The sequence below is a fragment of the Winogradskyella litorisediminis genome (assembly GCF_042675765.1).
GTDB classification, from domain to species: domain Bacteria; phylum Bacteroidota; class Bacteroidia; order Flavobacteriales; family Flavobacteriaceae; genus Winogradskyella; species Winogradskyella litorisediminis.
Genome location: NZ_JBHTJL010000009.1, coordinates 150,315 through 207,985, shown reverse-complemented (window position 1 = coordinate 207,985; position 57,671 = coordinate 150,315). Strand labels below are relative to the sequence as shown.

The 57,671-nt window shown below is 33.8% G+C and carries 41 protein-coding genes (1 of these 41 only partly in view); 31 read left to right on the top strand and 10 right to left on the bottom strand.

Annotation, left to right across the window (positions count from 1 at the left end; translation table 11 throughout):
• Window positions 1-528 carry the 3' portion of a sulfatase family protein gene (locus tag ACFQ1Q_RS03310; RefSeq protein WP_386127961.1) on the top strand. Its footprint begins 1,113 nt before the window's first position, so the window shows 528 of its 1,641 coding nt (coding positions 1,114-1,641); its start codon lies beyond the left edge, outside the window; the stop codon is at window positions 526-528.
• A 130-nt stretch (window positions 529-658) separates the two neighbouring features.
• On the opposite strand, the gene ACFQ1Q_RS03305 is transcribed toward ACFQ1Q_RS03310, so the two are convergent.
• Complete coding sequence (locus ACFQ1Q_RS03305; protein ID WP_386127959.1) at window positions 659-2,788, bottom strand: T9SS type A sorting domain-containing protein; 2,130 nt, start codon at window positions 2,786-2,788, stop codon at window positions 659-661.
• 429 nt (window positions 2,789-3,217) lie between these two features.
• Between ACFQ1Q_RS03305 and ACFQ1Q_RS03300 the strand changes: the two genes are divergently transcribed.
• The 23 genes from ACFQ1Q_RS03300 (at window position 3,218) to ACFQ1Q_RS03190 (ending at window position 43,023) form a co-directional block, all read left to right on the top strand.
• A complete protein-coding gene (locus ACFQ1Q_RS03300) occupies window positions 3,218-4,792 on the top strand; it encodes a sulfatase (RefSeq protein ID WP_386127957.1) in 1,575 nt (524 codons plus the stop codon).
• A gap of 116 nt (window positions 4,793-4,908) precedes the next feature.
• Window positions 4,909-6,339 carry a sulfatase gene (locus tag ACFQ1Q_RS03295; protein WP_386127955.1) on the top strand — a complete coding sequence of 477 codons (1,431 nt, stop codon included), beginning with the start codon at window positions 4,909-4,911 and terminating at the stop codon, window positions 6,337-6,339.
• A gap of 10 nt (window positions 6,340-6,349) precedes the next feature.
• Window positions 6,350-8,095, top strand: a complete 1,746-nt coding sequence (locus ACFQ1Q_RS03290) for an endo-1,4-beta-xylanase (protein ID WP_386127953.1) — start codon at window positions 6,350-6,352, stop codon at window positions 8,093-8,095.
• Between the two features lies 1 nt (window position 8,096).
• The gene (locus tag ACFQ1Q_RS03285; protein WP_386127951.1) at window positions 8,097-9,776 is read left to right on the top strand and encodes a sulfatase-like hydrolase/transferase; all 1,680 of its coding nucleotides are present in this window, start codon (window positions 8,097-8,099) and stop codon (window positions 9,774-9,776) included.
• Window positions 9,763-11,235, top strand: coding sequence for a sulfatase (locus ACFQ1Q_RS03280; RefSeq protein WP_386127949.1), 1,473 nt, complete (start codon window positions 9,763-9,765; stop codon window positions 11,233-11,235). The genes ACFQ1Q_RS03285 and ACFQ1Q_RS03280 overlap by 14 nt, the downstream gene beginning before the upstream one ends.
• The gene (locus tag ACFQ1Q_RS03275) at window positions 11,232-12,881 is read left to right on the top strand and encodes a sialate O-acetylesterase (RefSeq protein WP_386127947.1); all 1,650 of its coding nucleotides are present in this window, start codon (window positions 11,232-11,234) and stop codon (window positions 12,879-12,881) included. The genes ACFQ1Q_RS03280 and ACFQ1Q_RS03275 overlap by 4 nt, the downstream gene beginning before the upstream one ends.
• Window positions 12,882-13,012: 131 nt before the next feature.
• Window positions 13,013-14,734: a Calx-beta domain-containing protein gene (locus ACFQ1Q_RS03270; protein WP_386127945.1), complete on the top strand. Its 1,722-nt coding sequence runs from the start codon at window positions 13,013-13,015 to the stop codon at window positions 14,732-14,734.
• A 27-nt stretch (window positions 14,735-14,761) separates the two neighbouring features.
• Window positions 14,762-15,106 (top strand): hypothetical protein, encoded by a 345-nt coding sequence (locus ACFQ1Q_RS03265; protein ID WP_386127943.1) that lies wholly within the window; start codon window positions 14,762-14,764, stop codon window positions 15,104-15,106.
• A 16-nt stretch (window positions 15,107-15,122) separates the two neighbouring features.
• Window positions 15,123-16,544: a cellulase family glycosylhydrolase gene (locus tag ACFQ1Q_RS03260; RefSeq protein ID WP_386127941.1), complete on the top strand. Its 1,422-nt coding sequence runs from the start codon at window positions 15,123-15,125 to the stop codon at window positions 16,542-16,544.
• Window positions 16,545-16,561: 17 nt separating this feature from the next.
• The gene (locus tag ACFQ1Q_RS03255) at window positions 16,562-17,800 is read left to right on the top strand and encodes a T9SS type A sorting domain-containing protein (protein ID WP_386127939.1); all 1,239 of its coding nucleotides are present in this window, start codon (window positions 16,562-16,564) and stop codon (window positions 17,798-17,800) included.
• A 124-nt stretch (window positions 17,801-17,924) separates the two neighbouring features.
• Window positions 17,925-19,583: a solute:sodium symporter family transporter gene (locus ACFQ1Q_RS03250; protein ID WP_386127937.1), complete on the top strand. Its 1,659-nt coding sequence runs from the start codon at window positions 17,925-17,927 to the stop codon at window positions 19,581-19,583.
• A 302-nt stretch (window positions 19,584-19,885) separates the two neighbouring features.
• The gene (locus ACFQ1Q_RS03245) at window positions 19,886-22,705 is read left to right on the top strand and encodes a helix-turn-helix and ligand-binding sensor domain-containing protein (protein ID WP_386127935.1); all 2,820 of its coding nucleotides are present in this window, start codon (window positions 19,886-19,888) and stop codon (window positions 22,703-22,705) included.
• Window positions 22,706-22,997: 292 nt separating this feature from the next.
• The gene (locus ACFQ1Q_RS03240; protein WP_386127933.1) at window positions 22,998-26,174 is read left to right on the top strand and encodes a glycosidase; all 3,177 of its coding nucleotides are present in this window, start codon (window positions 22,998-23,000) and stop codon (window positions 26,172-26,174) included.
• A gap of 6 nt (window positions 26,175-26,180) precedes the next feature.
• Window positions 26,181-27,587 (top strand): glycosyl hydrolase family 16, encoded by a 1,407-nt coding sequence (locus ACFQ1Q_RS03235; protein WP_386127931.1) that lies wholly within the window; start codon window positions 26,181-26,183, stop codon window positions 27,585-27,587.
• Window positions 27,588-27,620: 33 nt separating this feature from the next.
• Window positions 27,621-28,460 carry a glycoside hydrolase family 16 protein gene (locus ACFQ1Q_RS03230; RefSeq protein ID WP_386127929.1) on the top strand — a complete coding sequence of 280 codons (840 nt, stop codon included), beginning with the start codon at window positions 27,621-27,623 and terminating at the stop codon, window positions 28,458-28,460.
• 27 nt (window positions 28,461-28,487) lie between these two features.
• Window positions 28,488-31,244, top strand: coding sequence for a PKD domain-containing protein (locus tag ACFQ1Q_RS03225; RefSeq protein ID WP_386127927.1), 2,757 nt, complete (start codon window positions 28,488-28,490; stop codon window positions 31,242-31,244).
• A 91-nt stretch (window positions 31,245-31,335) separates the two neighbouring features.
• A complete protein-coding gene (locus ACFQ1Q_RS03220; RefSeq protein WP_386127925.1) occupies window positions 31,336-34,785 on the top strand; it encodes a hypothetical protein in 3,450 nt (1,149 codons plus the stop codon).
• 1 nt (window position 34,786) lies between these two features.
• A complete protein-coding gene (locus tag ACFQ1Q_RS03215; RefSeq protein ID WP_386127923.1) occupies window positions 34,787-36,079 on the top strand; it encodes a glycosyl hydrolase family 17 protein in 1,293 nt (430 codons plus the stop codon).
• A gap of 61 nt (window positions 36,080-36,140) precedes the next feature.
• Entirely contained in the window at window positions 36,141-37,598 is a 1,458-nt protein-coding gene (locus ACFQ1Q_RS03210; RefSeq protein ID WP_386127921.1) for a glycoside hydrolase family 30 protein, read from the top strand.
• 2 nt (window positions 37,599-37,600) lie between these two features.
• Entirely contained in the window at window positions 37,601-39,949 is a 2,349-nt protein-coding gene (locus ACFQ1Q_RS03205; protein ID WP_386127919.1) for an MFS transporter, read from the top strand.
• Window positions 39,950-39,966: 17 nt separating this feature from the next.
• Window positions 39,967-40,878 (top strand): glycoside hydrolase family 17 protein, encoded by a 912-nt coding sequence (locus tag ACFQ1Q_RS03200; protein ID WP_386127917.1) that lies wholly within the window; start codon window positions 39,967-39,969, stop codon window positions 40,876-40,878.
• Window positions 40,879-41,009: 131 nt separating this feature from the next.
• Window positions 41,010-41,951 carry a T9SS type A sorting domain-containing protein gene (locus ACFQ1Q_RS03195; protein ID WP_386127915.1) on the top strand — a complete coding sequence of 314 codons (942 nt, stop codon included), beginning with the start codon at window positions 41,010-41,012 and terminating at the stop codon, window positions 41,949-41,951.
• 67 nt (window positions 41,952-42,018) lie between these two features.
• Window positions 42,019-43,023, top strand: a complete 1,005-nt coding sequence (locus tag ACFQ1Q_RS03190; RefSeq protein WP_386127913.1) for a LacI family DNA-binding transcriptional regulator — start codon at window positions 42,019-42,021, stop codon at window positions 43,021-43,023.
• Between the two features lie 39 nt (window positions 43,024-43,062).
• Here ACFQ1Q_RS03190 and ACFQ1Q_RS03185 read toward each other — a convergent pair whose 3' ends face one another.
• Window positions 43,063-43,440, bottom strand: a complete 378-nt coding sequence (locus ACFQ1Q_RS03185; RefSeq protein ID WP_386127911.1) for a hypothetical protein — start codon at window positions 43,438-43,440, stop codon at window positions 43,063-43,065.
• 76 nt (window positions 43,441-43,516) lie between these two features.
• The gene (locus tag ACFQ1Q_RS03180) at window positions 43,517-44,755 is read right to left on the bottom strand and encodes a 3-deoxy-D-manno-octulosonic acid transferase (protein ID WP_386127909.1); all 1,239 of its coding nucleotides are present in this window, start codon (window positions 44,753-44,755) and stop codon (window positions 43,517-43,519) included.
• 107 nt (window positions 44,756-44,862) lie between these two features.
• Here ACFQ1Q_RS03180 and ACFQ1Q_RS03175 point away from each other — a divergent pair, with 107 nt between their 5' ends.
• The 5 genes from ACFQ1Q_RS03175 (at window position 44,863) to ACFQ1Q_RS03155 (ending at window position 49,596) form a co-directional block, all read left to right on the top strand.
• Window positions 44,863-46,020, top strand: a complete 1,158-nt coding sequence (locus ACFQ1Q_RS03175; protein ID WP_386127908.1) for a DegT/DnrJ/EryC1/StrS family aminotransferase — start codon at window positions 44,863-44,865, stop codon at window positions 46,018-46,020.
• Window positions 46,021-46,029: 9 nt separating this feature from the next.
• Window positions 46,030-47,046, top strand: a complete 1,017-nt coding sequence (galE, locus tag ACFQ1Q_RS03170) for a UDP-glucose 4-epimerase GalE (protein WP_386127906.1) — start codon at window positions 46,030-46,032, stop codon at window positions 47,044-47,046.
• 8 nt (window positions 47,047-47,054) lie between these two features.
• On the top strand, window positions 47,055-48,335 hold the full coding sequence (locus ACFQ1Q_RS03165; protein WP_386127904.1) for a metal-dependent hydrolase family protein: 1,281 nt from the start codon (window positions 47,055-47,057) through the stop codon (window positions 48,333-48,335).
• Complete coding sequence (locus ACFQ1Q_RS03160) at window positions 48,332-49,162, top strand: M23 family metallopeptidase (protein WP_386127902.1); 831 nt, start codon at window positions 48,332-48,334, stop codon at window positions 49,160-49,162. Before ACFQ1Q_RS03165 ends, ACFQ1Q_RS03160 begins: the two co-directional genes overlap by 4 nt.
• Window positions 49,163-49,404: 242 nt before the next feature.
• Window positions 49,405-49,596 (top strand): hypothetical protein, encoded by a 192-nt coding sequence (locus tag ACFQ1Q_RS03155; protein ID WP_386127900.1) that lies wholly within the window; start codon window positions 49,405-49,407, stop codon window positions 49,594-49,596.
• A 22-nt stretch (window positions 49,597-49,618) separates the two neighbouring features.
• On the opposite strand, the gene lspA is transcribed toward ACFQ1Q_RS03155, so the two are convergent.
• Together lspA and fabD are read right to left on the bottom strand one after the other, a co-directional pair.
• The gene (gene lspA, locus ACFQ1Q_RS03150) at window positions 49,619-50,113 is read right to left on the bottom strand and encodes a signal peptidase II (RefSeq protein WP_386127898.1); all 495 of its coding nucleotides are present in this window, start codon (window positions 50,111-50,113) and stop codon (window positions 49,619-49,621) included.
• Window positions 50,114-50,127: 14 nt separating this feature from the next.
• Complete coding sequence (gene fabD, locus ACFQ1Q_RS03145) at window positions 50,128-51,021, bottom strand: ACP S-malonyltransferase (RefSeq protein WP_386127896.1); 894 nt, start codon at window positions 51,019-51,021, stop codon at window positions 50,128-50,130.
• Window positions 51,022-51,212: 191 nt separating this feature from the next.
• Between fabD and ACFQ1Q_RS03140 the strand changes: the two genes are divergently transcribed.
• Window positions 51,213-51,611 carry a hypothetical protein gene (locus ACFQ1Q_RS03140; RefSeq protein ID WP_386127894.1) on the top strand — a complete coding sequence of 133 codons (399 nt, stop codon included), beginning with the start codon at window positions 51,213-51,215 and terminating at the stop codon, window positions 51,609-51,611.
• Between the two features lie 56 nt (window positions 51,612-51,667).
• On the opposite strand, the gene ACFQ1Q_RS03135 is transcribed toward ACFQ1Q_RS03140, so the two are convergent.
• Together ACFQ1Q_RS03135 and ACFQ1Q_RS03130 are read right to left on the bottom strand one after the other, a co-directional pair.
• Window positions 51,668-53,224, bottom strand: coding sequence for an NAD(P)/FAD-dependent oxidoreductase (locus ACFQ1Q_RS03135; RefSeq protein WP_386127892.1), 1,557 nt, complete (start codon window positions 53,222-53,224; stop codon window positions 51,668-51,670).
• A 74-nt stretch (window positions 53,225-53,298) separates the two neighbouring features.
• Window positions 53,299-54,231 (bottom strand): dihydrofolate reductase, encoded by a 933-nt coding sequence (locus ACFQ1Q_RS03130; protein WP_386127891.1) that lies wholly within the window; start codon window positions 54,229-54,231, stop codon window positions 53,299-53,301.
• A gap of 287 nt (window positions 54,232-54,518) precedes the next feature.
• Here ACFQ1Q_RS03130 and ACFQ1Q_RS03125 point away from each other — a divergent pair, with 287 nt between their 5' ends.
• A complete protein-coding gene (locus ACFQ1Q_RS03125; RefSeq protein WP_386127889.1) occupies window positions 54,519-54,815 on the top strand; it encodes an isoamylase early set domain-containing protein in 297 nt (98 codons plus the stop codon).
• 47 nt (window positions 54,816-54,862) lie between these two features.
• Here ACFQ1Q_RS03125 and ACFQ1Q_RS03120 read toward each other — a convergent pair whose 3' ends face one another.
• The 3 genes from ACFQ1Q_RS03120 to ACFQ1Q_RS03110 all read right to left on the bottom strand — a co-directional run bounded on the left by ACFQ1Q_RS03120 (window position 54,863) and on the right by ACFQ1Q_RS03110 (window position 57,668).
• Window positions 54,863-55,264, bottom strand: a complete 402-nt coding sequence (locus tag ACFQ1Q_RS03120; protein ID WP_386127887.1) for a hypothetical protein — start codon at window positions 55,262-55,264, stop codon at window positions 54,863-54,865.
• Window positions 55,265-55,336: 72 nt separating this feature from the next.
• On the bottom strand, window positions 55,337-56,161 hold the full coding sequence (locus tag ACFQ1Q_RS03115) for a thymidylate synthase (protein WP_386127885.1): 825 nt from the start codon (window positions 56,159-56,161) through the stop codon (window positions 55,337-55,339).
• A gap of 157 nt (window positions 56,162-56,318) precedes the next feature.
• Window positions 56,319-57,668, bottom strand: a complete 1,350-nt coding sequence (locus tag ACFQ1Q_RS03110) for a NupC/NupG family nucleoside CNT transporter (RefSeq protein ID WP_386130140.1) — start codon at window positions 57,666-57,668, stop codon at window positions 56,319-56,321.
• Between the last annotated feature and the right edge of the window lie 3 nt (window positions 57,669-57,671).

The window sequence follows — 57,671 nt, the reverse complement described above, 5'->3', positions numbered from 1 at the left end:
TTTATGGTGCGTTATCCAAAAATGATTAAGCCAGAAAGTGTTAATAATGACATCATAACAAATATTGATTTTGCACCTACATTGTTAGAATTAGCAAATATTGATACCACGCAGAAAATGCAAGGCGAAAGTTTTGTGCCTATTTTAGAAGGAGACACACCGAACGATTGGAAGCAAGCGATGTATTATCATTATTACGAGTTTCCGTATTGGCACCATGTTCAGCCGCATTACGGTATTAGGACTCAAAAATATACTTTAGCTCATTTTTACTATAATATTGATGTTTGGGAACTTTATGATTTAGAGAAAGACCCACAACAGATGAATAATGTTATTAACGATCCACAATACGCTAGCGTTGTATCGGAATTAAAGGAGCAATTAAAGGACTTAATGAAAGATTCAAAAAACGATAAGTCTCTAGAAGAGTTCAGAAAAATAACCGACACGGATTTTGGCTCGATAGTCGATAAGAAAGATGACGAAACTTCCGTTCAGGATATTTTAACAGGGAAGAGCAATTAATAATATACCAAGTATTCGCTGTAAGAATGCTTAATTGTTGAATTGTTGTAGTGTTAAAACGAGATAACTCAAATAAAAAAACCAGAGATTAATGTCTCTGGTTTTTTTATTCTTAAAAAGTATGGTTGCGCTATTTATCTATGATGATTTTCTCAACTGTGATTTTGTTGTCGCTAGATTCTATAATTAAAAAATAAAGGCCATTACTGTAAGCTGAGACATCAATTTTATCTGACGGTGAATCTATACTCATAACTTTACGACCTAGAGTATTGTACAATTGAATCGTATTAATTTTAGTTTTTGAGTTGATGTTAACCAGACCTTCAGTTAAAGTTGGATAAACTAAAACATCGCTTGTTGTCGTTAGGTCTTCAGTGCCTAAAGTATTAGCGATTGTAACAATATTAATACTATATGCAGGTATATTTAAATTTCCTGCTGTAGCGGTTTGGGTGTTAGAATTCCATGGTGAGGAATTATCTGCATAAGCTGTCGTTAATTCAGCCGTAATGTCTTCACTAAAGGTTTCAATAGTATAGTTGCCATCGTAAGCAACACCATCAATTTTAAAATTTAAAGTTGCTGCAACCGGTAATTTGTTTACTGCAAATATTTTATATTCTGTTCCTGTATTTACCGCTTTAGCGTACATACCATCTAAACCAGTCTCCAATTCTGGACCCGAGCTGTAAGCGTCGTAAACCTCGTTGTCTTTAAATACATCAAACAAAGAGGAGTACATGACACCCAATGCAGATAATTTCATTTGTCCGCCATCTAAAAAGGTCAATGTAGATTCTGAGTAGCTGTTGTTTTTCCATAGCATATGAATTCCGGCTTGCTCTACAATTCCTTCTTGATTTCCTTTTTCTAATGCTAAAAATACATCGGCACTAGCTAAAGTTTGAGTGAAATTAACAGGGATATCATCTGATAAAACGCCCCATTCTGTAACTAATGCAGATTTCCCTGGAAAATTTGTGCCAAATTTTGCAACACGCTCTTCTGTGATTTTATACGAATTCATCATGCGATATACCGTTGAGCCACTATATAAAAAGGCATTTGAATTATTGTAATTATGAAACGTTGCTGCTTCAAAATAATCATCTGTTTGCGTATATTGTTTTATAGTCTCGTTCCAGCTTCCAGAATAATAATAATCTTTTTCTAGACATACTGCTGCTTTTACATTTGGATTTACCATCTTTAACTGTGTGACCATATCAGTAGTATGAGCTATATATGAATTTACGTCAGTTACATTACCGCCTTGTTGGTCAGAAAAGAAATTTTCATTTCCTAATTCAATCCATTTTACGTCCAAGCCATCATTTAATCGACTTTGGTATCTGTTTTTAGAATCAGTTGGCGAATCTATTAATACATCAAACATTAAGGTAGACGACGCATTTGTAGTTAAACAGATATCCTTATATCCAGGATAGCCAAATTCAAAGGTAGTACTATGATTATTTATCGTGATACCGTTAGAGCCTTGTGGGTGATATTTATCTGTAGTCCAATTGTAATAATTGCCTACTGTACCACCTGGAAATCTAAAGTTAGTTTGCGGAAACCAATCATTAATAATTTGAAGTGTTTCTGGAGAACTCCATGAGTATCCGCCTTGATTTTCTAAAAATCTAAAATGTGAATTTGACGAAAGCAAATCATTATTAAAAACGTGTTTACTATTAGTGTCGATGTCTAAAGTATAAGTTGGGTTTGCAGGTACAGCATACGGAAATGCGAATTCCATGGCAGGTTTAATATGGGTTATCTCAGGATTTTTAATTTTCATAGTTCCTGTAGCACTCTGCATTACAAACTCAACTCTGAGTGAGTTTATACCTAAATTATTATACTTTTTTACAGCCACACCAACTTTATAAAATGTTCCTTCTGGATGCTCTGTCAAGTTTTCTGCAATTAAAAGAGAAGAAGTGCCTCCTTCGTATATTTTAACTCGAGGAGCTTTAAAAACGCGATCACCATAGACAATGTTTGTAATTTCAATTTCTGCGGTGATATATACAATATTATATGTGTTAGAAACAGGTACGTCTAAATATACGCCTCTAGTTCCGTTGGAAACGCCAGTAATGGTGTATTCATTTCCCGTCAGCGAAACTCCAGAACTACTTTCAGTCCATGAGTTGTTGTTAAAGCTTATATCCGTAGGTAATGTTTGACAGAGGACTGTCGAATGGATAGCTAGCAATAAGACGGTAATTCTAGTAAAAATCGTATTCATTAATTATAGATTTTATGATTGAAGTAAAATTAACGTATCTCCAGTTGATCAAAGTTTAAAAAACATCAAAAAAGGTCTGTTATTAATTATTTGCAGAGACAATGGTTTAGGTATAGAGCTGCTTTAATTTTATCCTATAAAAACCAAATTATTAATTATAAAAATTTAGTTTTTTTGTTTTTCTATCTTAATAAACTAACGAATATCACTGAAAAAGCGAGTAATTCTTTTTCAATTTAAGGGTAGAGCAATCCCTTTTAAATTAGACCTTCTGACGTTATCTAAACCTATTTTGATATAGATGAAACCTATATCTTACGCTATAAATATATATTTACAACATAAAATACGAATTGTTGTGTGGAACAATCTTGTAGTTACCCAACTAAACATAACGGTTCTTTAAAAGACATAATAAACAGAGTAAGTATGAAATTTAAAATTGTTTTAGCGCTGTCATTATTAGCCATGTTATCAAATTCATGTAAAAGCCAACAGGCAGAAAAAAGCATGAATTCTAAACAAGTAGCGCAAGCTAATACTTCCCAAAAAAATATTCTTTTTATAGCGGTTGACGATTTAAAGCCCTTGCTTTCTAATTATGGTGAAGCGCAAATGGTAACACCAAATTTTGATAGACTTGCAGAAATGGGTATGACTTTTGCAAATGCTCACGTACAGTATGCCGTTTGTGGGCCATCAAGAGCCAGTGTTATGACAGGTACAAATCCAGACCGTACGAAAGTTTGGGATTTACATACCGACTTTAGAAAGTCAGCACCAGATTTGGTTTCAATGCCAGAATATTTAATTTCCCAAGGCTACGAGAGCACAGGTGTTGGTAAAATTTATCATAAAGGTTCTTCGTCACCAGGACACGATGGTAAGAGTTGGAGCAAGCCTCATCAATTGCCCTCACCAGAAGGTAATCCTATGTTTAATGTGTATCAAGACCCACAGACCAAAGCAGAAATGCAAAAGCTAAAGGAAGAAGCGTTAAAAAAGGGAAAAAAGAAATATGGTCAATTTAGCAAATACATTTATAGTAAAATAAAACCGAGTAGTGAAGGTCCAGATGTGCCAGACAACCACTATCAAGACGCTGTATTTGCCGACACGGCGATAGAGCAAATGAAAGATATGATGAATGGTGGTAAACCGTGGTTTCAAGCTGTAGGTTTTCAAAGACCACATCTTCCTTTTAATGCTCCAAAAAAATACTGGGATTTATACAAGAGAGAAGATATTGAAGTTGCAAAATTTCAAAAATTATCTGAGGGAACACCACGCTTAGCGTTTCATAATTTTGGAGAATTGCGCTCTTACTCCGATATACCAAATAAAATAGATGTCGGTGAAGCTTTGCCAATCGAAAAACAAAAAGAATTAATACATGGCTACATGGCTTGTGTATCTTATATAGATGCTCAACTAGGTAAATTGTTAGATTTCTTAGAGAGCAAAAATGAGCTAGAAAATACGGTGATTGTACTTTGGGGAGATCATGGATTTCATCTTGGAGACCATACCGAGTGGTGTAAGCATAGTAATTTTGAGCAAGCAACGAGAATTCCTTTCATGTTTGCTGGTCCTGGTGTAGAGAAAAATCAGAAATCCAATCATCCTGTTAATTTGGTGGATTTATTTCCAACCGTTTTCGATTTGGCAAATGTGCCAATGCATCCACAATTAGAAGGAAAGTCACTTGTGCCATTATTAGACAACAATCCTTCTACAACAATAGATGTCGATTACGCACACCACCAGTACAGACGTGGTCCAAGAATGGGCTATGCTGTAAGAACAGAACGTTACAGATATACCGAATGGCATAAAAACGACTACAGAAGTTATGATAGTTATACGGAAGACAACATCGTAGCTAGAGAATTTTACGATTACGAAAAAGATCCATTAGAAACAAAAAATTTAATTAATGAGGCTGAGTATCAAAACATCGTTAAAGACTTAAAAGCAAAATTAAAGGCACATTTAACGAAATAGTATGGTTTAAAAAAAAGCGATGGTTTATTGTCGCTTTTTTTGGCATAATTTCTGAATTAAACCTAACAAAAAAAGAAAAGTCTAATTAGGCTAGATTATTAATTGGTTCTAAACTTATGAAAAAAATTGTATTATTTATCTCATTTTGCTTTTCGCTTTCGGTATTTGCCCAAGAGAATAATTCCACGAGCGTTAAGTCAACTCCAAATATTTTAATTATTCATACAGACGATTTAGGGTACCACGATTTAAGTTTTACAGGCTCTCAACTATACAACACAGATAATATAGACCAGCTAGCGGCAAACTCTATCAGTTTCACAAATGCTTACAGCAGTTATCCGCGTTGCACACCTTCGCGCTACGGAATGATTACGGGCATGTATCCTGTAAATGAAAACAAGGGAAACTTAGGAGCAATTCCAGAAGATAAAAATATGATTAAGCAATTTGTCAACGCAGGTTACAATACATCTTATGTTGGCAAATGGCATTTGGGAGAAGGTAAAAGTAGTCCTGAAAACTTTGGTTTTAACCACACTTACGCAGCAGGAAGAGCGGGAGGAATTGGTAGTAGATTCTATCCTTTTAATTATAACAAAAAAGGAAAACGCCATAAGGAACAAGTTGAAGATTTAGAAAAAGATGGAAAAGAAGGCGATTATGCTTCTGATTTGTTAACTGAGGAAACTATAGATTTTATAAAAAACAGCCCCAAAGATAAACCGTTTTTAGCTGTCTTAGCATACTATGCAGTCCATACACCAATTGAAGCCAAGCCAGAAGACGAAGCCCGAAACAAAGCGCAATTAAAATCTATTGATTTTGGTGATACACCGGAATACATCGAAGAAGGTAAAGGCAGACGCAAAATGCGACAAGATGATGCGGCTTATGCTGGTATGGTCGAAAATGTTGACTACAATGTTGGTCGTTTACTAAGCACTTTAAAAGATATGGGCATAGAAGACAACACCATTATTGTCTTTTCCTCAGACCATGGAGGTCTATCCAATGACGGTTATAAATGGAAACGCCATCTTGCAACAACAAATTACCCTTTAAGAGCAGGTAAAGGTCATTTGTACGAAGGCGGCATAAGAGTTCCTTTGTTTATAAAATGGCCAAAGCAATTAAAACCAAGAGTTGATAACGAATCCATTGTTTTAGGAATGGACGTTTTCCCGACTTTATTAGACTTGGCTATTGGTCAAAAAATAAATGGTGTTGACGGAAAAAGCTATGCTTCAGTTTTAAAAGATAACGACAACTGGAAGGATAGGTCTGTTTTTTGGATATCCAAAAAGGCAAGACCACATAGTACTGGCGATAGTAAAATGATAGCCGTACGTTCTGGTGATTATAAATTAATTCAACATTTAGAGACTAAAGAGGTAGAACTTTACAATCTTAAAAAAGATGTTTCCGAAGAAAAAAATCTTTCTGAAGAAGAACCTGAAAAAGCAGCAGAATTACTGAAGCTTTTACAAGATTGGAAAAAGAAAATGTTAGTTCCTGAGCGTTTAGAAGTTGGTAAGAAAAAGTAATAATAGACAAATGAAATATAGTTTTACAGTAATACTATTTTTTTTGATGGCTTTTGGATATGGCCAAATCTTAAATTCTGGTAAAGATTTAGTTAACCAAGAACAAATAGAATACTTAAATGTTAATAAAGAATTTGGTGAGATTACAAAAACCAAGGATACTAATGGCAATAGAATGTTTCAATTTGAAACAAAGACAGAACCAAAGTTTATCTGGAAATGCTCTTCGAGAATACCGCTTCAAAAACAGAATGTAAAAGAAGGTACACTTTTCTTATTGTCATTTAAAGCTAAGACTGTAAAAGCCAGCCTCGAGACTGGGGAAGCAAAGGCTTTAATTATATTTAAGCAAACAAAAGATTACAAAGGTAATATAGATTATACACAGAGTTTTTCTTCCGAATGGCAAACCTATTATCTGCCGTTTCAAGCAGACCGTAATATTTCTAAAGACGATTTAGGTTTGGTGATGCAATATGGTTTTAGACCGCAAGCTTTTTTAATAAAGGATATTAAGTTTCAAATTTTTCCAGAAGGAACACAATTATCCCAGCTTCCTAAAACAGAAATCACCTATGCAGGTATGGAGCCAGATGCTAAGTGGCGCAGTGATGCAAAAATGCGTATAGAAGCCATACGTAAAGGTAATTTTGCTTTACAATTCACTAAGGACGGAACGCCAGTATCTAATAAAGATGTTAACATAAAACTCGTTAATCATCTCTTTCCTTTCGGTGCAAGAATGGCTGCCGAAGACATTGTAAAGAATGCAGATGACTATAAAAACTTTAGAAAAGCCTTTAATAGCTTAGTGTTAGGTAATGATTTAAAAATAAAGCAATGGCAGAAAGAAAATAATCGTAAGATAACTTTAGAAGCTTTAGATATCCTTAAAAAAGATGGCTATCCGGTAAAAGGGCATGTTTTGGTTTGGCCAGGATTTAATTATTTAACCAAGGCTATTCGAGAAAACAAGGATAATCCAGAAAAAGTAACTCAGATTATTGAATCTCACGTTAATTCTATTTTAGACGCTACAAAAGGAAAAATTACGCATTGGGATGTAGTTAACGAAGCTTACACTAATAGAGATTTGCAGACTATAACTGGTAGCGAGCAGATTTTGTATAATGCTTTTTTAACCTTAGCAAAAAAACAACCAAGAGTGCGTCGATTCACTAACGAATATGGGATAATAAGTAAAGGTGGTACGGATACTCAAAAGCAACAATGGTATTACGACTTTATTAAACGAATCGACGAGAACACAGGTGGATTAGTACAAGGTGTTGGCATACAAAGTCACATAGGTAGCGATTTAACACCACCAGAACGCGTGCTTGAAATCTTATCGTTTTACGCGACACTCGGTAAGCAAATTAGTATTTCGGAATTTACAATGGATGTGCAAGACCCAAAAGTGCGCGAGCAATACACAAAAGATTTTATGATTGCAGCATTCAGTCATCCAAGTGTTTCAGAATTTTTGTTTTGGGGAAATACAGAAGATGGACGTAAAAAGTCAGATATCTTCGATGTTAATAATCAAATAGGTGTTATGGGAAAGGCGTTTTTCTCTTTAGTCTACGACGAATGGAAGACCAATTTAATTGGTACAACTAATGTAGACGGTTCACTTTCGGGTCGAGGTTTTTTTGGAACTTACGAATATTCATTTGTTCAAGATGGAAAGTTGGTGAAAGGGCATTTTCAACTAAAACCAAGACAGGCCACACCTATAAAAATCGAGCTTTAATATGAAGTTTTGGTTACAAGTTTTCATATGTTTTTTTTCCATATCATGTCAGTCACAAGTCGCGACAAATCCTGAGGTAATCCCTAATGACAAGCCAAATATTCTATGGATTGTTACAGAAGATATCAGTCCAACACTATCTTTTTATGGCGATAATACTGCAAAAACGCCCAACTTGGATGCTTTAGCTAAAGAAAGTATTGTTTATGAAAATGCTTTTGCTGTTGTTGGTGTTTGCGGTCCAAGTCGGTCGTCTATAATAACTGGAATGTATCCAACAAGTATAGGTACGCAGCACATGCGAACGGGAAAAGACATTCACTCATGGGGAAAACGCGTTTATTCCAAAAATACAGAAGCTATAGATTTAGATGGCAACAATATAATGGAATACTCGGCAGTAATTCCAGAAGAGATTAAGTGTTTTACAGAATACTTGCGTGAAGCTGGTTACTATTGTACCAACAATCAAAAAACAGACTATCAGTTTGCGCCACCAGTAACAGCATGGGACCAAAATAATACTAAAGCTCATTGGCGAAATGCGCCTAAAGGCAAACCATTTTTTTCGGTTTTTAATATAGGTACAACTCACGAAAGTCAATTATGGAAAAAAGCAGATTTACCACTTACCGTAAATCAAAAAGACGTAAATGTGCCACCATATTTGCCAGACAACGATGCGACACGAAAAACCATAGCAAGGCATTATAGCAATGTAGAACTTATGGATGCCGAAGTTGGTCAATTACTTAATCAGCTTAAAGAAGATGGGCTTTACGATAATACGATTATTTTCTTCTATAGCGACCATGGCGGTCCTTTGCCAAGACAAAAACGCGAAATTTATGATTCTGGACTAAAAGTTCCACTTATTATTAAAGGGGTAGATGCTAAAGTTGGCCGAACAGACCGTATGGTTTCATTTGTAGATTTAGCCCCAACAATACTTAGTTTAGCTGGAATAAAACCTCCAAAATATATGGAAGGTAATGCATATTTGGGAGCTTATGAGGCGAAGCCGCGCGAGTATATTTTTGCAAGCTCGGACCGTTTTGACGAATTTACGGATAGAATCAGAGCTGTGCGCAATAAACAGTTTCTTTATTTACGAAATGACTTTCCTGAGCTTACTAAATATAAAGATATTGGATACAGAAAAAATATCCCTATGATGACTGTTTTTCTAAATTTAAAGGCTGAAAATAAGTTAGATGACAATGAGAAAATTTGGTTTAATACAAAAACTAAAGAAGAGCTTTACGATGTAAAAGCAGACCCACATAATTTGAATAATCTATCTGAAAATCCAGAGTATGCATCAGCTTTATCTGAAATGAAAAAAATACTTGAAGCACATCTGAAGGGACGAAATGATTTTGGAGTACAAGCAGAAAATCAAATGATTGCAACCATGTGGCCAGATTATAATCAGCCTGTAACATTAATAGAAGATATTGAAATTAATGATGGACTTGTAACACTTCATTCTAAAACAAAAGGCGCTTCAATAGCCTACTTAATTTCAGACAAAAAACAAAATAAGTTAGATTTTAATAGCCCTTGGCAATTATATACAAAGCCTTTTCTAATAGCAAAAGGAAACTATATTTACGCTATTGCCCAACGAATAGGATATAAAGAAAGCAAAATAAATGAGGTATTATATGAAACTGAATAATTGTAAATGGCTGCTAGGTATTTGTCTTTTATTTTGTTTATCATGCAAGGAGAAACTGGCAGTAGCAGAAGTATCTAAGCCCAATGTACTTTTATTGTATATGGACGATTTGCGTCCTGAGCTGGCGAGTTACGGTGCTCAACATATCATTTCTCCAAACATCGATGCCTTAGCAGAGAAAGGTGTAAAATTTACAAATGCATACTGTAACGTGCCAGTATGCGGTGCATCTCGTGCAAGTATGCTTACAGGTATGCTTCCAACTAAAAATAGGTTTTTAAATTATAACACGTTTGTAGAAAAGGAAACACCAAAAGCAATAACGCTTCCGCAGTTATTTAAAAACAACGGCTATACAACAATTTCTAACGGAAAAATATATCACCATTTAGATGATAGAGAAGAAGATTGGGACGAGGTTTGGCGACCTTATGCTTTTGATACAAACGATTCGGGTTTATCACCAACCGACTATTGGCAATCGCTTTGGAAAGACTATCAATTACCAAAAAATAGAGAAGCGTATAAATTAACCAATACTGGTCCAGCTTACGAAAGTGCAGAAGTAAATGATTCTGTTTACATTGATGGTTTACTTACCGAAAAAGTGATACGTGATATTAGAATATTAAAAACCTCAAAACAACCATTTTTTTTAACAGCCGGATTCATCGCACCTCACTTACCGTTTAATGCGCCTCAAAAGTATTGGGATCTGTACGATAAAAACAAAATTAAACAACCAGAAAATTATAATTACATTCCTAAGAATGCTCCAAAAATGAGTATTAGCAACTGGCCAGAAATGCGAGCTTATTCTAATATTCCTAAAAAGGGACAAGTTTCGGATAGTTTAGCAATTAATCTTATACACGGTTATTATGCAACGGTAAGCTATACAGATGCTTTAATTGGCAAAATTTTAAAAGAATTAAAAGCACAAAATCTAGACAAAAATACTATTGTCGTGTTGGTTTCTGACCATGGCTATAATTTACAAGAGCACACGCAATGGGCAAAGTTTACGAATTATAATACCTCTACAGAAGTACCTTTGATTATTTATAATCCATTGACTGAAGAAAATGGGACTACCGATGCTTTGGTAGAATTGGTAGATGTGTATCCAACTCTCGCAGAATTGTGCAAACTTGAAGCGCCAGTTAATCAATTAGATGGCCAAAGCATGGTACCAATATTAAAGGATACTAAAGCTAGTGGAAAACCGCATGTATTGATTAAAAAAGGAAATGGATTTACATTAAAAACGAAAGATTTTAGTTATACCGAATATATCAATCCAAAAGACAATTCATTAATTACATCAATGCTTTACGACCATAAAGTCGATAAGAAAGAAAACGAAAATGTTGTAAATTATAAAAACTATGAGTCGGTCGTATCTCAATTAAAAAATATACTTCACTCAGAGTATAGAACGAATATTACAGGCGAATGAGAAAAATCCACGGATTACTAATTTTATTTCTCTTCATTACTTTTTTCTGTGATGCACAAGAAATGGAAGTAAAAAATACCAAAGTATTTTTACTTACCGGACAATCAAATATGGATGGTCGAGCAGATGCCAATGGCTTAAGTGAAGTTGATAAAGCACGATTAAAAAAGGCACAGCGAAACGTTACCCTTTACTATAATTTTGAAGAAGGAAAACCTTTAGACATTACCAAGGCACCACGGCACACAGCGAAAAAATTTAGTACAGATTATATCTTTGGGCCAGAATTATTTTTTGGTATAGAAATGTCTGAAAAATATCCAGATTATGACATTATTTTAATTAAACGTTCAAGAGGTGGCATGTCCTTATATGGCGCATGGAATCCAGATTGGTCTTTAGAAAAGGCAACCTTAATAAATGAGCAAAACCAACCAAAATTGTACAGTGAATTTGTATCGTACTCCAAAAGTGTGTTGTCTAAGCTTAAAAAAGATAGTTATGAATTATGTGGAATGCTATGGGTACAAGGCGAAAGTGATAGTGGTAAAAAAGGAGGACTAAAACCACGCGAAGCTTACGAAGACAATTTAAAAAACTTAGTAAGCGCAGTCCGTAGAGACTTTAAGCATCCAAAACTCCCTTATATAATGTTTCAAGTGGGACATGGAAAAGTGGTAGAAGGCATGAAAAATATTGCAAATGCAGATGATAATGTAGTTTTAATTCCGCAGGAAAAGAATAAAGATTCTAAGTTTTATTTTGAAAGAAATCCTCCGCCAATAGGACACTATGTTACCGAGGCCATGAAGAAAATCGGTGTCTATTTTTTTAAGTATTATGAAAACTTAATAAGATTTAGAAAAAAGAACCTTATTCCTTGGTCCATCGTTGGTTTTGATGTTAAAGAGCGCTCACCAAAAGAGCGACTTGAAATGTTAGAGCGTTTAGGCTACAGTCAATACGCATATGGTTATCGGCCTAAGCATATACCAACTATGAAGTTGGAGTGGGAACTCGCAAAGGAAAAAGATATAGAAATTAAAGCAGTATGGTTATACATTAACTTAGACAAAGACAAAGACAAAGTTGGAGCCTTAAAACCAGAAAAAGAAGTTGTTTTTAAAAACTTAAAAGACGTAGGATTAAAAACCCAAATTTGGGTTGGCTTTCAACCGACATATTTTGATAAGCTTACCGACGAAGAATCCCTAAAGCAAGCGGTAGCCATGATTGAATATCTTTCGCAACGTGCCGAAAAAATAGGTTGTAAAATAGCGCTTTATAACCATGGTGGATGGTTCGGTAAACCAGAAAACCAATTACGTATCATAAAAGCATTACCAAAACAAAACTTAGGTGTGGTATTCAATTTTCATCATGCACATGATACTTTGGAAAACTATTCACAAAACATTGTAAATCTGCTTCCTTATTTGTGGTGTGTTAATTTAAATGGAATGAAAGCCGAAGGGCCAAAAATTTTAACAATAGGTGACGGTGATAAAGAAAAAGAGATGATTAATCAACTCATAAATTTGGGTTACGATGGTCCTTTTGGAATTTTAGGACATGTAAAAGGAGGTGACCCAGAGCCTATTTTGAATAAAAATTTTACAGGATTACAACATCTAATGCATAAATAAATTTTTCCTAAACACCCTGAATTTCGAAGGTTTAAAGTAGGTTTCACAATTATCAAACCCAATACGACTATTATTAAACCATAGAAATCTAAATTTTTAGGATTTTTACAGTATCAAAAACTAAATCAGCCATGAAACAAAATACATACGTACTTCTAGCATTACTTTTGCTTTTAGTTTCTTCTTGTAAGGATGATGATAACGAAGTTAACGGAACTGGGATTGTCGAATTTTCACTTGAAAATTTAGCAGAAATTGAGAATGCTACAAGTAGTCTTAACGTTAATATTGGAGTCGATAGTTTTAACCACGGTGGCGGAACTGTTGATGTAACTATATCTGGAGGTGTTTACGGCACAGATTACGAAACTAGTCAAGGTGCGGATTTTTTTACTTTAGATATTGATGCTCAAAGCTTACTGGCAACGTTTAGCTTACAGCCAATTGACGACGAACTTATAGAAGAAAATCAAGATTTAACGATTACGCTGTCTAATGCAACAGGCAATCTTAATTTAGGCGACAATACAGCTTTAACGTTTACAATTATAGATAACGACGACCCTTTAATAGCAGTAGTTGGTTTTGAAGTTTCGCAATCTCAGATACAAGAAAATGCTACAGATAGCAACCAAATTAATATAGCTTTTAGTCAAGAAACTACAGATGGTGGTATTATAAGCATAACATCTTCTGGTGATGCTGTTTTTGGTACAGATTATTCAATCGTAGGTCAGACAACTTCAGATTTTGATTTGGTGATTCCGGCAGGAGCGACTTCAGCAAGTTTCGAAGTTCAATCTATAGATAATTCTGTCTTTGGTGCAGATAAAGATATAGTTTTTTCAATTTCAGGAGTTGATGGCGGTTTATCTATAGGAACAGAAACTACGCATACTTTAACTATAGAAAACGATGATTTGCCTCCAAATCCAATAATAGATTTTGATGCAACAAATACATTAACTTACAACGAAGATGCTGGAACGATAACTTTAAATTTTGAATTATCAGGCACAACAACTTCCGACGCTACAGTAGAGCTTACGACCTCTGGTGATGCAGATGCTTCAGATTTTAATTTTAATGGCTCTAACGCTAATCCGTTTGTATTAAATATTCCTTCGGGTTCATCCTCGGCAAGTGTTGATATTTCTATTTTAGATGATTCTGATATAGAACTAGACGAAACAATAACCCTAACCATATCTTCTGTTTCTGGCGGATTAGATGCAGGAGTTTCGTTACAATCTCAAACAATCACCATTACCGATAATGATTTTGTTCCGTTTAATTATGTAGAAACGTTCGAAAGTATTACTAACCTAAGCGATATAGGATACGAGACTGTTTTAATTGGCCAAGACCCAAGTTTCCCAAATGGTTCTGTATTAAAATATCATAACAAGGTAAACTCATACACTGATGTAAATGATGTTAGTTTAACGTCTGATAATGGAATGCAGATTTTTCATAACATCTCTGGCGGCGCAGGTATATTGGATCATATGGTAATAACTCAGCAGCTTGTTGGTAGCGGAAGTATGACTGTAAATTTAGACGTTGCTTATATCACAGGTATTAACAAAAATACTACAGAAATTACATATTATTATTCAGATACGTATTCTGGTTCTGGTTCGTTCGTAGAATCGGAGTGGAATGTTATGGGTACAGCAACAGCAGCAAGCTTAGATGCCGAAGGTATAGCTCGTACTCAATTTAAAAGAGAGGCGTTTACTATTAATCCAACAGGTAATTTCTATGTTGCCATTAGAGTATTCCAAGATGTGAATCCGGTTAACGACGTCGTGCAGTGGCGCTTTGACAATTTTCAAGTAAACAGTAATTAAAATATATTATAAATAACACGAAATATTATGAAAAGAATAATTTTTGCCCTTACCCTAATTCTTGGAGTTACAATGACAGGATTTGCTCAATCAGACAAAATTAAGGAGAAGGCAACCGAAAAAGTAGAGGAATTAAATAAAGAAATTGTTGCAGGTGATGAATCCTTAGCATTATCTGAAGAACAGAAAAAACAAGTTTACGATATTCATGTTAAGCGAATTATGGAGTATAGAAAGGTAAGAAAGGCAGGAGCTTCTAAAGAGGAGCAACAAGCAGTTCAAAAAAAATACTTCAGTCAGATATTTAAAGATGTTCTAACCAAAGAACAAATGAAAGCTAGAAAAGAAGGAAAGAAGAAACTGCAGGATTAGCTTAATTAGTCAATAAATGAAGCGCTTAAATTTATATTTCTTAATACTTTTTTCGATAACAAATTTTATTATCGATGCCCAACCTACGCCACACCAAATGGTTCAGTTAATGGGAAGAGGCATTAATATAGGTAATGTTCTTAGCGCACCAGTAGAAGGCAATTGGGCTCCTGTATTACAACAAACTTACATACAGGATGTAGCTTCTGCAGGATTCACTACGGTTAGAATACCGATAGATTTCTTTGGATACAGAACAACTGGTGATACCTCAATATACCCAAAAGCAGCTGGTACGCTTAGTAGTTATACTGGAAGTACAGCAGATTATATAATTGATTCTAATTATTTAAATCGAGTTGAGGAAGTGATTAATTGGGCGTTGGATGAAAACCTTATAGTTATTTTAGATTTTCATGGAAAAACGCTTAAAGAAGAATTTCTTGATACTTTCGACCAGGGTTTTGCACCAGCATCTTACACATATCCAGACTCGGCAAAACGCGCTGCAGATAATGAAAAATTTAGAGCTATATGGTCTCAGGTAGCTAACCGTTTTAAAGATTATTCATACAATTTACTTTTCGAAATTGTCAATGAGCCCTATTTTAGAATGTCTGCCGTAGAGATGAACATCTTAAATACGGATGTCATAAACATTATAAGGTCATCTGGGAGTAATAATGTGGATAGAAACATTGTTATAACAGGTGGCGGCGCCAATTCTTGGCAAGCCCCATTACAAATTTCATCTACAATTTTAAATAGTGATAATCACTTAATACCTACATTTCATTATTATAGACCTTTTAATTTCACAAATTCTTCTAGCCAACAACATACAGATAATGATTGGGGTAGTGCAAGCGATAAAGCTACAGTAGATTCAGAATTTGATCAAGTACAAACTTGGGCACAAAATAATAATGTTCCTATGTTTTTGGGAGAATTTGCAGCAGATAATGAAGGTGGTTATAATTATTTCACGCAAACTTATGGTGATTATGAAGGTCCAGATAATGCATCCAGAGTATTATATCACGAATATATAGCCGAAGCAGCAATTAGTAGAGGTTTTAGTTTTACGGCTTGGGATGCAGGTGACAGAGCAAATAAAACTATTTACAAAGTTACCGATAGAAGTTGGGTAGAAGATGTTAGAAATGCCTTACTCGGTAGTACACTAAGTAGTGAAATTTTTGGTGAAACAGCCAATTCTTTACAAGTATATCCAAATCCTATAAAAAACAGGCTTAACATTAAAAGCACTAAGCCTATTTCTTATATAGAAGTATTTGATTTTAATGGGAAGTATTTACTAAAGTTCGATAGTAGTAATATTATTGACTTATCAAATTTAGATATTGGTGTATTTTTACTTAAAGTCGTATATAAAGATGAAACGCTTCCAATATTTCAAAAAATAATCAAACAATAACTTTAAATTAATCTATTATGAAAAAAATTACATTTTTACTTTTTACAATCTTGCCTATGCTTGTCCTAGGCCAAGATGTCGTCTATGATTTTAACACAGACGGAGATTTAGAAGGCTTTACACAAGGTGGTATGTCAAATCTCACTGCATCAGGAGGTATTATCTCAAATGATACTTGGGCAGGAGGTTTTCAACAATTAAGAACACCTGCAGGTTTAAATTTAGTGGAATCAGATTATACGCTTTTAGGAATTCGCGTCGAAAATTCAACCGATTTTGAAACATGGCAAGTCGTTAATTACGATACTGGTTCTACCGCTGCTGGTCAAGGTGCTTTAGTAGATTTTACAATGCCAACAGTTGCTAACGGTACTGGATTCACCGATTTTATTATTGCAATACCTGTTAATCCAGATAATAGTGGAACAATCGATAGAATAGGTATTAGAGCAAAAGGAACTGTTACTACGGGTATTTTAAAAGTTGATAAGTGGGTTATTTTTAATGTTTCACCAGAGAATATTGTAACCAATGGCGATTTTGAATCTGGATTAACTCCTTGGACGTCTAGCGGACCAGAAGCAAATGCTGCGCTATTAGTACCCGGTAATGGCGGTGGAAATGCAGGTAGATTAGAGCTTAATGCGACTACTACATCAAACAACTTTTTAGACAACGTTATTTATGACTTTGGTGCAGTACAACCATCTCAAACAATTACCGTTAGTTTTGATATTAAGTCTAACAGAATAAATCTAGTACATCAAGTGTTGTTTGAAACATATTTAAGTGGTGTTAAAACTAACGAAAATACAGGCATAGTTTCTTCATTAGGTGCAGCAGATACATGGGAAACGATATCTTTTAATAAACCAATTGCTAACGATTTTGACCAAATTGTATTTCGTTATAAATTAAGACAAAACGGAAGCGACCCTGCAGCAAATAATTTAGATTATGTAGATATTGACAATGTTGTATGTAATATTACACCAGCTCAGGCGCTTTCTAATAATGATTTCAAGCAAACGTCTTTCGTGGTTTATCCTAATCCAGCACAAAATGTCTTAAATATTAAAGGTATTAATACTTTAAAAGAAGTAACGCTTTATGATTTAACTGGGAAATTAGTGCTTAAGAATACAGATTTAAGCAGTAATACTATAGATTTAAGTAATCTTAAAGTTGGAATATATATGGTTAGAATTATTGATGAGTTTGGAAATACATCCACTCAAAAAATAATGAAAAACTAATATTATCAATAGTTACTCAATATAATTTTAAAACTGAGTTTTCGCTCGTTTCGTTGAAATCTCAGTTTTTTTATTTGCAGATTTTAGTTTTATCTCAACGATATAACTAGTATAACAAATTATTATGATTAGTTTACTTTCTTTTCTAGGGTTTACAGCACTTGTAGCCATCATATCTTATTACGCAACTAGAAAAACAGACGAAAACTCTTCCGATGGTTATTTTTTAGGTGGCAGAAGTTTAACGGCCGGAGTTATTGCGGGTTCTCTACTGCTTACTAATTTATCGACTGAGCAAATTGTTGGATTAAATGGTTCTGCGTTCTCCGAAGGAATTTTAGTAATGGCTTGGGAAACATTAGCCGCAATTGCAATGGTGGTAACTGCATTGTTTCTCTTACCAAAATATTTAAAAAGTGGACTAACAACCATACCACAGTTTTTAGAAAAGCGTTTCGATGCACAAACCAAAACATTAACGTCTGCACTTTTCCTTACAGGCTATGTGGTAGTGCTTTTGCCTACTATTTTATATTCAGGTTCGCTAGCCATTAGCGGTATGTTTAATGTTCCTCAACTTTTAGGAGTAAGTCAACAAACAGCCTTGTGGATTTGTGTTTGGGCGATTGGTATTATTGGCTCAATTTATGCTGTTTTTGGTGGTTTAAAAGCCGTTGCTGTGTCAGATACTATAAATGCAATAGGACTGCTGATTGGCGGCTTACTTATTCCTATTTTTGGGTTATTAATTATAGGCGATGGAAGTCTTGTTGATGGTATCGCTACGCTTCAAACGGATATTCCTGAAAAGTTTAATTCTATCGGAGGAAAAACAGCTTCAGTACCGTTTGTAACAATTTTTACAGGAATGATGCTCGTTCAGCTGTTTTACTGGGGAACAAATCAGCAAATAATACAACGTGCATTAGGTGCAAAAAATTTAGAAGAAGGTCAAAAAGGACTTCTACTAGGGTCTTTTATAAAAATATTAGGTCCACTAATAGTCGTTTTACCAGGTATCATAGCATACTACATGAGCCTTAACGGTATGTTAGACGTGCAAGCGCCAGATGCCGCTTATGGCGAACTGGTTAAAAAAGTATTACCCACCGAATTTATTGGCTTCTTTGCGGCTGTACTTTTTGGAGCAATTTTAAGCTCTTTTAACAGTGTGCTCAATAGTTCTGTTACATTATTTGGTGTAGATATCTATAAAGCTCATATAAACAAAACTGCAGATGAAAAGACGACCGTAAAATATGGTAAGCTCTTTGGAATCTTTTTAGCAATTGGTGCCATGTGTATTGCACCATTTTTATCAGATTTAGATAGCATTTTTCAATATCTCCAACGAATAAATGGGGTTTATAGCATACCCATTTTAACGATTATTTTTGTAGGGTTTGTTACGAAAAGAGTACCATCTGTAGCTGCGAAAATTGGCTTGGTATCTGGCTCTGTAATGTATATAATTAGTGAGTTTTTTATAAGACCAAATGTCGTTTCAAAAGCTTTGGAAAATGCTCAATTGCAGGGAATCAATTCAGCAGAAATTCTTAAAAACATTGAAGCTGATTCTTATCCTCATTTTTTGCACATCATGGCGATATTATTTGTCTTAAATACGCTTATAATGTTAATAATTGGTCGATTTTATCCAAATAAAGTGGCTTACGAGCAAGAATTTACGCATCAAGTGGATATTAGCCCTTGGAAACACGCAAAGTTATCAGGATTTATAATCGTATTAATTGTTTTAGGGGTTTATATTTATTTTTCTTAATGACACATCTTGAAAAATAAAGTTTTAATCAAATTTAAACTTTGGTTCGAGAATAAGTCCATGTTCTGTACTAAACCCTTGTTAATCTTTCGATTTTCAAGGGTTTTTTATTTTTAGATAAAATGATGTTTCACAAAATAAAATACTAATAAGCCTTAGATTTCTAATATTTAATATTTTCTAAGAAAAATAAATAATCTTTAATTTCTATATCACCTGTACATTAATGTATCATTATCTCTCAAAGCTCCTTTTTTAAGTGAGTTCTTCATTTTTTGTTACCTTAACAAAAAAAAGTGTTGATGAAATATTTTAAAAAAACTTTTATTCAATGTTCTCTCTTAGCAGTTCTTTTCTTATTTCTTGAAAGTAACGCTCAAGAGTTGCCTCCAATCCAATTGTATTCTCCTCAGGACTATCAGGCAGATGACCAAAATTGGTCTATTAGTCAAGACGAAAACGAAATTATTTACATAGCTAACAATAAAGGTCTGCTAGAATTTAATGGAGCCCGATGGACATTAAACAAATCACCTAACCAAAGTATTGTTAGGTCGGTAGCCGTAATTGATAGTTTAGTTTACACTGGTAGCTACATGGATTTTGGTTTTTGGAAAAGAGACACCTATGGAAACCTAAATTATATTTCATTAGTCAATAAATTGGAAGAGGAATTAGCTGAGGATGAAGAGTTTTGGAATATTATATCATACAATAAATTTGTACTGTTCCAATCTTTAGACAAAATTTATATATACAATACCGTTGACGAAACATTCAAAATAATTGAGTCTAAATCTGGTATTCATAAAGCTTTTAAAATTGAGAACTCTATTTATTTTCAAGATGTTGAAGCAGGTGTTTTTAAAATTGAAAATGGAAAGCCAATGTTATTTACAGCGGATGCTGCTATAAAAGATAAATTATTGATTAATATTTTTAAAAATGATGAAGAACTTCTTTTTCAAACCAAAGAAGATGGTTTCTATAGGTTTAAAAATAATAATTTTGAAAAATGGCAAATACCTTCAAATGATAAACTATCACAAATATCTGCTTATAATAGTATTCGTCTTAAAGATGGTAGTTTTATAATTGGCACAATATCAAGAGGTCTTTTACAACTAGATGCAAGTGGCACTTCTATTTTACAGATAAACAAAGGAAACGGATTGTCTAATAATACTGTTCTCAGCGCTTTTCAAGATATTTCTGGTAATTTATGGTTGGGGTTAGATAATGGCATCGCTATGTTAAACCTTAATTCGCCATATAAAATGTTTAGAGATACACAAGGTGTTTTAGGTACGGTTTATACATCAGAAAAAATCGAAGACGATTTGTATCTGGGTACAAATCAAGGCTTGTTTTCCAAAACAAATACCAACAATAAACAGTTTTTATTGATACCTAATACAAAAGGTCAAGTTTGGTCATTAAAAGAAATAGATGGCACTTTGTTTTGTAGTCATGATAAAGGAACCTTAATCGTTGATGACAACAAAGTGGTATCAGTTGTAAACAATGTTGGAACTTGGTTGGTAAAGCCAGCTTTAAATCGTAGTAATATTTTTTTAACTGGAAATTACGACGGGTTAAATGTTCTGCAAAAAGCTAAAGATGGAACTGTGTATTATAAGAATAAAATAAAAGGATTTAATATTTCATCACGTTACTTTGAGTTTATAAATCCAACACAAATTCTTGTTTCTCATGAATATAAAGGTGTTTTTTTGTTAACGTTGGATGATGCTTTAACTAAAGTTAATAGTTTTAAAAAATTAAATATTGAAAAAGGTATTGGTTCTAGCTTGGTGAAGTTTAACGACGATGTATACTATGCTTATGAAAAGGGAATTTTTAGATTTAATAAAAGCTTAAATCAATTTGAAGAAACTAAATTATTTTCTAATTATTTCAAAAAGTCAAACTACGTTTCAGGCAAATTTGTTTTTGATGAATCAAATAGCAGAGTTTGGAATTTTTTTAAAAATCAATTGACTTTTTTTGAATCTGGTAAACTAACTGAAGAGCCTGTTTTTAAGGTAATAGACTTGCCGAGTGCTGTAAGAAATAGTAAACCAGGATTTGAAAATATTTTATATTTATCTACAAATGAATATCTTTTAGGAGCTACAAATGGTTATGTAATTATAAATACTTCAAAAAATTTCGAAAAAGAATATTTCATTTCTATTGACAAAATATTATTTTCTCAAAAGCTTCAAAACTACAACCAAATCGATTTAAGTAAAGATTTAAAATTTGAGAATAAACAAAATAATTTTAGGTTTAATTATAGTATTTCTAATTTTTCAAAACTATCTCCAACACTTTATCAATATAGATTAAAAGGAATTTACGATTCTTGGAGCGACTGGTCGTCTGTTACAGAAGCTCATTTCGAAAATTTACCGCATGGAAATTACACTTTTGAGGTAAGAGCTAGAGTAGGCAACCAACTGTCTTTAAATACTGCATCTTATAGTTTTGAGATAGATAAACCTTGGTATTTACAACCACTAGCAATAATAAGTTATGTGTTTCTTTTTCTAATTCTTGCTACTACAATTCAATATTTCAATCGACTGTATTTTAAAAATCAACAAAAAAGAATCGTTAAAGCAAAAGAAAAAGAACTAGAAATTAATGAGTTAGAATCTCAAAAACAATTAATGGCTTTTAAAAATGAGACACTACAAAAAGATATCGAAAACAAAAATAGAGAGTTGGGATTATCTACAATGACACTAATTAGAAAAAACGAGTTTCTAAATTCTTTAAAAAAAGAATTAGCTACTGTAGAGGATAAAAATGATTTAAACAAGATAACTAAGATTATTGATAAGAATATAAATAATAATGAAGATTGGAAATTTTTTGAAGAAGCCTTTAATAATGCAGACAAAGATTTTTTAAAAAAAATAAAAAAGAAGCATCCATCACTAACTCCTAATGATTTAAAGTTATGTGCTTATCTTAGATTAAACCTATCTTCAAAAGAAATTGCTCCATTATTAAACATATCTCATAGGAGTGTTGAAGTAAAACGATATCGTTTGCGTAAAAAGATGGAATTACCTCATGAAGCCAGCTTAACAAATTATATTATTGAAATTTGAAACAACAACATTTTACTTTTTAAACTATACAATACCTATACAAGTCTTTTTTTTTAAGTTTTCAAACTTTATTTTCATAGCTGAAAGTTCCCAATTTATATGGTGTTAAATATTTTGTTTAGGTATTATTATAATTTAACAAACATTATTTGTATTGTATGTTTTTTATTGAGGTCTATTTTTGAGAACTTCTCAATAAATATCTATAATTTTACGAATATCGCAATAAGATTATAGTGCTTTTGCATTATTAACAATCAAATTTGTTGGTTCTTAAAATAAAACAATTCACATGAAGAAATTAGTTATTGGATATTTAGTAATTCTCCTAACCGCTTTTTTTAGTATCGGAGCGCAAACAGTCTCTGTTATAAATAACAATAACGGACAGTTATTAAAAGTCGATGGAAAAGATTTCATGATTAACGGAATGAATTGGGATTATGTTCCAATTGGTACCAATTATTCTTATAATTTCTGGGGACAGTCAGATTCTTTTATTAAAGCAGCTTTAGATACAGAAATGGGTTTGCTCCAAAATATGGGTGTCAATACGATTCGTGTTTATTCCGGTATGCAACCTAAATGGGTAAAATATATATATGAAAATTATGGTATTTATACAATGATTAATCATTCCTTTGGGCGATATGGATTAACTCTTAAGGGGTCATGGGTGCCAAATACAGAATACTCAGACGCTGATGTACAAGAATTATTAATGTCTGAAATTTCTGCTTTAGCTACTGAATTTAAAGGTACGCCTGGTTTGCTCATGATTATGTTAGGAAATGAAAATAATTATGGGCTTTCTTGGGGCGGAGCAGAAACAGAAGATATTCCCATAGCAGATAATCCAAGAATTCGCGAGCGTGCATCAGCTATGTATAAATTGATGAATAGAGCTGCGCTTAAGATTAAAGAAATTAATGGAGGATCATATCCTGTAGCTCTATGTAACGGAGATTTATTATACTTAGATTTGGTTGCTCAACATGCTCCAGATGCAGATATCTATGCAACCAATATGTATCGTGGTGTTTCATTTTCAGATGCGTTCACAAGAGTAAAAGCTGAATATAACAAACCAATAATGTTTTCAGAATTTGGGTCTGATGCTTTCAATGCATTAACAAACAAAGAAGACCAAAAAATGCAGGCTTATTATATGGTAAATAACTGGAAAGAGATTTATGCAAATGCCGCTGGTTTAGGTTTGGCAGAAAATTCAATAGGTGGATTTACTTTTCAATGGTCAGATGGCTGGTGGAAGCGAGGACAGACCAAAGATTTAGATATACACAATACAGAAGCTAGCTGGACTAGCGAAGGATATACTCTAGATACCCAAAATGGTTCAAAAAACATGAACGAAGAATGGTTTGGTATTACAGCAAAAGGAAGACCAAACGAAAGAGGACTGTATGATTTGTATCCAAGAGCAGCTTACTACGCTTTAAAGGAAGTACATCAATTAAACCCTTATGAAGAAGGTGTTAATCAAGAATTTATTCAAAATTATTTTAACAATATAAATCTTATGGATGCCGTTTTGCGTGCTCGTGGAGATAAAGCAGCTCTCGGCGGCGGTGATAGTGAAAAGTTAAGAATAAGTAGATTATCAGCTAATTTTTCCACTTTCAGTACAGGAGGTAGTTTAATAACAACTCCGGATAATCCAGACCCAAATAATAACGAGGTCTTTCCAAATCAACTTGGGTTCGATCATATGCAATCTTATTTTGTAGGGATTGAAGGAAATCCTGCTGCAAATATGCGTGCAAATGTTGAGTTTAACATAACCGGTAACGTAGCTCTAAATCCTATAGACGAAATATTTTATGAAAATAGAGCGAGACCAATAACGGTCCAAGGAGAAAATGGAGAAGATGTAATACTAAGAGATAATAATAGGTTACAGGTTTACAAAGCAGAATTTGAATGGAATACCGAAGACTTTGATATTCGTGGATTTTACAGAACTGGTCATTATCATTGGGCTTACGAAGGTGATTTTTTCAATTTTTATCCAGAAGCAAACTATGGGCCAAATCTAGATATCTATGGTGGTGAATTTTTAGGAGTAGAGTTTGATGGAAAAAAAGCCTTAGATGGTTTTAAAGCAGCAGTCGGACCACAGCTTTGGTGGGGATCAAATCCTACAATGTTATTTAAATATCAGAAAAATTATAAAGGTTTTGATATAGCCGGTATTTACCATAGAGATTTTGACACCAATTTAGAATTTGACGAAAATGGTCGTCGTGTATTGGATATCAATCAAACAAGAAGTGGAATTATTCCTCCTTATCCAACAGAACGTGCCTCTTTAGTTGTAGAAAAAGATTTTGGTAAATTTGGAGTAACTGTAGGTGGACTTTGGGCTGGAAGTCCTCTAAACGGAAGTACATTTCAAGATGTTAGAGGAGAATCAGGTAACTACATTGTATATCAAGACCGCGTGCAATCTAGCGATAATTGGGGCGGAAAAGTAAAAGTTACTTATCAAGGTGGAAAAATCAATTGGTACGGGCAAGCAGGTTATCAAGGTTTAGTCGCCAATGGTGGCGCGGACCAGACACAAACTTTTACTGGTTGGAGATTAAGAGATACTGGTAGTGGTAATCAATATAATTTCTTATCTGGTTTTACTTACAGTATGGGAGATTTTCAAATCGCTCCAAACTTTATGTATCAAAAACCTTTAGTAGCACCTATTCCAAATGATGTCGATGGCCCAGGAAGACTACGTAATGTCATCGATGACCCTTTTGCTGTTCGTTGGAATAGAGAAACAACTGCTGGAGAAATTCTATTAACATACGACCCAACACCAGGTACTTGGATGTACGAGTGGGATAATGATAGGTCTGAAGATGCAAAATTTGCGATGAATCTCGGTTTTGTTTATCGTCATCTCCCTACAAATATGGATGCCCATATTGGTTTTTTAGCTAATAGACAATTTTTTGCTTTTCCACAATCTGTACCAGCTCAAGATTTATGGGAATTTAATTCTCGCATGGTTTCTAAACTTTCACCAGAACTAGGAATAATTGGAAACTTCTACTATGGTAACGGTCAGGCTCAAGGTGATAGCCCACGAGTAATAAGAAGATTTGGTGGTGATGTCAGAGCACTATATAAAAACTACAGATTAGAAACTCATGTTAAGGTTAATGATTGGGGACCATTTGATTACCACAGAGATTTTAACCTTACTTTTCCTTTACAGTTAATGTTAGATGTGTCTACAACACTAGGCAAGCCAGATTGGTTTATTTTACCTAGCACCCGTATTGGACTCAGAGGAACATGGCGTTCATTAAATGAATTTTCACCTCGATACGCGCCAAACGCTATTGCACCAAATACTTTTCCGCCGGTTCCTACAGTAAGCTCAGCAGGTTTTGGTAATGGGACAGAATGGGAAATTAGAACTTACGTACATATTAATATTGGAAAATAAAGAAATATGAAAAAGAGCACTTATATATTATCAAGAATAACAAACGTAATAGTTATTGCGATGTTATTTACAGTCTCAAGTTGCGAAAGAGATTTATCAGAAGATGCAGTTTTTGCTACGTTTCCTAATGATGGAGATGTATTCATAGATGCATTCTCGGCAGGATTAGATTATTTTCCTTTTGTAGATGCTGGTGCAGATCCTCAAGCATTTACTGTTGAAACTGATGAGGTTTTTGAAGGCACTGCAGCTATGCGCTTTGATGTGCCAACATTTGGAAATGGTTTTGTAGGCGCAACATTCAACACAACAGCAAGACGAAATCTAACCACTTTTGACGCATTAACTTTTTATGCAAAAGCAACACAAGTTGCGTCAATTGATGCCATCGGTTTTGGGATAGATGGCGAAACTGCCAATAAATATATGACAACAGTTAATGGTTTAGAGCTGACCACTGCCTGGCAGAAATTTACCATTCCAATTCCTAATGCTTCAAAATTAGATAACGAAACCGGATTATTTTGGTTAGCAGAAGGTGCCTCATTTGCGGGTGATGAAGGTGGCTATACATTTTGGATTGATGAAGTAAAATTCGAAAATTTAGGTACAGTAGCTCAACCTCGCCCAGCAATTTTTGAAGGGCAAGATGTTGTGGAGCAGGCTTTTACAGGAGCGTCAGTTCAGATTACTGGTTTAACACAAACTTTTAATTTAGAAAACGGAGAAAATCAAACCGTTATGGCTGCACCAGCTTACTTCGATTTTATTTCATCTGATGTTGAGGTAGCACAAATTAGCGAAACTGGAGAAGTTACTGTAATATCAGACGGCTCTGCTTTTATAACAGCACAAATAAATGGTGTTTTAGCTGAAGGATCTTTAGAAATTACATCTAGTGGTGGTTTAACAGCAGCACCAACACCTACACAACCAGCAGCAATTGTTCAGTCTATTTTTAGTGATGCATACGTTGAAGCAACAACCAGTAATTTTACACCAGGTTTTGGAGGCTCTACTACAGTAACTACAATTACTACAGCTGGTGCCGGGAACGAAATCTTAAGCTATGCAAATAATAATTTTACCGGCATCACTTTCGACAGCACAATAGACGCTTCATCTCAATCATTTTTACACGTAGATGTTTATATACAAGAACCTACAGCGCAAATAGGTATTCAAATTAGAGATGTTGGAGCAAATCAAATGATTGAGACAGATGTCAACACAGGTTTTCCTATAGGTGATGACAAAGATTTTAGATTTAATATAACTGGACTAACTGTTGGTCAATGGACCTCTTTTGATATTCCTTTATCTGGTGATTTAGCAAACCAAAAAGACAATTTGGGCGCTTTAATTTTAACAGATGGTCCAAACTTTATACTCGATAATATTTATTTCTATTAGAATTAAATTAAATTAAAAAGAAAAGAAGATAGAATGAAAAAAGAAAAGAAATACAAAAACAAAATTTTGCTTACCTACATAGGTTTTGCACTATTTGTAACTCTGTTTACATTAGGTTGTAATAACGACGAAACACAAATTGTAGCAACATTCGATAATCTCGTTTTAGAAGATGATTTTGATGTCGATGGCGCTCCAGACCCAACTATATGGAATTATAATATAGGTACAGGAACAAATGGCTGGGGAAATAATGAATTACAATACTACACAGACAGGTCAGAGAATGTTACTGTTGAAAACGGTTTTTTATTAATCACTGCTCGTGAAGAGTCTTTTAATAATTCGCCATATACATCAGCAAGATTACTCACGCGCGGAAAATTTCAACAAAAATATGGTCGTTTCGAAGCCAGAATTAGATTGCCATATGGTCAAGGTATTTGGCCTGCATTTTGGTTGTTGGGAGACGACCGAGGCGGTCAAGATATTTGGCCTCAAATTGGCGAGATAGATGTTATGGAGTATCGAGGACAACAACCTACAATCGTGTTAGGAAGTGTTCATGGGCCAGGTTATTCCGCAGGTGAGTCTATAGGAAAAAGTTATACACTAGAGAATGATAGATTTGATACAGATTTTCACATTTTTGGCATAGAATGGGGTGAAAATTACATCAATTACTACGTTGATGACGTTTTATATCAGCAAATAACACCAGAAGATGTAACAGGAGAATGGGTTTTTAATGATAGAGAATTTTACATCATAATTAATCTTGCCGTTGGCGGAAATTTTGTTGGTAGTCCAAACGCCGAAACTGTATTTCCACAGACCATGTTGGTCGACTACATCCGAGTATACGAAGAATAAAAATTAACATCACAGAATAAAAGAACCATGAAAAAATTTCTTAACAAATTAAAATTCATTTCACTATTTGCACTAGTAATCACTTTTGTAGGCTGTGACGAAGACGATGTTGTATTACCACAATTAGAAGCTGGTTTTACACAAACTATTAATCAAGATACAGGTACAGTTACTTTTCTAAATACATCTGTAAATGCAACAGATTATCAGTGGGATTTTGGTGACGGAACAAGTTCTTCGCTAGTCAATCCAATAAAAACATATGTGTCTGGGACATACACAGTAACACTTACAGCAACAAATGTTGCTGGTGCTGAAGATGTTTTTGAAGATACGATTGTTATTAGTATTCCTGAAGTAATTGCATTTCCAATTTCTTTTGACAACCCATTAGTAGATTACAATGCAACTACATTTAACGGGGCGACTTTTCAAGTAGTTGAAAATCCGGATGCATCTGGTGCTAATCCAACCGTTTCTAATGTTGGAGAAATCACAAATAGTGGAGCATCTTTTGAAGGTTTGTTTTTTGAGTTGGGTCAACCACTTGATTTAACAACAGATAATTCTGTTAGAATTTTATTTTGGTCAACAACACCGGTTGATGTTTTAATGAAGCTTGAAGCAGGAACAGCTGGAGATGTTGAGATTCCTGCATCTCATGGAGGAACTGGCTGGGAAGAACTTTACTTTACATTTGGAGCTTCTGCAAGCTACAACCAAGTAACTCTTTTTGTTGATGGACCAGGAACAACTCCAGGCACATTTTACATAGATGATTTAACACAAATTAATGAAGCAGATATTCCATGTACTGATACAGATTTAGAATTCCCAATTGATTTTGATTGTGAAACTATAGAATATGCTACAAAAATTGTTGGAAATGTTTCATTTACAGTAGTAGATAATCCAGAACTTTCAGGAATAAATTCTGAGCCATCAAAAGTAGGTCAAATCACTAATGTTGGTGATAACTTTGAAAACGCATTTTTCAACTTAGACGTACCAATAGACTTTTCAACTGATTCTAGTGTAAAATTAAAGTTGTTTTCTAGTTCAGCATTACCGGTTTTATTAAAGTTTGAAGATGGTACAGAAGCTGATGTTGAAGATAATCAAATGCATATGGGTACTGGTTGGGAAGAGTTAACTTTTAACTTAAATTCAACAGGTTCATATAATGACATGGTACTTTTTGTGGCATTCAATCAAACAGATGCAGGAACATTTTATGTTGATGATTTTGAGCAAGTATCTGGCGGTACAACGACAACTTGTGATGCAGAAATGAGCGAGTCAACTGCTGCTTCAGATTTAAATATTACATTTCAAACTGATACACCTACAATTATTGAAGATAACACAGCATTCAGCTATATAGATAATCCTGATGTATCAGGAATGAATACCTCTTGTAGAGTAGGTCAAGTAACACGTTTTAACAATTCGCCTTTTGATAATATTCAAATAGACTTGGCAAACAAATTAGATTTTAATGCAAATGAAGGTATAAAAATTAAAGTATGGTCTCCAATAGCAAATACACCAATCTTACTAAAACTAGAAGAAATAGGTAACTCAAATAATGCTGTTGAAATTCAGCAAAACACAACAGCTGCTAATACTTGGGAAGAATTAACCTTCGATTTCACCCCAACGACTACACCGCAGTTTGATAAAATAGTGATATTCTTCAACTTTAATGTAGCAGATGGCAGCACATATTTCTTCGATGATTTAATGGTTTATGGTTCTGGCGGAGGCGGTGGACCAATGCCTTTTGATGATGGTCTATTGGATAATGGAGATTTTCAAGCTGTTGATGGAATGAATAACGTTACAGAATGGATTCAAGGTGTAGACGATACTAACCCTGCACCTACAGTAGTTGATGGTACAGATAGATACTATTCAATTGATATAACAACGGCAACACCAGGTTCTCCTTTTAATATCAACGTAAGTCAAAAACTTGAAATTGTTCAAGATGAAACATACACGTTATCTTTTGAGGCTTGGACAGATGCAACCACAATGTCTAGAGATATCATTGCAGGTATTGGATTAAGTGGCGGCACATTTGCAAATAACTCCGTACCAGTAACTATTGATGCTACTCCAACTAGATATACACTAACTTTACAAGCAAGCGGTTTTGGAGCACCAGACGCGCGTGTTCTTTTTGATTTAGCTGATGAAGTAGGTCAAGTAAATATTGATGATGTATCCTTGTTTGTTGCTGGTGGTGGTGGCGGAGGCGGAACTTGTCCAGCACCGCCTGCTGGTCAATTTATTGCTGATGGTGATTTTGAAGCTAATGCAGATTGTTGGTTGTATTTTGATAATGGTGGTACTGCTAGTTTATCGACAACAGTGAGTAACGGCGGAGGAAGCAATTCGGGTCAAATTACATCTGCATCTGGAGCAAATCCTGGTATAAAGCAAGAACGATTAGGTGTTGGAACTATTCAACCAAATACAGCTTACGTTGTAACTTTTGATATTAAAGCTGATGCAGCAAATCCTTTAGCTGACGGTGCAATATTAAATGCATTTACGTTCTCAGAACCAGCAGATGGCTCTCCTGATCCAGCAGTTCAGCACGTGCTTGTTCAAGGTGATGCAGCGGTTTCTACAAATTGGGAAACCAGAACTTACACATTTACAACAGCAGGAAATGTAGGAGGAGGATTGTCTTTCTTAGTAGAGTTGGTTTGTGGTGGTGCAGCTACTTGCGGTGGTACAATCAACATTGATAACGTATCAATAGTTGCACAATAAAAATTACAATAATAAATATAGAAATTAATGGTATGGCCTTACTTATTTTAAGGCCATACTAATATCTTAAATTAAATTTTATAACGCTTTAATGAGCAAAAGTATCTCGACATACCAGACAGGTTCTAATGAAGAAAAAAACCAAATTAATTTTAAAACAGTTAAAATTAATGGTGAATCTTATTTTAAAATAGAAAATAACGACCAAATGCGTCCTTTTTTTATGAGCATTGTTAGTGACTCTAATCACTGGATGTTTATATCAAGTAATGGTGGTTTAACTGCTGGAAGAAAAAATTCTGAATTTGCCTTATTTCCATATTATACAGACGATAAAATAACAGAGTCAGCCGAAATTACTGGTAGTAAGTCTATTTTTTGGGTAGACGGAAAATTGTGGGAACCGTTTTCTATTCGTCAGCAAGGCATTTATAATGTGTCAAGAAATTTATACAAAAATACCTATGGAAATAAAATCATTTTTGAAGAAGTAAATCATGATTTAAAACTGACTTTCAGATATGCTTATAACTCTAGCAATTTATTTGGTTTTGTGAAAAAATCACACTTGATTAACTATAGCGAATCAACAAAAACCATTAAAATTCTTGACGGACTTCAAAATATTTTACCTTATGGCGTACCTACAGATACACAAACTACTGTAAGTAATTTAGTGGATGCTTACAAGCGAAGTCAACTAGAAAAAGATTACGGATTAGGTATTTATGCTTTAAGCGCCATAATAGTTGACAAGGCTGAGCCTAGTGAAGCTTTAAAAGCTAACGTAGTTTGGTCGAAAGGAATAAAAGAGCCAAAATATTTAGTTTCATCACTGCAACTAGATACTTTTAGAGCATCTGGAAATGTTTCAGAAGAAACAGATGTAAAAGCGGAAAAGGGTGCATATTTCGTCAATGCTGAAATAAATTTAGATTCATCGGAAAAAAAGGAATGGTATTTTGTTGCAAACGTAAACTTAGACCACGCCGATATGTTGAGTCTGATGCATAAAATTTCAGACCACTCTATTGAAGCTGCCATAAACGATGACATTAATCTTGGGACAGAGCGTTTAATTAAAAGAACGGCAGCTGCAGATGGTATTCAATTAACAAACGACAAACCTCGTTCAACTCGTCATTTTGCCAATACCTTATTTAATATAATGCGCGGTGGAATTTTTGATGATAATTATAAGATTGAGCGTTGGGATTTTATAAATTATATTTCTAAAGCGAATAAAAAGGTTTATGCTCAACACAAAAAACAATTAGAAGCTTTACCTGAGTCATTTAACGTATTTGATTTAAGAAAAATAGCTTATGATAACAATGATAAAAACTTCTGTAGACTGTGTTTAGAATACATGCCTCTTAAATTTAGTAGGAGACACGGAGACCCAAGCCGACCTTGGAATAAATTTTCAATTAATACTCGAAGTGAAATAGATGGCTCTAAAATACTAGACTATGAAGGTAATTGGCGTGACATTTTTCAGAATTGGGAAGCGTTAGCGCACGCATTTCCAGAGTTTGTGGAAAGTATGATTCATAAATTTTTAAATGCCACTACTTTTGATGGTTACAATCCTTATCGTGTGACCAAAGATGGTTTCGATTGGGAAACTATTGAACCAGACGACCCTTGGTCTTATATTGGATATTGGGGTGACCATCAAATTATTTATTTACTCAAGTTTTTAGAATTTATTGAACAGCACAAGCCAAGAAAATTAAATAGTTTTTTTAGCAAGGATTTATTCGTTTACGCAAATGTACCATATAAAATAAAGTCCTATAAAGATATTGTACAAAATCCAAAAGACACAATAGTTTTTGATGAAGATGCAGATCATAAAATACGTACAAAAAGAGAACAATTAGGAGCTGATGGTGCTTTATTAGAAGATAGAAATTCAACTATCTATAAAGTCAATTTTATTGAAAAAATACTGGCAACTGTTTTAGCTAAAGTGTCAAACTTTGTGCCCGAGGCAGGTATTTGGTTAAACACACAAAGGCCAGAATGGAACGATGCAAACAATGCTTTAGTTGGTAATGGAGTTTCAATGGTAACTTTAAATTATCTAAGACGTTTTCTCAGATTCACCAATCAAATTATAAAAGATTCAAATGAAAATTCTTTTAATGTCTCTGAAGAGTTAAAGCACTTTTTCGATGGTGTTTATTCAACCTTAGATAATCATAAAAATTTGCTTTCAGGAGCAATTTCAAATTCAGACCGTAAAGTAATTATGGACGGTCTCGGTATTGCTGGTAGTATCTACAGGACTACGATTTATGAAAATTCTTTTACTGGTGAAAAGTCAAATCTATCAAAATTAGAATTACTAAAATTTATTGAGACCACGCTTCAGTATTTAGAACATACCATTGAAGCCAATATAAGAGAAGATAAGATGCATCACGCATACAATCTTATAACCATTGATAATGATGAAGTAGAAATTGGCTATTTAGATGAAATGCTAGAAGGTCAGGTTGCTGCTTTAAGCTCAGGCTATTTGTCAGCCGAAGAATCGGTAGCGGTTTTAGATAGTATGAAAAATAGCAAACTTTTTAGAGAAGACCAATACAGCTATTTGTTATACCCTAACAAAGATTTACCGCGTTTTATGGAAAAGAATAACATTCCGAAAGCGGCTGTTGAATCTTCAAAATTATTGCAAAAACTAGTTTCGGATGGAAACCGACAAATTATTGTCAAGGCCATCGATGGTAGTTTTCACTTTAATGGAAATTTTAACAATTCCAACAGACTAGAACAAGCATTAGATTATCTGGATGAAAAATATCAGGCTTTGTTAAAAGAAGATAAGGAACATATTTTAGATACTTACGAAGCCGTTTTTAACCATAAAGCATTTACAGGTCGTTCGGGTACTTTTTACGGTTATGAAGGTTTAGGTTCAATCTATTGGCATATGGTTTCTAAGTTGCAATTGGCGGTTCAAGAAACGTGCTTAGAGGCGATAAATAGTAGTGCTTCAAACAAAGTTATCGGCAGACTATTAGAACATTATTACGAAATTAACGAAGGCATTGGTGCACATAAATCTCCCGAATTGTATGGGGCATTTCCAACTGACCCATATTCGCACACGCCAGCAGGTAAAGGCGCTCAACAACCAGGAATGACTGGTCAAGTAAAAGAAGATATTCTGTCTAGAATTGGTGAGTTAGGAGTGTTTACACAGAAAGGTCAATTGACTTTTTACCCGAGCATGCTAAGAAAAGAAGAATTCTTAAAATCTGAAGAAAAGTTCGATTACATTACAGTTAATGATGAGCAAAAATCTATTCAGCTTAAAGGGGATTCAGTAGCATTTACATATTGCCAGGTTCCAATAGTTTATGTAATTTCTGATGAAAATGCAATCACTGTTCATAAATCAGATAGCTCTTCAACTGAGCAAAAAGGATTACAATTAGATAAGGCTACTAGCGATTCAATTTTTAAGAGAGAAGCAAAAATTGAAAAACTAGAAGTACACATAAAGCCTTCAATATTAAAATAAAATGAAAAAAGTACGACACATAACCGTTTGGATTTTATTGTTAGTACTTGTTTTTGCTTGTAAAGAAGCTAAAAAAGAAAATAAAAAAATGCAGATACAATCTACATTATCAGCAAAGGATATACTTGGTAATCCAGATTATTTAGCCATGTCTTACGGTGGTTACAGAACTAAGTCTAGAGATAGCCAACCGTCAATACAACAACTCAAAAACGACATGAAGCTGTTGTCTGCAATGGGCGTAAAAATGATTAGAACGTATAATGTACAACCTCATTTGCCGCATGCAAAAAATGTTTTAAAAGCTATTTCAGAATTAAAAAAAGAAGATAAAAATTTTGAAATGTACGTAATGCTTGGCGCATGGATAGATTGTCTTAATGCTTGGACAGACCAAGCACCTAATCATGATGTAGAAAGTACAAATAACGAAGGTGAAATAGAACGCGCAGTGGCCTTGGCAAATCAATATCCAGAGATTGTAAAAATCATAGCGGTTGGTAATGAAGCTATGGTAAAATGGGCAACCAGTTATTATGTTCAGCCAAATGTAATTTTAAAATGGGTTAACCATCTTCAAAACTTAAAAGTTGAAGGAAAACTTCCAAAAGATTTATGGATTACAAGTTCCGATAATTTTGCAAGTTGGGGCGGCGGTGATAGTTTGTATCATGTCGAAGATTTGAACAATCTCATTAAAGCGGTTGATTATATTTCGGTCCATACCTATCCATATCACGATACGCATTACAATCCAGAATTTTGGGGAATTCCTGAAAATGAAGAAAACTTACCAAAACGAAAAAAAATAGACTTAGCCATAATGCGCTCGGTAGCATATGCCAAAAATCAGTACGATAGTGTTGTAAATTATATGAAGCATCTTGGAGTTAATAAACCTGTTCATATTGGTGAAACAGGTTGGGCATCTGCATCAAAGGGTCTTTATGGCGCGGATGGCTCAAAAGCTTCAGACGAATATAAACAAGCTGTCTATTATAATTTAATACGAGATTGGACAAATAGTAAAAATATTTCGTGTTTTTATTTTGAAGCTTTTAACGAAAAATGGAAAGATGCAGACCATCCAAATGGTTCAGAAAATCATTTTGGACTATTTACAATTGATGGAAAAGCAAAATATCCTATTTGGAGTTTAGTAGATAATGGCAATTTTAATGGTTTAACAAGAAATGACAATCAGATAACTAAAACTTTTAATGGGGATTTTGAAACTTTGTTAGAAACCGTAAATGTTCCGCCAACTAAAAACGAAATAATGGCACATCGATAAGTGAGATTAAAGTATTATGAAAGCATTTAATAACATAATTCTATTTATATTTTTATTTTTTATGAGTTGTAATACTACTGATAATCAATTGCAAGTTTCCGTATTTGAAACTTCTGAAAGCGGAAACAAACTTACAGACATTTCTGTGTTCGATTTTGCGGAAAAGGATTCTATTCCAACAGTAATATTAAACCCAAATAAAAAATTTCAAAAAATTACTGGTTTCGGTGGTGCATTTACAGAGTCTTCGGCCTACTTACTCAATCGATTGAGTAAAAAAAATAGAGATGAAATTCTTAAAGCTTATTTCAGTCGAGAAGGCGCAAATTATTCATTGACAAGAACACATATGAATTCTTGCGATTTTTCACTATCTCAATACTCGTATTCCCCAGTTGAGAACGATGTTAATTTAGAGCATTTCACAATTAAAGAGGATATGGATGATTTAATCCCGATGATTAAAGACGCCATGGCAACGTCTGAAGATGGTTTTAAGCTATTTGCATCACCTTGGACAGCAGCACCTTGGATGAAGGACAACAACGATTGGGTTGGTGGAAAATTGCTTCCAAAATATTATGACACTTGGGCATTATTCTTTTCAAAATACACTAAATCGTATGAAGATTTAGGAATTCCTATTTGGGGATTTACAGTAGAGAATGAGCCTCATGGTAATGGCAATAATTGGGAAAGTATGCACTATTCGCCAGAAGAAATGACAGATTTTGTTCAGAATTATTTAGGTCCAAAATTAGAAGCTGATGGTTATGGCGATAAAGTTATCCTTGGCTATGACCAAAACAGAGCTGGTATAAAAGAATGGGTTGATGTGATGTATGCGACAGAAGAATCATCGAAATATTATGATGGTACTGCTATACATTGGTACGAAAGTACTTACGAGGTGTTTCCTGAGGATTTACAATACGCGCATAAAAAAGCACCAAACAAATATCTTATAGAAACTGAAGGTTGTATCGACTCTCAAGTACCAGTTTGGAAAGACGATGCATGGTATTATAAAAAAGAAGCCACAGATTGGGGTTGGGATTGGGCGCCAGAAGACCAGAAATATTTGCATCCAAAATATTCCCCATTTGACAGATATGCTAGAGATATCATCGGATGTCTAAACAATTGGGTTGATGGTTGGGTAGATTGGAATATGGTATTAGACAAACAAGGTGGACCAAATTGGTTTAAAAATTGGTGTGTTGCACCAATAATTGTAGACCCAGATAAAGATGAAGTATATTACACGCCGTTGTATTATGTCATGACACATTTTAGTAAATATATTCGCCCAAATGCAGAAGTGATTGGTGTTGAAAATCTGAACAAAGATTTACAAATAACTGCGGCAAAAAATCCTGATGGTTCATTAGCAGTTGTTGTTTTTAATGAAGGTGAAACTTCACAAAATTTTAATTTAAAATTAAATCAAAAATCAAAAAATATACAGATTAGTGCTCGCGCATTACAAACAATAATTATACAAACCAAAACAGAATAATTATGTCACAAGTTCAAACCAAAAAAGTACCAATGGGTCAAAAAATTGCTTTTGGTGTAGGAATGTTTGCAAATCAAATGTTCCCGGCCATCCTTGGAATATTTATGGTGGTTTTGGTTGAAGATTTACGTTTTACAGGTTTATTGTGGGCAATGATTTATTTATTCCCAAGACTTTTTGATGCTATTTCAGACCCAATCATGGGCTTTATTTCAGACAATACAAAGTCAAAATGGGGAAGACGTCGCCAATATGTATTAATTGGAGGGATAATAATGGGCGTAGCTTACATATTTATGTGGCAATTATTCAAAGAGAATAGTTTACAATATAATTTTTGGTATTTTTTTCTATGGTCTGTCGTATTTTATTTAGGACTAACTTTTTTTAGTGTTCCTTATGTTGCTATGGGTTATGAAATGAGTGACGATTTCCATGAAAGAACAAACATTATGGCTATTGCTCAATTTCTTGGACAGTGGGCATGGGTTATTGCACCTTGGTTTTGGGTAATTATGTACGACCCAGAATGGTTTCCATCAGCTGACGTTGCAGTTAGAGAATTAGCTATTTGGGTAGCTATACCATGTGCTATTTGTGCCATAGTGCCTGCTATTTTTATTAAAAGTGAGTCTACTCTAGATAGAGATGATTACGCTCCGGTAACCTTTTCAAATGTTGGGGCTAGTCTCAAAAAAATTCTTAGTAGTTTTTCTGAAGCTTTTAAAATTAAGCAATTCAAAAAATTATGTATATCTACATTTTTTATTTTTAATGCTTTTAACACGGTTGCATCATTAACATTTTTTGTAATAGTCTATAAATTATTTAACGGAGATGCAGGAGCTACTGGACTTTGGGTTTCATTATTTGGTTGTCTTGGTGCTTTGGGAACGACTTTTTTAGTTATACCAATAGTTACATGGTTATCTAAAAAGTTTGGTAAAAAGAAGGCCTTTATGATTGCTCAATCAATTTCTATTATAGGCTATATTATGCTTTATTTTTTATTTATACCAGGTAAACCATGGTTATACATCTTTGCATTACCGTTTTTTTCATTTGGTATAGGCAGTTTGTTCACTATAATGATGTCAATGACAGCAGATGTCATTGATTTAGACGAACTAAATACAGGTAAGCGACGCGAAGGTACCTTTGGTGCTATTTATTGGTGGATGGTTAAAGTTGGTTTTGCAATTGCAGGTGCATTAAGTGGTCTTATAATTTGGTTAGTTGGTTTTAATCAAGATTTGCCAACAATAGAGCAGGTCGGCTCAGTTGATGCCCTTCATGCGTTTTTTTGTTTCTTTCCTTTAATAGGAACTCTTGCTGCAATGTGGGTAATGAAAGATTATGATATTGATGAAAAGCGTGCAGATGAGATAAGAGATGCTCTTAATAAAAGGAAAACAGACCTACTTAATAATCATTCTTCTGCTTATGGATTTGGGTATTTAAAGCCACTTATAAAAGATTTAAAACTTCCTGAATTTATTGGCACTAATATAGATAGTGAAAGTGAAGATAATATATCCAAAATTTTTAATAAAACACTAAATGAGGGTATTTATGGACTTTGTTTTAGTCCATACTTAGAGGGTCAAGATACTAGTGATTTTTTAACAGAAGAGCAAGTCTCTAGGCGTATGGAGGTAATATCACCTTACACCAAATGGATTCGGACGTTTTCTTGTACAGAGGGTCACGATTTAATTTCAAGAATTGCAAAAAAACATAATAAAAATGTTTTAGGTGGTGCTTGGATAAGTAATGATAAAGAGCGTAATAAACGAGAGATATCTTCACTTATTAAACTTGCCAAACAGGGCTTAATTGATGTTGCAGCTGTTGGTAATGAAGTATTGTTAAGAAATGAAATATCAGAACAAGAACTTATAGATTACATAAAACAAGTAAAAAACGAATTAGAAGGCTTAGATGTAAAAGTGGGTTATGTAGATACGTATTATCAATATTTTCGTAATCCAAATTTGATAGATGTTTGTGACGTCCTTTTAATTAATTGTTATCCATTTTGGGAAGGATTTAGTATTGACGATGCTCTTATTCATTTAAGGCAGATGCATGCAATTGTACAAAAAATATCAAATAAAAAAGAAATAATAATAACTGAGACAGGTTGGCCAAGTCAGGGTGATACTGTAGGAAAAGCTATCCCCAATAAAATAAACTCTAAAAAGTACTTTGTCAAAACTCAAGATTGGGCTCAAAAGCAAAATATTAAACTGTTTTATTTTTCTTCTTTTGACGAAGGTTGGAAAAAAAACATTGAAGGAGAAGTTGGAGCAAAATGGGGAATTTGGGATAAAAACGAGAAATTAAAATAAATCATAGTTATTACATAATGTCTTATAGAGAAGAATCATATTACAAATCGAATTACAGTCAAATCCAAACAGTAGGCATCGACTTGTCTCAACATTCTATAGAAGATTTAAAGTATTTATGGAAAAAAACAATAAATGATGGTTTCCATGGTATTTGCTTTAGCATGTATGAAGACGGACAACAACCTGGTGACGAAATTAGTATTAATCAAGTAGAGCGTAGAGTAAATGCATTAAAACCTTACGTTGCAGCTATTCGTTCATTTTCGTGTATTGAGGGTAATGAGCACGTGCCGGTTGTTGCCAAAAAGCATGGACTAAAAACATTAGTTGGCGCTTGGTTAAGTGAAGATAAAGACGATAACGAAAAAGAAATTGAAGGACTGATTAGTTTAGCAAAGGCTGGTTATGTCGATGTAGCAGCTGTCGGTAACGAAGTTTTATATAGAAATGACTTAACGCTCGATGAACTTTTGATTTATATAAACCGGGTAAAGAAGGCTCTAGCTGGTTTAAACATTCCTGTTGGTTATGTAGATGCTTATTATGAATTTTCTAGACATCCAGAATTAGTTGAGCAATCAGATGTTATTCTTGCAAATTTATATCCATATTGGGAAGGATGTCCTATAGAATATGCACTAGGTCATATGCAGGCCATGTATGGTCAAGTAGTAGATGCAGCTCAAGGAAAACCAATAATTATTACAGAAACAGGTTGGCCAAGTCAAGGCGGAAATCTTGACGGTGCTTTTGCAGGAGAAGAAGCAGCAATGAAATATTTTGTGGATGCAATAAAATGGACAAAGGAAAATGACATACCTATATTTTATTTTTCATCATTTGATGAATCTTGGAAAACTGGAGACGAAGGTGATGTTGGAGCGTATTGGGGATTATGGGATAAAAATGAAAAATTAAAATTTTGAGATTCAAAAATTATAAATATTACCACAACAAAAACACAACATTGCTGCTTAAAGGTTAAATAATCGATAATTTAACATCTAAATCAGCTATATTTTAATAATTTCACATTTATAAACTAAAAATTACTCTTATGAAAAAAACTACTTTATTGGTATTTGCTTTTTTATCAATACAACTTTCATTTTCTCAAATTGACGTTGCAGTAGATGCAAATGAAAACTGGATTGGCTTTGTCAATGTTTTCCATAATGAAAACTCTACAACTCAGCCAGACGGTACTTTTGAAACAGGGTTTGCTTATGATGTTGCCCTTATTAGAACTGACATAAATACCAGCGATGGTAGTGTTACTGTTTTTCCAAATTATCTTATTTGGAGAGATAATGACGAGACTCCTTGTGGTGGTGCTTTTTGTTCAGAGTGGAACCCTTTTTGGTTTGCATCACCAGAAGTTCCTAACAAAGACGTAGAATTGAATACGTTTGTTGAAAGAAATCGCACAGATAATCCTGAATTTTTTAATCAAGATGTAACTTTTAATTTGGCAGTTACAGATTTTGGCTTTACACCGCCAGAATCTAATGATTATGTTATTAAAGCGTTTATTAAAGTTTTTCCTGCAGATTTTTCTTCCGTAAGACAATATGATTTCATTTTAACTACATCAGGAACATTTTCTGTTACAGCACCAGCTGCAGAATTTGTAGCTACAGATCAAGTTATTCAATGGGGTTTTCAAGTCTTTGGTCCAATTGCAGACGAAGCTAATGAGCCTGCTTTACGTGCAGTAACGGGAATCAGAACTGTAGACCCAGCATCACTAAGCACAGATGACTTGCAAATCAATTCTTTTTTAGTTTCTCCGAATCCGACAAAAAATATTTGGAATATTGAAGCTAATGTAGCAGTTGAGTCTGTAGAGATTTTTGATTTATTAGGAAAAAACGTGTTATCACTAACACCAAATTCTCAAAATGTATCTGTGGACGCGTCAAATTTAAAAACTGGTGTTTACTTAGCAAGAGTGACGTCTAGTGGCGGTACTAAGTCTCTAAAATTAGTTAAAAATTAATAGCGTTTAATTTTATATATTATAAAAGCCACATTATCTTTAATGTGGCTTTTTAATTCAATAATATATGGTGACTCTAAAAGAACTTGCAAAACTACTCAATGTTTCTGTATCAACAGTTTCTAAAGCGCTTAGCGATAGCAATGAAATTGGTGAGGCTACAAAAAAAAGAGTTACAGAACTCGCAAAAGAACTCAATTACAAGCCTAATAGAATTGCGCAGCAGCTAAAGTCGAGTCAAACTAAAGTTATAGGTGTTGTTGTACCAAGTTTAATGAATCCTTTTTTTGCAGAGGTAGTTCATGGTATAGAAAAGACTTTAGAAGAGCAAAATTACGATATGACCATTTGTATCTCTAATGAGAGTTTAGAGAAAGAGAAACGAAGTTTCGACTTGTTATCTTCAGGTAGTGTAGATGGCTTTATTGTTGCTGTTGCAAGAGATACTCAGATAAAATACGATATCAAGCATTTCGAGATTATAAGTAAAAATGCTCCAATAGTAATGTTTGATAGGGTGCTAAATGATATTGATTGTAATAAAGTTGTTGTAGATGATTTTAATACTGTTTTTGAAGCTACAAGGTACTTAATACAAAAAGAAAGCAGAAAACACATATTGCTAATAAGTAATATTGAAGAGTTAAGCGTAGGTAAGCAACGTGTTAATGGTTACAAAAAAGCTGTTGAAGAACATTATCTTAAAACCAATATAATAAAACTCGACAGAGAAGAAAGTCCTGATGAATTGATAAAAAATTATTTAGAAGCTCATGAAGAGATAGACGCAATAATCTCAATAGATCACATAACAGGAATTATGGCACTTAATTCAGTTAAAGCCTTGGGTAAGAATGTCCCTGAAGATATATCAATTATCGGCTTCGGCTACGTAGATTCTGAATATGTATCAAGTCCTAAGTTATCCATTATCAATCAAAAAGGTTTTGAAATAGGAAAAACTTCCGCCGAAATTTTAATCAATCAACTTGCTTCAAATAGCAAGATTGAAGTAAAAACAATGATGGTTAAAAGCGAATTAAATTTAAAAGGAACAACAAAAAAGGCTTAGCTGTTAAGCTAAGCCTCAGTTTTAATCTATTTTTTGGCACTAACTTTTTGTGTTGTCCATGTTATCTTCAATTTCGTCTTCTGTTTCCTCGGCAAATTCTTTTAATTTTTCACCGGCTTGTTTAACTTTCATTTTAGCGGCTTCGTATGCTTGCTGTAAATTTTCTTTTGTTTCTTCAGTTGCATTTTCTAATGCAACTTCAGCTTCTTGTAACTCTTCTTTAGCTTCATTATAAAGCTTTTGTGTAGCTTCTTGAGAGCGTTCTGCAGTTTTATTTAACGCTTCACTAGCTTCTTCGTAAGCGTTTTCAATCTTGTCTTCTGCTTTTTCTTTATCAGATTCTTTACAAGAGGTCATGCTCATTGCAAATAGTATAAAAGTTATTAAAGTAAATAATGAGGTGATTGATTTTTTCATAATAATTGATTTAGATGTTAGGTTAAACTTATTAATAATGCAATATAAAAGTTTGCATTATTCGTTTAAATAGTAACTATATAGAAATTTGTTTTAGGATTTTATCAGTAGCGTATTTATTGTTCTCAATAAAATTTTTGTTTATTTCGCCTTGAGATACTTGTAAAAGTCTATTGTTAAGAAGTTCGGTTAAAGTTGCTTCAAACTCTACCGCAGATTTTACAGAAACAACGCCACCTAATCGTATGAGTTTAATAGCTTCAGGAAATTTATTGTAGTTTTTGCCTATAATTATTGGCACACCAAAAACAGCAGCTTCTAAAATATTGTGTAATCCTGTAGTGCCAGCTGCACCGCCAACATAGGCAATATTTGCATAGCTATATGTTCTGTTTAGATAGCCAATTGTATCTAAGATAAGTACTTTATAATCTGAAAGATTTTTACCTTCCATTTCAGAGTACCTTACGCAAGATACCTTTAGCTGTTCAGTAATAGAGTCGACGTAACCCGATTTTATATTATGTGGCGCAATAATGTATTTAATATCATAGGCGTCGTTATTAATAAACGGAATAAAAAGTGTATCGTCAGCAGGCCAAGAGCTTCCAAAAACAATAATTTTTTTCTGGTTTTTAAAACTTTCAATAAAATCGATAGAATTATCTAAATCTAGCTGTTTACTAACACGATCAAAACGAGTATCTCCAGCTACAGAAGTGTTTTTATATCCTTTGTTTTTGAGAAGCAATTCAGAATTTCGGTCTTGGGTAAAAATATGATTAAAAGTAAACAAGGCTTTTCGCATAAAGCTTCCGTACCACTTAAAATAAATCTGATTTTCTCTAAATGTTGCTGAAATTAAATACGCTTTAATCTTACGTTTTTCAGCTTCTAAAAGAATATTTGGCCAAATCTCATATTTAACAAAAATGATAATTTTTGGTTCAACTGCATTGAGAAATTTTCGAGCATTTGAAGGTGTGTCTAAAGGCAAGTAAACAACACAATCTGCATATTTAGAGTTTTTTTTATTTTCATAACCCGAAGGTGAAAAAAACGAAACGACAACTTTATAATTCGGATATATTTTTTTAAATTCTTGTATAACCGGCAATCCTTGTTCGTATTCGCCAAGTGAAGCGCAATGCATCCAAATTGTTTTGTTAGATTCTAAATTGAAATTTTTAAGTATCTCAAAAGTGTTTTTTCTGCCAATAACACCAAGTTTAATTTTTTTGTTAAAAACAGAAAAGACTTGCAAAACAAGACTTAATAAATAAATGCCAATGGTATAAAAGAATTTCAAAATCATTCAATTTATGCTAAAATACATTTCTTTCAATTAATTTCATTGAAGGCACAAGGCAATTTTGTACTTTCGTTTTAATAAATTATAGCGTTTAAAAATATCAGATTAAGATGAAAAAGATTCAGATGGTAGACCTTCAGGGTCAATATAAAGGTATAAAAGACGAAGTGAATTCATCATTTGATGAGATTTTAAATAGTGCCGCTTTTATTAATGGACCTAAAGTACATCAATTTCAAAAGAATCTTGAGAGTTATTTAGATGTAAAACATGTAATTCCTTGTGCAAACGGCACCGACGCATTACAAATAGCAATGATGGGTTTGGGTTTAGAACAAGGAGATGAAGTAATCACAGCCGATTTTACATTTGCAGCAACCGTTGAAGTTATTGCACTTTTAAAATTGACACCAGTTTTAGTAGATGTTGACCCAGTGACATTTAATATAGATATAGATGCTGTAAAAAAAGCAATTACACCAAAAACTAAAGCTATTGTACCTGTTCATCTGTTCGGCTTAGCTGCTAATATGGATGAGTTAATGGATTTAGCCAAAGAGCATAACCTTTATGTCATCGAAGATAATGCGCAAGGTATTGGTGCAAATTATACACATAAGGATGGCAGTAAAACAAAAACAGGAGTTATTGGTCACGTAGCTTCAACCTCGTTTTTTCCTTCAAAAAATTTAGGATGTTATGGCGATGGTGGAGCCATATTTACAAATAATGATGATTTAGCCCACACCATAAGAGGTATTGTTAATCACGGTATGTACAAGCGTTACCATCATGATGTAGTTGGTGTAAACTCTAGATTAGATTCTTTACAAGCAGCTGTATTAGATGCTAAATTGCCACATTTAGATAGCTATAACAACGCACGAAGAAATTCTGCCAGAAAATATAACGAGGCTTTTAAAAATCATCCAAATATTACTATTCCTTCTGGTAGAACAAGTTGCGAAGGTATTTGCGATACATGCGATTGCCATGTATTTCATCAATACACATTAAATGTAAAAAATATAGATAGAGATGCTCTTGTAGCGCATTTAAACGAAAAAGGTATTCCTTGTGGGGTGTATTATCCAATACCATTGCATAAACAAAAAGCTTATATCGATGAGCGTTATAACGAGGCAGATTTTACAGTAACCAATCAATTGGTACAATCTGTAATTTCTTTACCAATGCATACCGAGTTAGATGATGAGCAAATTGATTTTATCACTAAAACGGTTTTAGATTTTGTTGACAAAAACTAAACTGAAAATATGAAAGTTTTAGTCACTGGTGGTCTTGGATATATTGGTTCTCATACAGTTGTTGAACTACAAAACGAAGGCTATGATGTGATTATTATTGATAACCTTTCCAATTCTTCTCTTAATGTTTTAAAAGGCATTACAGCCATAACAGGGAAAACTCCTCAGTTTGAAGAATTAGATTTAAGAGATAAACATAAAGTAAAAAATTTTTTTCAACGCCATCAAGATATTGATGGTGTTGTTCATTTTGCCGCTAGTAAAGCCGTTGGAGAAAGTGTAGAAAAACCATTATTTTACTATGAAAATAATGTTACAAGTCTTATTTATTTACTTCAAGAATTACAAAAATTAGATAAGCAGAAAATTATATTCAGTTCGTCGTGTACAGTTTATGGCGAAGCAATGCAAATGCCAATTACGGAGCAAGCACCAATTCAACCAGCAAAATCACCCTACGGAAATACTAAGCAAATAGGCGAAGAGATTTTAAAAGACACTTGTAAAGTCAATTCTAATTTAAACACAGTAGCGCTGCGATATTTTAATCCTATTGGTGCGCATCCTACAGCAAAAATAGGTGAACTGCCTTTAGGAGTTCCACAAAATTTAGTACCGTATATTACGCAAACTGCAATTGGTTTACGTGAACAATTATCAGTATTTGGTAATAATTATCCAACAGAAGATGGCACGTGTATACGAGATTATATTCACGTTGTAGATGTAGCAAATGCACACGTTGTAGCTTTAAATCGAATTTTAGAAAACAAACAAAATTCAAATTTTGAAGTCTTTAATATTGGTACAGGAAAAGGAAGTTCAGTTTTAGAAGTCATCGAGGCTTTTGAAAATGTTACAAACCAAAAACTGAATTATAAAATTGTTAATAGACGTGCTGGTGATGTTATTTCTGCATATGCAGATACAACCAAAGCGAAATCTATTCTCGGTTGGACTTCAAAGTACAATCTTTCTGAAGCCATCAGTGACGCTTGGAATTGGGAAAAAAATCTTAGAAAATAGACTTAACTATGAAACTACTACTTAAATTATTCGTTTTATTTCTTACGCTTTCTGCCGTTGGACAAAACACATATTTGCACTGCGGAAAATTGATTGACACTAAAACCGGAAAAATCTTAAAAGAGAAAACGATAGTAGTTTCCGGAAAAAAAATTATAGAAATAAATGATGGATATCTAAAACCAGAATCTGGTACAATAGTCGATTTAAAATCAAAAACTGTAATGCCCGGTCTCATAGATATGCATGTGCATATAGAATCCGAAACTAATCCAAAATCATACTTAGAAGATTATACATTAAATGATGCTGACATTGCATTTAATGCGGCAAAAAATGCGGAAATAACATTAATGAGTGGTTTTACTACGGTAAGAGATTTGGGCGGAAGCGGCGTTAACGTTTCACTCAAAAAAGCCATTGCATCAGGAAAAGTAACTGGCCCACGAATTTTTACTGCCGAAAAAATTATTTCAACCACTGGTGGTCATGGAGACCATACTAACGGCGCTAAGAAATCGATTATGGGAGATCCAGGACCAAAAGAAGGCATTGTAAATAGTGTTGAAGACGCTAAAAAAGCAGTACGTCAACGTTATAAAAATGGTGCCGATTTAATAAAAATAACAGCGACTGGTGGCGTTTTAAGTGTGGCTAAAAGTGGACAAAATCCTCAGTTCACTTTAGAAGAAATTAAAGCCATTTGCGATATAGCAAAGGACTATGGTTTTCATGTGGCAGCACACGCACATGGCGATGAAGGCATGCAACGCGCCATAAAAGGTGGTGTAAAAACCATTGAACATGGTACACTTATGAGCGCTGAGACTATGCAACTCATGAAGCAATACGATGTATATTTGGTACCAACTATAACAGCTGGAAAGTTTGTTTCTGATAAGGCAAAAATTGAAGGTTATTATCCTGAAATTATTGTTCCCAAAGCATTAAATATTGGTCCAAAAATTCAAGATATGTTTGGTCGTGCTTATAAGGCAGGTGTTGGTATTGCCTTTGGAACTGATGCTGCGGTTTTTTATCATGGAGATAACGGAAAAGAGTTTGGTTATATGGTTGAAGCTGGTATGCCAGCAATTGAAACGATTCAAAGTGCAACGGTAACAAACGCTATGATTCTAAAAATGGAAAACGAAATCGGGCAAATAAAAGAGGGATTTTTTGCAGATATTATTGCAGTAAATGATGACCCAACAAAAAACATTTCAACTATGGAAAATGTTGTTTTTGTCATGAAAGAAGGTAAAATTTATAAAAATCAAATGAAATGAAAAAACTGATAATTCTAATATTATTGCTTTTTTGCTTTAAAGTTAATGCCCAACAAACTTGGATTAAAAACTATTCTACCAAAAGGGAAAATGATGAAAAAGGAACTCGATTATTAGCGGATAATAACAATTGGCAAGCAATAACTTTTAAATTGGATTACAATCCTATAAATTTAAAAGCTAGTAAAGAAAATGGAACTTTTGTGGTTGTACCTCCAAAGAGTAAGGGATTTGAAGTGGTGAGGTTTGATAAAATCGATAAAACAAAAGGATGGAAATTTAATAAAAGTAATACTAAAACATATTTTGGAGATTTAACTGATACTGATTATGATGAAGATTATATATACGATTTGCCTTTTGATAAAGGTAAATCTTTTAGCGTAGGACAAGGTTATAATGGTAATATTTCTCATCAAGGTAAATTTGCAATAGATTTTACAATGCCAGTAAATACTAAAGTAGTTGCTTGTAGAGATGGAATTGTAGTTCAAGTAGTAAAGAAAAACTCTAAGCGTTGCGAGAAACCGGAGTGTGCAGAATTTAATAATCTTGTAAAAATTTTACATAACGATGGCACCATAATGCAATATCTTCATTTTAGGCAAAACGGAGTTCGTGTTCGTGAAGGACAAAAAGTAGAAAAGGGTCAACTAATTGGTATGAGCGGAAACGTAGGATGGAGTACTGCACCACATTTGCATATAGATTTATATCTCACAGATAAAAATAACAAATACAATACTATTAAAACAAAGTTTAAGGTAAACGATGGCGAAATTACAGACGAGCTATTAAAGGGTAAAACCTACAGCAAGAATTATTGATAAAATTATAAACTCTTAAAATTCTGACATGTTTCAAAATAAATAGCAAACATTCATTTTAAATAAAAATTTAATTAATAATTATTTAAACAAATTACACTAAAATTGCTAGATATATAAAATTGGACACTATTCATTATCAATACATTAATGCGAAATGACCTTAACATAGGTTTAACATTTCTAACTTGGAGTTGGTTGCTAAGCTTCGTTGTTTTGTAGCTAATGATAATTGAATAATAATGAAATTGATAAGCATAAAACGAGAAACTAAACTCGAAGATAGATTTACTCCAAAGATGGGTAAATTAAGCACAAAAGTGACTTACATTAAGAAGCAAATTCTTAATATCCCTGTAAAAACACTCCATAAATATCGCGAAACTTACTACGGCGAAGTTAAAGATTGTTCAGATTGTGTATTGTCTAGATAAGCCAAAGAAAAGCTTATAAAAACTAAGCACTTTCCTTTTGTTTCTTTTTGAAAATAAAGTTATTGAAAATTAGTATAAACATTCCTGTAGTTACAGCTATATCGGCAATGTTAAATATTCCTGTTTTAAAAATTCCGCCTAAATCGATAAAGAAAAAATCGGTTACGGAGCTAAATAAAAACCGGTCAATAACATTAGATAATCCACCGCCTATAATACAACTAAATGCAACTACGCTAAGTTTGTTTAGATTTTTGTTGGTATAGACGTAGTAAATCACGTAAAGTAAAACTAAGAGTGGTAATAATTTTAGGCCTATGAAGTGTAATGTCGGATTCATGTCACTTCCCATACCTAAAAAGGCACCTTTATTTTCTACATATTGCATAATAAATTTGTCTCCGATAATTTCTTTAGTTTCACCATAGATGAAATTAGCTCGTACCCAGACTTTAGAAATTTGGTCAATGGCAATATTCGCAATAATGATTAGAGCAATAAGAAGATTTCTTTTCAAAATCGTTGTGTCTTTTAAGCGTTAGTTTCAAATGATGCAGATGCAGTTTCTGCTTCGCGATTAATCTTTTTAACCAATCCTTGTAAAACCTTACCAGGGCCAACTTCTGTAAAATGCGTTGCACCATCAGCAATCATTTGTTGTACAGATTGTGTCCAACGAACAGGAGCAGTTAATTGCGAAATTAAATTCGCTTTTATTTCAGATTCATCTGTAATTGCAGACGCTGTTACATTCTGATAAATTGGGCAATTCGGTTTACTAAACGTAGTATTCTCTATGGCAGCTGCTAATTCTTCGCGAGCTGGTTCCATCATTGGCGAGTGAAATGCTCCACCAACAGGTAATACTAAAGCACGGCGTGCGCCCTTTTCTTTTAAAACTTCACAAGCCTTGTTAATTGCATCAATTTCACCCGAAATTACTAATTGTCCTGGGCAATTATAATTTGCAGCTACGACGACGCCATCGATATCTTTGCAAACAGATTCTACAACCTCGTCTTCTAAACCTAAAACGGCAGCCATAGTACTTGGTTGTAATTCGCACGCTTTTTGCATCGCTTGTGCACGTTGAGAAACCAATTTTAGACCATCTTCAAAAGTTAATGCTCCAGATGCAACAAGTGCCGAAAATTCGCCAAGTGAGTGACCAGCAACCATGTCTGGTTTAAAATCTTCACCTAGCGTTTTTGCTAAAATTACCGAGTGTAAAAAAATTGCTGGTTGTGTTACTTTAGTTTCTTTTAAGTCTTCAGCAGAGCCTTGAAACATAACATCCGTAATAGAAAAGCCTAAAATATCATTCGCTTTTTCAAACAATTCTTGTGCTAATGGAGAATTTTCGTAAAGGTCCAATCCCATTCCTGAGAATTGAGCGCCTTGACCTGGAAATATATATGCGTTCATTATTATTAAATTAGTCTCGCAAAAATAGGAATAATATCTTGAAATAGACTTAAGACCGCTACGCTGTTAGAATTTAGAAGTGAGAATTTTAGACACAAGGGATTATTTCTGCTTTTAACGATATACCCAGTTTTGGGTATTTTTTAAAGACTAATTCTGTGGTATCTTTATTGAAATTTAAACATATATTTATGATTTCTAAAAACAGTATAACCGTTTCATTATTATTTTTTGTTTTATTTAATGGTATTGGTTATTCTCAAGCCGTAACCGATGTAAAGCTGTCACTTATGGAAAGTGAATACGGTAATACAAGATTAAAAGTGACACCATTAGTTACAGACATGTATGCTGAAAAACCTACAAAATCTTCTGGTGTGTACGCATTATTGGTGTGTTATAAATATAAAGGAGAGCAGAAAGCATTACATCAAGATTTAACAGGCGACTTCGCTAAACAAGGCTATCGTGAAGTGTTTTTAGGTATGCAAGCAACACGTTCTAATGTTGATATTGGAAATTATGTATTTTACAGACGAGATTTAACTCCAGAAGGTGAAAGACCAAAAAAGGCAGATTGTTTCAAATAAGAAATATTTTTCTGAATACTGAATACTGAATACTGCGACTGAGTACAGCAAACTGTCTACTGCGCACACGCCGCTTCAGCACAACGTTCGCCATCCATTGCGGCAGAAACAATACCGCCAGCATATCCGCCACCTTCACCACAAGGAAAAAGATTAGATATTTGTGGGTGTTCTAAGGTCTCGTTTCTTGGGATATTTACAGGCGAAGACGTTCGAGATTCCACACCAATGATATTAGCTTCCTCAGTATAAAATCCTTTCATTTTTTCACCAAAAGCTTTAAACCCTTTTCGTAATGAGTTTCCAATTAATTTTGGAAATAATGAATGTAAGGGTGATGACTTTAAACCTGGTTGATAAGACGTTTCATTTAAAGTTGTAGATAATTTGACTTCAACAAAATCCGTTAATCTTTGAGCAGGAGCTGTTTGGGTTCTTCCTCCAGCGGTAAAAGCTAAACGCTCCAAATTTTTCTGATACTCTAAAGCTTTTAATGGTCCAAATTTTTCGAGTTTGTGTAAATCGCGTTCAATGTTGATTTCTACAACAATTCCAGAATTAGCAAATTTATTATTTCGTTTTGAGGGCGACATACCATTAACCACAACTTCTCCATTATCTGTAGCAGCTGGCACAATAAAACCGCCAGGACACATGCAAAATGAGTATACACCACGGTTATTTACTTGCTCTACCAAACTATAAGCCGCAGCCGGTAATAATTCATCTCGAGGCTGGCCTTTACAGTGATATTGAATGCCATCTATTATTTCTTGCGGATGCTCCACACGGACACCCATAGCAAACGATTTTGCTTTTAATTCAATATTTTTTTCGTGCAATAAATAGAAAATATCTCGTGCCGAATGACCAGTCGCTAAAATCACTTTTTCAACATCGAGTTCATTTCCATTTTGTAGCTGAATCGCTACGATTTTATCGGATTTAATTGTAAAATCTGTAACACGAGTTTCAAAATGGACTACACCGCCATATTGTAAGATAGTTTCTCTGATATTTTTTACAACTTTTGGTAGTTTGTTTGTGCCGATATGAGGATGTGCATCTACCAAAATTTGGTCAGTTGCGCCGTGGTACACAAGGTTTTCAAAAATTCGCCTTACATCACCACGCTTAAGGCTTCTGGTATATAATTTTCCGTCGCTATAAGTACCTGCGCCACCTTCGCCGAAGCAATAATTTGAATCCTCGTTAACAATATGGTCTTGGTTTATAGCTTTAAGGTCACGACGACGTTCTTGTACATTTTTACCTCGCTCTAAAACAATTGGTTTAAATCCAAGCTCAATACAACGCAAAGCTGCCCACATTCCGGCTGGGCCAAACCCAATGATATGAATGGGTTTTGCGTTGGAAACATCTTTATAATCGAAAGTATAGTCAGACTTTTCTGGTAAAGGTTCATTAATATAAACTTCAATCTTGTAATTAAACATGATATTACGTTTACGCGCATCAATAGATTTTCTCAGAATTTTTATTCCCGAAATTTCTGAAGCATCAATATTTAAATCAAAAGCGGCTTTTTGTAATAGCGCGTCTGGCTGTGCTTCTTGCTGAAGATTAATACGTACTTGTAATGATTTTACCATAGCGCGAAATTAATAAAATATAACGCTGTAAATGTATAAAATGCTTTATCCTTCTTTTGGGCAATAAGAAAAAGTTACGTTCTTCTTTCGTAAGTAATAAAAGAAAAGGCGTGAGCATGTTTCTCGTCGGCATCATGAGTAGTGCGTTGAGTTTCTTTCCAAATAGAGGTGTCTATTTTTGGAAAAAAAGTATCTGCTTCTTCAAAATTAGAATGTACTCTTGTGATTTCTAGTTTATCAACTAAAGGCATGGCTTGTTTATATATTTCACCACCTCCAATAATAAAAGGATTGTCATCTTTACGAGCCGCATCTATAGCATCTGTCAATGAATTTACAATTATAACACCAGCTGGTGCTTTGTAATTATCTTGTCTTGTTATAACTACATGTGTTCTGTTAGGCAAAGGTTTTGGAAAACTTTCGAAAGTTTTTCTTCCCATAATGATATGATGTCCGTTGGTTAAACGTTTAAAACGTTTAAGGTCATCACTCAAATGCCAAATGAGGTCGTTGTCTTTACCGATGGCATCATTTTCTCCGGCGGCAACAATTATGGTTAAGGATTTATTTTTTTTTTTAGGTGTAGAATCTATGTCTTTTGTCGACGACTCTAATTGAGAAACAGCCAATCTTTCGTCTTCATTCCTGAAGGTTTCTTTTAACTTATCAATTCTTTCTTGTTGTTTGGCAACTAACTTTTCAACTTGCTGTTTTTCCCAATCTTTACCCATAAATTTATTGGTAATAAAGACATTTATAAAGTGGTAAATAAATAGGAAAAACCAAATTAATATGGCGTAAACAAACCAATTAAGACCAGCAATTTTAAAATTTTCGCCAATGTTTAATACGGTATTTGCAATGATTAAAAATACGGCGCCTATTAAAAAAACGACAAAATGAATGTAAAGACGTTTTTTTTGTTTAATGCGTTTTTGAGCGTTTTCTATAAGCTCTAATTGTTCTTTATCTATAGAAGGTTTCTCTTTCTTTTTACCAAACATACATCGCTGATTTTATAGTATAAAGATACCTAATTTTCAAGAATTGAGATAAGTTGAATTTGGAATTATAATTGTCAAGAATTACGAAAACGATATAGCTGATTTTCAATGCTTAAGGGTGACATTTGCTATTGAAAATTTTTTAAAAAATGGCACCCAATATTATCAATATATTTATTTTAGTTGCTGAATACTACTAAATTAATAATTCTTTTTAATATGTGACGTGGTCATTACTTAAGCGGAAATTTGTTTTATACTTTTGAATAGAATTTAATACGAATATTATGTCTATCAAAAAACAATTTTTAAAAAGTAAGCCAGTTTGTAAAGTTACATTTTCTGTACCAGCAGAAACTGCAAAACATGTTGCTGTTGTAGGAAGTTTTAACGAATGGAATACTGAAGCTACAGAATTAAAAAAATTAAAAAACGGAACGTTTAAAGGTACAGTAGATTTACCTACAGAAACCTCTCACGAATTTAGATATGTGGTTGATGGTGCTTACGTAAATGATGAGCAAGCTGATGCTTATGCTTGGAACGATTATGCTGCTGCAGAAAATTGTGTTATAAATTTGTAACTAAATACTTTTAAATAAAAAAGCTCCTTTTAAAAGATCTTTTTTATTTAAAAGTAGATTTTCATTGTCAACCGCATTGGAGTATTAATTGGGCTACCATTGAGCATACCTGCTCTTTTAAATTTAGGTATACGTTTTGCAGTTCTTATGGCTTCAATGGCAATAGCTTTATGATTAGCATTGGCAGTAACATCTTCAATATTTCCTTTTTTATTGACTTTGAATATAAGTTCAAACTGTGTCGAAGTTTCTAACGGAAGTGCTCTGTCAGCAACGTCGTAGTTGTAACTTAAAAGAATGAAATCTTTTATTTTTTTGATACTACACTTTTTTGCTTCATGGTCATCTTCAATTTTATGACAGCCTCTATAAACAGGGAATTTTATGCTTTTTGCCAAAATAGGCATTTTTACGTCTTCAATATTTGAAAGCGAATCTAATTCTCTCAAAGTTTTAGTGTTCTGGCTAAAACTTTTTAAATTAATTAAAAGACAAATTAAAATTACAAATAATCTCATTTTCTATACAGCAACAGCACCTTTAATATGAGGATGTGGATTGTAATTTTCTAAAGTAAAATCTTCAAATTTGAAATCGAAAATATCTTTAATCTCAGGATTGAGTTTCATTGTAGGTAATGGTCTACAATCGCGAGATAATTGCAACTCTAACTGCTCTATATGGTTATTGTAAATGTGAGCATCGCCAAACGTATGAATAAAATCGCCAGCTTCGTAACCGCAAACTTGCGCCATCATCATGGTAAAAAGGGCATAAGATGCAATATTAAAAGGCACGCCCAAAAATATATCTGCGCTACGCTGATATAACTGACAAGATAATTTCCCATCAGCAACATAAAACTGAAAAAATGCATGGCAAGGTGGCAATGCCGCTTTACCATTAGCTACGTTTTCTGAAAAAGATTTTGAAGTGTCTGGCATCACAGAAGGATTCCATGCAGAAACCATCATGCGACGGCTATTTGGATTGTTTTTTAGAGTCTCAACCACGTCTTTTATTTGGTCAATTTCGTCATCATTCCAGTTGCGCCACTGGTGTCCATAAACAGGACCTAGATTACCTTCTTCATCTGCCCATTCGTTCCAAATACGTACACCATTTTCGGTTAAATATTTAGTATTTGTATCGCCTTTTAGAAACCAAAGCAACTCGTAAATAATCGATTTTAGATGCAATTTTTTTGTGGTAACCATTGGGAAACCTTTACTTAAGTCAAATCGCATTTGGTAACCAAATACACTTTTGGTTCCTGTTCCTGTTCTATCGCCTTTTTGGTTGCCTTCGGCTAAAACGTGCTTTACTAAGTCGTGGTATTGCTTCATATTTATTTCCCACGAAAGTGGGAATCTTATTTAATTTATACTGAATATTTTGATGAGATGCTGAATCAAGTTCAACATGACAAGTATTTCAAAAATAAAAAAAAGCCTCAAACGATAAAGTTCAAGGCTTTTAATGATATAAAAAGTTATTAACTAATTATCCTATTATCATTCCTGCTATTGTTGCAGAAATCAAAGAAGCAATAGTTCCTCCTATCAAGGCTTTCATCCCAAATTTAGATAATTGTTTGCGTTGACCTGGCGCTAATGAACCAATACCTCCAATTTGAATACCAATAGAAGCAAAGTTGGCAAAACCACAAAGCATGTACGTTGCCATAATAATTGATTTTTGATATTTTAAATGTGTAACACTCGTTACATCTTTTAATTCGGCTAACTGTATATAACCAACAAATTCACTTGCTGCTAATTTAATGCCTAAAAGTTGACCCATTAAAGCCATGTCTTCTTCAGCAATACCGATAAGCCACATTAAAGGAGCAAATAAGTAACCGAGAAGTAATTCTAATGATAAGGCTTGATATGGTGTGTTTGCCACAACCCATTCATTAATAGTGGTAAGGTCACCAATCCACCCCAAAATACCATTTATCATCGCTATAAATGCAACAAAAACAAGTAACATTGCACCAACATTTACTGCTAGTCTTAAACCTTCAGTGGTACCGTTTGCAATCGATTCTAAAATGTTTGAGCCTATTTTGTCTTGAGAAACGTGTACGTCCGTATTTATTTTTTCTGTTTGAGGAAATAATATTTTTGAAATAACGATGGCGCCTGGCGCAGCCATAACAGAAGCAGCTAGTAAATGCTTTGCATAAAATAATTGCAGCTCTGGGTCATCACCACCTAAAAAACCGATGTAAGCCGCTAAAACTGCACCTGCAACAGTTGCCATTCCGCCAATCATTACAAGCAGAATTTCAGACTTATTCATTTTTTCTAAATAAGCTTTTATCAAAAGCGGCGCTTCGGTTTGTCCGAGAAAAATGTTACCTGCTACGCTTAAACTTTCAGCGCCAGAGATTCCTAGAACTTTTGTTAAAAGCCAACCCATTCCTTTTACGACTTTCTGAATAATACCAAGATAAAACAAAACTGATGTTAGAGCAGAGAAGAAGATGATTGTTGGTAAAACTTGAAATGCGAAAATATACCCGAAAGAATCTATATTCAGCATGTTACCGAATAAAAATTGACTTCCAGCTTGCGTAAATTTTAAAATTTCTATGAATCCTTGTCCTACATATTCAAAAGCTGTTTTTACAAATTCAACTTTTAAAACGCCGACGGCAATTATAAGTTGAAAAGCCAAACCAATGCCAACGGTTTTCCAATTTATGGCGCGTCGATTACTACTAAATAAAAAGGCAATAAAAATAAGCGTCACCATGCCTAAAATACCTCGCCATAGACTATTGATAGAGAAGCCTTGACTTGGCACAATTTCGTCAGAGGTTACAACCTGTTCAGCATTTATAATTTT

Bases quoted from the DNA above. Each gene is read 5' to 3' on its own strand.
- ACFQ1Q_RS03305 (WP_386127959.1), bottom strand. From the start codon at position 2,788: ATGAATACGATTTTTACTAGAATTACCGTCTTATTGCTAGCTATCCAT.
- ACFQ1Q_RS03300 (WP_386127957.1), top strand. From the start codon at position 3,218: ATGAAATTTAAAATTGTTTTAGCGCTGTCATTATTAGCCATGTTATCA.
- ACFQ1Q_RS03295 (WP_386127955.1), top strand. From the start codon at position 4,909: ATGAAAAAAATTGTATTATTTATCTCATTTTGCTTTTCGCTTTCGGTA.
- ACFQ1Q_RS03290 (WP_386127953.1), top strand. From the start codon at position 6,350: ATGAAATATAGTTTTACAGTAATACTATTTTTTTTGATGGCTTTTGGA.
- ACFQ1Q_RS03285 (WP_386127951.1), top strand. From the start codon at position 8,097: ATGAAGTTTTGGTTACAAGTTTTCATATGTTTTTTTTCCATATCATGT.
- ACFQ1Q_RS03280 (WP_386127949.1), top strand. From the start codon at position 9,763: ATGAAACTGAATAATTGTAAATGGCTGCTAGGTATTTGTCTTTTATTT.
- ACFQ1Q_RS03275 (WP_386127947.1), top strand. From the start codon at position 11,232: ATGAGAAAAATCCACGGATTACTAATTTTATTTCTCTTCATTACTTTT.
- ACFQ1Q_RS03270 (WP_386127945.1), top strand. From the start codon at position 13,013: ATGAAACAAAATACATACGTACTTCTAGCATTACTTTTGCTTTTAGTT.
- ACFQ1Q_RS03265 (WP_386127943.1), top strand. From the start codon at position 14,762: ATGAAAAGAATAATTTTTGCCCTTACCCTAATTCTTGGAGTTACAATG.
- ACFQ1Q_RS03260 (WP_386127941.1), top strand. From the start codon at position 15,123: ATGAAGCGCTTAAATTTATATTTCTTAATACTTTTTTCGATAACAAAT.
- ACFQ1Q_RS03255 (WP_386127939.1), top strand. From the start codon at position 16,562: ATGAAAAAAATTACATTTTTACTTTTTACAATCTTGCCTATGCTTGTC.
- ACFQ1Q_RS03250 (WP_386127937.1), top strand. From the start codon at position 17,925: ATGATTAGTTTACTTTCTTTTCTAGGGTTTACAGCACTTGTAGCCATC.
- ACFQ1Q_RS03245 (WP_386127935.1), top strand. From the start codon at position 19,886: ATGAAATATTTTAAAAAAACTTTTATTCAATGTTCTCTCTTAGCAGTT.
- ACFQ1Q_RS03240 (WP_386127933.1), top strand. From the start codon at position 22,998: ATGAAGAAATTAGTTATTGGATATTTAGTAATTCTCCTAACCGCTTTT.
- ACFQ1Q_RS03235 (WP_386127931.1), top strand. From the start codon at position 26,181: ATGAAAAAGAGCACTTATATATTATCAAGAATAACAAACGTAATAGTT.
- ACFQ1Q_RS03230 (WP_386127929.1), top strand. From the start codon at position 27,621: ATGAAAAAAGAAAAGAAATACAAAAACAAAATTTTGCTTACCTACATA.
- ACFQ1Q_RS03225 (WP_386127927.1), top strand. From the start codon at position 28,488: ATGAAAAAATTTCTTAACAAATTAAAATTCATTTCACTATTTGCACTA.
- ACFQ1Q_RS03220 (WP_386127925.1), top strand. From the start codon at position 31,336: ATGAGCAAAAGTATCTCGACATACCAGACAGGTTCTAATGAAGAAAAA.
- ACFQ1Q_RS03215 (WP_386127923.1), top strand. From the start codon at position 34,787: ATGAAAAAAGTACGACACATAACCGTTTGGATTTTATTGTTAGTACTT.
- ACFQ1Q_RS03210 (WP_386127921.1), top strand. From the start codon at position 36,141: ATGAGTTGTAATACTACTGATAATCAATTGCAAGTTTCCGTATTTGAA.
- ACFQ1Q_RS03205 (WP_386127919.1), top strand. From the start codon at position 37,601: ATGTCACAAGTTCAAACCAAAAAAGTACCAATGGGTCAAAAAATTGCT.
- ACFQ1Q_RS03200 (WP_386127917.1), top strand. From the start codon at position 39,967: ATGTCTTATAGAGAAGAATCATATTACAAATCGAATTACAGTCAAATC.
- ACFQ1Q_RS03195 (WP_386127915.1), top strand. From the start codon at position 41,010: ATGAAAAAAACTACTTTATTGGTATTTGCTTTTTTATCAATACAACTT.
- ACFQ1Q_RS03190 (WP_386127913.1), top strand. From the start codon at position 42,019: ATGGTGACTCTAAAAGAACTTGCAAAACTACTCAATGTTTCTGTATCA.
- ACFQ1Q_RS03185 (WP_386127911.1), bottom strand. From the start codon at position 43,440: ATGAAAAAATCAATCACCTCATTATTTACTTTAATAACTTTTATACTA.
- ACFQ1Q_RS03180 (WP_386127909.1), bottom strand. From the start codon at position 44,755: ATGATTTTGAAATTCTTTTATACCATTGGCATTTATTTATTAAGTCTT.
- ACFQ1Q_RS03175 (WP_386127908.1), top strand. From the start codon at position 44,863: ATGAAAAAGATTCAGATGGTAGACCTTCAGGGTCAATATAAAGGTATA.
- galE (WP_386127906.1), top strand. From the start codon at position 46,030: ATGAAAGTTTTAGTCACTGGTGGTCTTGGATATATTGGTTCTCATACA.
- ACFQ1Q_RS03165 (WP_386127904.1), top strand. From the start codon at position 47,055: ATGAAACTACTACTTAAATTATTCGTTTTATTTCTTACGCTTTCTGCC.
- ACFQ1Q_RS03160 (WP_386127902.1), top strand. From the start codon at position 48,332: ATGAAAAAACTGATAATTCTAATATTATTGCTTTTTTGCTTTAAAGTT.
- ACFQ1Q_RS03155 (WP_386127900.1), top strand. From the start codon at position 49,405: ATGAAATTGATAAGCATAAAACGAGAAACTAAACTCGAAGATAGATTT.
- fabD (WP_386127896.1), bottom strand. From the start codon at position 51,021: ATGAACGCATATATATTTCCAGGTCAAGGCGCTCAATTCTCAGGAATG.
- ACFQ1Q_RS03140 (WP_386127894.1), top strand. From the start codon at position 51,213: ATGATTTCTAAAAACAGTATAACCGTTTCATTATTATTTTTTGTTTTA.
- ACFQ1Q_RS03135 (WP_386127892.1), bottom strand. From the start codon at position 53,224: ATGGTAAAATCATTACAAGTACGTATTAATCTTCAGCAAGAAGCACAG.
- ACFQ1Q_RS03130 (WP_386127891.1), bottom strand. From the start codon at position 54,231: ATGTTTGGTAAAAAGAAAGAGAAACCTTCTATAGATAAAGAACAATTA.
- ACFQ1Q_RS03125 (WP_386127889.1), top strand. From the start codon at position 54,519: ATGTCTATCAAAAAACAATTTTTAAAAAGTAAGCCAGTTTGTAAAGTT.
- ACFQ1Q_RS03115 (WP_386127885.1), bottom strand. From the start codon at position 56,161: ATGAAGCAATACCACGACTTAGTAAAGCACGTTTTAGCCGAAGGCAAC.